The 52693-nt window shown below is 60.2% G+C and carries 52 protein-coding genes; 28 read left to right on the plus strand and 24 right to left on the minus strand.

Going from position 1 to position 52693, the window contains the following annotated elements; translation table 11 throughout:
• Window positions 1-16: 16 nt before the first annotated feature.
• The 3 genes from ABI_RS02150 to ABI_RS02160 all read right to left on the minus strand — a co-directional run bounded on the left by ABI_RS02150 (window position 17) and on the right by ABI_RS02160 (window position 2277).
• A complete protein-coding gene (locus ABI_RS02150; RefSeq protein ID WP_006271173.1) occupies window positions 17-394 on the minus strand; it encodes a GxxExxY protein in 378 nt (125 codons plus the stop codon).
• 13 nt (window positions 395-407) lie between these two features.
• Window positions 408-1571 carry an MltA domain-containing protein gene (locus ABI_RS02155; RefSeq protein WP_157138673.1) on the minus strand — a complete coding sequence of 388 codons (1164 nt, stop codon included), beginning with the start codon at window positions 1569-1571 and terminating at the stop codon, window positions 408-410.
• 67 nt (window positions 1572-1638) lie between these two features.
• Window positions 1639-2277 (minus strand): Tim44/TimA family putative adaptor protein, encoded by a 639-nt coding sequence (locus ABI_RS02160; RefSeq protein ID WP_006271175.1) that lies wholly within the window; start codon window positions 2275-2277, stop codon window positions 1639-1641.
• A gap of 178 nt (window positions 2278-2455) precedes the next feature.
• Between ABI_RS02160 and secB the strand changes: the two genes are divergently transcribed.
• Window positions 2456-2935, plus strand: coding sequence for a protein-export chaperone SecB (secB, locus tag ABI_RS02165; RefSeq protein ID WP_006271176.1), 480 nt, complete (start codon window positions 2456-2458; stop codon window positions 2933-2935).
• Window positions 2936-2968: 33 nt separating this feature from the next.
• Here the strand turns inward: secB and dnaQ are convergent, their stop codons facing one another.
• Genes dnaQ through ABI_RS02190 form a run of 5 tightly spaced genes read right to left on the minus strand, consistent with a single transcriptional unit; the run spans window position 2969 to window position 6604 of the window.
• The gene (gene dnaQ / locus ABI_RS02170) at window positions 2969-3658 is read right to left on the minus strand and encodes a DNA polymerase III subunit epsilon (RefSeq protein ID WP_006271177.1); all 690 of its coding nucleotides are present in this window, start codon (window positions 3656-3658) and stop codon (window positions 2969-2971) included.
• A gap of 31 nt (window positions 3659-3689) precedes the next feature.
• Window positions 3690-4283 (minus strand): dephospho-CoA kinase, encoded by a 594-nt coding sequence (gene coaE / locus ABI_RS02175; protein ID WP_006271178.1) that lies wholly within the window; start codon window positions 4281-4283, stop codon window positions 3690-3692.
• Window positions 4280-5125 (minus strand): shikimate dehydrogenase family protein, encoded by an 846-nt coding sequence (locus ABI_RS02180; RefSeq protein ID WP_040308853.1) that lies wholly within the window; start codon window positions 5123-5125, stop codon window positions 4280-4282. The genes coaE and ABI_RS02180 overlap by 4 nt, the downstream gene beginning before the upstream one ends.
• 5 nt (window positions 5126-5130) lie before the next feature.
• Window positions 5131-5721 carry a Maf family protein gene (locus tag ABI_RS02185; RefSeq protein WP_006271180.1) on the minus strand — a complete coding sequence of 197 codons (591 nt, stop codon included), beginning with the start codon at window positions 5719-5721 and terminating at the stop codon, window positions 5131-5133.
• Window positions 5722-5752: 31 nt separating this feature from the next.
• Window positions 5753-6604, minus strand: coding sequence for a pyruvate, water dikinase regulatory protein (locus tag ABI_RS02190; RefSeq protein ID WP_006271181.1), 852 nt, complete (start codon window positions 6602-6604; stop codon window positions 5753-5755).
• A gap of 527 nt (window positions 6605-7131) precedes the next feature.
• Here ABI_RS02190 and hemE point away from each other — a divergent pair.
• The 10 genes from hemE (at window position 7132) to ABI_RS02240 (ending at window position 17633) form a co-directional block, all read left to right on the plus strand.
• Window positions 7132-8160 (plus strand): uroporphyrinogen decarboxylase, encoded by a 1029-nt coding sequence (hemE, locus tag ABI_RS02195; protein WP_006271182.1) that lies wholly within the window; start codon window positions 7132-7134, stop codon window positions 8158-8160.
• Between the two features lie 89 nt (window positions 8161-8249).
• Window positions 8250-9251, plus strand: coding sequence for a ferrochelatase (hemH, locus tag ABI_RS02200; protein ID WP_006271183.1), 1002 nt, complete (start codon window positions 8250-8252; stop codon window positions 9249-9251).
• Complete coding sequence (locus tag ABI_RS02205) at window positions 9248-9697, plus strand: CopD family protein (protein WP_006271184.1); 450 nt, start codon at window positions 9248-9250, stop codon at window positions 9695-9697. Before hemH ends, ABI_RS02205 begins: the two co-directional genes overlap by 4 nt.
• 322 nt (window positions 9698-10019) lie before the next feature.
• Window positions 10020-11414 carry a transcription termination factor Rho gene (gene rho, locus ABI_RS02210; protein WP_040308507.1) on the plus strand — a complete coding sequence of 465 codons (1395 nt, stop codon included), beginning with the start codon at window positions 10020-10022 and terminating at the stop codon, window positions 11412-11414.
• 310 nt (window positions 11415-11724) lie between these two features.
• A complete protein-coding gene (locus ABI_RS02215) occupies window positions 11725-11985 on the plus strand; it encodes a DUF6489 family protein (RefSeq protein WP_006271186.1) in 261 nt (86 codons plus the stop codon).
• 12 nt (window positions 11986-11997) lie between these two features.
• Complete coding sequence (gene mnmE / locus ABI_RS02220; protein WP_006271187.1) at window positions 11998-13329, plus strand: tRNA uridine-5-carboxymethylaminomethyl(34) synthesis GTPase MnmE; 1332 nt, start codon at window positions 11998-12000, stop codon at window positions 13327-13329.
• A gap of 82 nt (window positions 13330-13411) precedes the next feature.
• Window positions 13412-15280 carry a tRNA uridine-5-carboxymethylaminomethyl(34) synthesis enzyme MnmG gene (gene mnmG / locus ABI_RS02225; RefSeq protein WP_006271188.1) on the plus strand — a complete coding sequence of 623 codons (1869 nt, stop codon included), beginning with the start codon at window positions 13412-13414 and terminating at the stop codon, window positions 15278-15280.
• Window positions 15281-15288: 8 nt separating this feature from the next.
• Window positions 15289-15930 carry a 16S rRNA (guanine(527)-N(7))-methyltransferase RsmG gene (rsmG, locus tag ABI_RS02230; RefSeq protein ID WP_006271189.1) on the plus strand — a complete coding sequence of 214 codons (642 nt, stop codon included), beginning with the start codon at window positions 15289-15291 and terminating at the stop codon, window positions 15928-15930.
• Between the two features lie 7 nt (window positions 15931-15937).
• Window positions 15938-16726 carry a ParA family protein gene (locus ABI_RS02235; protein WP_006271190.1) on the plus strand — a complete coding sequence of 263 codons (789 nt, stop codon included), beginning with the start codon at window positions 15938-15940 and terminating at the stop codon, window positions 16724-16726.
• A 22-nt stretch (window positions 16727-16748) separates the two neighbouring features.
• Window positions 16749-17633 carry a ParB/RepB/Spo0J family partition protein gene (locus ABI_RS02240; RefSeq protein ID WP_006271191.1) on the plus strand — a complete coding sequence of 295 codons (885 nt, stop codon included), beginning with the start codon at window positions 16749-16751 and terminating at the stop codon, window positions 17631-17633.
• Between the two features lie 86 nt (window positions 17634-17719).
• Here ABI_RS02240 and holA read toward each other — a convergent pair whose 3' ends face one another.
• From holA to ABI_RS02260, 4 genes are all read right to left on the minus strand, one after another.
• Entirely contained in the window at window positions 17720-18772 is a 1053-nt protein-coding gene (holA, locus tag ABI_RS02245) for a DNA polymerase III subunit delta (protein WP_006271192.1), read from the minus strand.
• Between the two features lie 42 nt (window positions 18773-18814).
• Window positions 18815-19318, minus strand: a complete 504-nt coding sequence (locus ABI_RS02250; RefSeq protein WP_006271193.1) for an LPS assembly lipoprotein LptE — start codon at window positions 19316-19318, stop codon at window positions 18815-18817.
• A 1-nt stretch (window position 19319) separates the two neighbouring features.
• Complete coding sequence (leuS, locus tag ABI_RS02255; RefSeq protein WP_006271194.1) at window positions 19320-21890, minus strand: leucine--tRNA ligase; 2571 nt, start codon at window positions 21888-21890, stop codon at window positions 19320-19322.
• Between the two features lie 119 nt (window positions 21891-22009).
• The gene (locus ABI_RS02260; RefSeq protein WP_040308508.1) at window positions 22010-22516 is read right to left on the minus strand and encodes a DUF3576 domain-containing protein; all 507 of its coding nucleotides are present in this window, start codon (window positions 22514-22516) and stop codon (window positions 22010-22012) included.
• A 477-nt stretch (window positions 22517-22993) separates the two neighbouring features.
• Between ABI_RS02260 and ABI_RS02265 the strand changes: the two genes are divergently transcribed.
• Complete coding sequence (locus ABI_RS02265; RefSeq protein WP_245531280.1) at window positions 22994-23410, plus strand: NtrZ family periplasmic regulatory protein; 417 nt, start codon at window positions 22994-22996, stop codon at window positions 23408-23410.
• A gap of 1 nt (window position 23411) precedes the next feature.
• On the opposite strand, the gene ABI_RS02270 is transcribed toward ABI_RS02265, so the two are convergent.
• The gene (locus tag ABI_RS02270) at window positions 23412-24059 is read right to left on the minus strand and encodes a thiamine phosphate synthase (protein WP_006271198.1); all 648 of its coding nucleotides are present in this window, start codon (window positions 24057-24059) and stop codon (window positions 23412-23414) included.
• On the opposite strand from ABI_RS02270, the gene ABI_RS02275 reads away from it, so the two are divergent.
• Complete coding sequence (locus ABI_RS02275; protein WP_006271199.1) at window positions 24053-24733, plus strand: YggS family pyridoxal phosphate-dependent enzyme; 681 nt, start codon at window positions 24053-24055, stop codon at window positions 24731-24733. The two genes, ABI_RS02270 and ABI_RS02275, sit on opposite strands and share 7 nt — an antisense overlap.
• A gap of 86 nt (window positions 24734-24819) precedes the next feature.
• Here the strand turns inward: ABI_RS02275 and ABI_RS02280 are convergent, their stop codons facing one another.
• From ABI_RS02280 to ABI_RS02290, 3 genes are all read right to left on the minus strand, one after another.
• Entirely contained in the window at window positions 24820-25212 is a 393-nt protein-coding gene (locus tag ABI_RS02280; protein ID WP_006271200.1) for a DUF1398 family protein, read from the minus strand.
• Between the two features lie 4 nt (window positions 25213-25216).
• The gene (locus tag ABI_RS02285) at window positions 25217-25678 is read right to left on the minus strand and encodes a MarR family winged helix-turn-helix transcriptional regulator (RefSeq protein ID WP_006271201.1); all 462 of its coding nucleotides are present in this window, start codon (window positions 25676-25678) and stop codon (window positions 25217-25219) included.
• Window positions 25679-25744: 66 nt separating this feature from the next.
• Entirely contained in the window at window positions 25745-26269 is a 525-nt protein-coding gene (locus tag ABI_RS02290) for a L,D-transpeptidase family protein (protein WP_040308510.1), read from the minus strand.
• A 47-nt stretch (window positions 26270-26316) separates the two neighbouring features.
• On the opposite strand from ABI_RS02290, the gene ABI_RS02295 reads away from it, so the two are divergent.
• Together ABI_RS02295 and ABI_RS02300 are read left to right on the plus strand one after the other, a co-directional pair.
• Window positions 26317-27003: a response regulator transcription factor gene (locus ABI_RS02295; RefSeq protein WP_006271203.1), complete on the plus strand. Its 687-nt coding sequence runs from the start codon at window positions 26317-26319 to the stop codon at window positions 27001-27003.
• Window positions 27004-27092: 89 nt separating this feature from the next.
• Window positions 27093-27614 carry a lipocalin family protein gene (locus ABI_RS02300; protein WP_157138675.1) on the plus strand — a complete coding sequence of 174 codons (522 nt, stop codon included), beginning with the start codon at window positions 27093-27095 and terminating at the stop codon, window positions 27612-27614.
• Here ABI_RS02300 and xth read toward each other — a convergent pair.
• The 3 genes from xth to ABI_RS02315 form a co-directional block, all read right to left on the minus strand.
• Window positions 27611-28408, minus strand: coding sequence for an exodeoxyribonuclease III (gene xth / locus ABI_RS02305; RefSeq protein WP_006271205.1), 798 nt, complete (start codon window positions 28406-28408; stop codon window positions 27611-27613). The two genes, ABI_RS02300 and xth, sit on opposite strands and share 4 nt — an antisense overlap.
• A 203-nt stretch (window positions 28409-28611) precedes the next feature.
• Window positions 28612-29283 carry a LolA family protein gene (locus ABI_RS02310; RefSeq protein WP_006271206.1) on the minus strand — a complete coding sequence of 224 codons (672 nt, stop codon included), beginning with the start codon at window positions 29281-29283 and terminating at the stop codon, window positions 28612-28614.
• 352 nt (window positions 29284-29635) lie between these two features.
• Complete coding sequence (locus ABI_RS02315) at window positions 29636-30691, minus strand: LacI family DNA-binding transcriptional regulator (protein WP_006271208.1); 1056 nt, start codon at window positions 30689-30691, stop codon at window positions 29636-29638.
• 1137 nt (window positions 30692-31828) lie between these two features.
• On the opposite strand from ABI_RS02315, the gene galA reads away from it, so the two are divergent.
• Both galA and ABI_RS02330 read left to right on the plus strand, forming a co-directional pair.
• The gene (gene galA, locus ABI_RS02325; protein ID WP_006271210.1) at window positions 31829-34720 is read left to right on the plus strand and encodes a beta-galactosidase GalA; all 2892 of its coding nucleotides are present in this window, start codon (window positions 31829-31831) and stop codon (window positions 34718-34720) included.
• Window positions 34721-34748: 28 nt separating this feature from the next.
• Complete coding sequence (locus tag ABI_RS02330) at window positions 34749-35462, plus strand: DUF6445 family protein (protein WP_006271211.1); 714 nt, start codon at window positions 34749-34751, stop codon at window positions 35460-35462.
• Window positions 35463-35693: 231 nt separating this feature from the next.
• Here ABI_RS02330 and ABI_RS02335 read toward each other — a convergent pair whose 3' ends face one another.
• From ABI_RS02335 to ABI_RS02345, 3 genes are all read right to left on the minus strand, one after another.
• Window positions 35694-36248 (minus strand): hypothetical protein, encoded by a 555-nt coding sequence (locus ABI_RS02335; protein ID WP_006271212.1) that lies wholly within the window; start codon window positions 36246-36248, stop codon window positions 35694-35696.
• Between the two features lie 253 nt (window positions 36249-36501).
• Window positions 36502-37299 carry an SDR family NAD(P)-dependent oxidoreductase gene (locus tag ABI_RS02340; RefSeq protein ID WP_006271213.1) on the minus strand — a complete coding sequence of 266 codons (798 nt, stop codon included), beginning with the start codon at window positions 37297-37299 and terminating at the stop codon, window positions 36502-36504.
• A 218-nt stretch (window positions 37300-37517) separates the two neighbouring features.
• Window positions 37518-37973, minus strand: a complete 456-nt coding sequence (locus tag ABI_RS02345) for an Rrf2 family transcriptional regulator (protein ID WP_006271214.1) — start codon at window positions 37971-37973, stop codon at window positions 37518-37520.
• A 240-nt stretch (window positions 37974-38213) separates the two neighbouring features.
• Between ABI_RS02345 and ABI_RS02350 the strand changes: the two genes are divergently transcribed.
• From ABI_RS02350 to ABI_RS02380, 7 genes are all read left to right on the plus strand, one after another.
• Window positions 38214-40262, plus strand: coding sequence for a potassium transporter Kup (locus ABI_RS02350; RefSeq protein ID WP_006271215.1), 2049 nt, complete (start codon window positions 38214-38216; stop codon window positions 40260-40262).
• A gap of 102 nt (window positions 40263-40364) precedes the next feature.
• On the plus strand, window positions 40365-41600 hold the full coding sequence (locus tag ABI_RS02355; RefSeq protein ID WP_006271216.1) for an argininosuccinate synthase: 1236 nt from the start codon (window positions 40365-40367) through the stop codon (window positions 41598-41600).
• Window positions 41601-41853: 253 nt separating this feature from the next.
• Window positions 41854-42777 (plus strand): diacylglycerol/lipid kinase family protein, encoded by a 924-nt coding sequence (locus ABI_RS02360; RefSeq protein ID WP_006271217.1) that lies wholly within the window; start codon window positions 41854-41856, stop codon window positions 42775-42777.
• Window positions 42774-43571 carry a phosphatase PAP2 family protein gene (locus tag ABI_RS02365; protein WP_006271218.1) on the plus strand — a complete coding sequence of 266 codons (798 nt, stop codon included), beginning with the start codon at window positions 42774-42776 and terminating at the stop codon, window positions 43569-43571. Before ABI_RS02360 ends, ABI_RS02365 begins: the two co-directional genes overlap by 4 nt.
• Window positions 43568-44341 carry a metallophosphoesterase family protein gene (locus ABI_RS02370; protein WP_006271219.1) on the plus strand — a complete coding sequence of 258 codons (774 nt, stop codon included), beginning with the start codon at window positions 43568-43570 and terminating at the stop codon, window positions 44339-44341. Before ABI_RS02365 ends, ABI_RS02370 begins: the two co-directional genes overlap by 4 nt.
• Before the next feature lie 512 nt (window positions 44342-44853).
• Window positions 44854-45513 (plus strand): LysE family translocator, encoded by a 660-nt coding sequence (locus ABI_RS02375; RefSeq protein ID WP_006271220.1) that lies wholly within the window; start codon window positions 44854-44856, stop codon window positions 45511-45513.
• 74 nt (window positions 45514-45587) lie between these two features.
• Window positions 45588-46139 carry a CC0125/CC1285 family lipoprotein gene (locus ABI_RS02380; protein ID WP_006271221.1) on the plus strand — a complete coding sequence of 184 codons (552 nt, stop codon included), beginning with the start codon at window positions 45588-45590 and terminating at the stop codon, window positions 46137-46139.
• A gap of 46 nt (window positions 46140-46185) precedes the next feature.
• Here the strand turns inward: ABI_RS02380 and ABI_RS02385 are convergent, their stop codons facing one another.
• Complete coding sequence (locus tag ABI_RS02385; protein ID WP_006271222.1) at window positions 46186-46947, minus strand: DUF6065 family protein; 762 nt, start codon at window positions 46945-46947, stop codon at window positions 46186-46188.
• 35 nt (window positions 46948-46982) lie between these two features.
• Between ABI_RS02385 and ABI_RS02390 the strand changes: the two genes are divergently transcribed.
• From ABI_RS02390 to ABI_RS02400, 3 genes are read left to right on the plus strand one after another with little or no spacing between them, the layout of a single operon-like run.
• A complete protein-coding gene (locus ABI_RS02390; RefSeq protein ID WP_040308858.1) occupies window positions 46983-47495 on the plus strand; it encodes a prolyl-tRNA synthetase associated domain-containing protein in 513 nt (170 codons plus the stop codon).
• A gap of 55 nt (window positions 47496-47550) precedes the next feature.
• The gene (gene trxA / locus ABI_RS02395) at window positions 47551-48423 is read left to right on the plus strand and encodes a thioredoxin (RefSeq protein ID WP_006271224.1); all 873 of its coding nucleotides are present in this window, start codon (window positions 47551-47553) and stop codon (window positions 48421-48423) included.
• A gap of 18 nt (window positions 48424-48441) precedes the next feature.
• A complete protein-coding gene (locus tag ABI_RS02400) occupies window positions 48442-48648 on the plus strand; it encodes a Trm112 family protein (protein ID WP_040308859.1) in 207 nt (68 codons plus the stop codon).
• Between the two features lies 1 nt (window position 48649).
• On the opposite strand, the gene ABI_RS02405 is transcribed toward ABI_RS02400, so the two are convergent.
• Entirely contained in the window at window positions 48650-49906 is a 1257-nt protein-coding gene (locus ABI_RS02405) for a UbiH/UbiF/VisC/COQ6 family ubiquinone biosynthesis hydroxylase (RefSeq protein WP_006271226.1), read from the minus strand.
• 189 nt (window positions 49907-50095) lie between these two features.
• Here ABI_RS02405 and ABI_RS02410 point away from each other — a divergent pair, with 189 nt between their 5' ends.
• Window positions 50096-52636 carry a DNA translocase FtsK gene (locus tag ABI_RS02410; RefSeq protein WP_006271227.1) on the plus strand — a complete coding sequence of 847 codons (2541 nt, stop codon included), beginning with the start codon at window positions 50096-50098 and terminating at the stop codon, window positions 52634-52636.
• Window positions 52637-52693 lie beyond the last annotated feature (57 nt).

Consider the following 52693-nt stretch of genomic DNA (forward strand, 5'->3'; position numbering starts at 1 on the left):
ACCGAAAAACCATGCCTCACATAAGAAGCCGTTCGATCTGAACCTTGGGATAGGTTCCAAAATTTACAAGCAGGCCTAGCGGAAGACCTGACGCTTTAAGATAGTTCCGAACTTGCGCCCTGTGTTGGTCCGCCAAGGCCTCAACAGCTTTCAGTTCAAGAATGATTTGGCCGTAACATAAAAAGTCGGGCGAGTAGGTTCTGGCTATGTTTTTGCCTTTGTAGGCCAGGGTCAAAACCGGCTGGACTGAAAACGGGATTTGCCTAGCTATAAATTCCTGCTCCAGACAATCCTGATACACGGCTTCCAGGAAGCCGCAGCCCATTTCCCTGTAGACTTCGAAGATCGCTCCACGGATAGCAAAGGCTTCGTCTTCGAATAGCAACTTGTTCAACAGTCGCTTCCTATCAGTTGCCCACAAACGGAACAATCCGCCACATTTTCAGCTTGTGCTTGATCCGACCGGCTTCGGTGCCCGCCTTGGCGCCATGGCCGACATAAAGATCAGCCCGGATCTGGCCCTTGATCGCGCCGCCCGTATCCAAAGCCGACACCATCCGCTGATAGACCGGAAACGCGTCGGCCAGAGTCCCCGCATTGGCATCGATCCAGAACAGATCACCCAAGGGATTTAACGTCGGATCGACCGCGATCGCCGAACCCGGCGGCAGCGACAAACCAGAAGCCCCCACTGGCGCGGTCCGGTCCGGCTGGATGACAAAAAACCCGTAGCGCGGATTGATATTCATCACCTCGGTCGCCTCCGGACCGCGATGCTCCGCCAGCCACTTATGGATGTTGTCACCCGAGGTCTGGTTCGGCGCCAGGTAACCGCGCTCCTGCATCACCTTGGCGATACCAACGAAGGGCCGACCATTATCGGCGGCATATGCCGAATAAACCGTCTTGCCGTCGGGCGTGGTCAAAAACGCCGAACCCTGGAGCTGCATGAAGAAATAATCTTCCGGCCGCATATAGTAGCTGGTGGCCACTGGCATCAGCTCGATCTCGGCGCGGGTGTAGTAGGGGACGTACTTATCGCCGACCTTGCGCGCCGCGATCTTCACCGCCGTCGACGGCGGGGTCAGCTGTGAGCCCGGAATAACAACGAGATCGTCGGGTTTGGGCCGCACCGGCTGCGAAAATTCGGTCGTCGGCGCATATTCCGCCTGGTAGTCCGGGACATAATAGCCGGTCAGCAGACCTTCGCCCGGCACCGCCTCGACCTGGAAGCGTGTAATCAGGAAGGCCTTGATATCCGCCGGCGTGTTGAACTCTTCATCCTTCAGGTCGGCACAAACCGCAGCATATTGCCGGCCCGCTTTGTAGATGCAGGTGGCGCGCAAAGCTTCCAGGGCGATGAAGGCGTCGCTGTCCACCCAGCCGGGCAGGGTATCCAGGCGTTTATTGGCCGGCACCGGATTCGCAACAGGTGTTACAGGCGGGGTCACCGGTGGAACGGGTTCGACAACCGGTGGTGTCACGACCGGTGGGGTCGATGGCGTTTGCACACATGCGCTGACCAGCAAGGCTGCGGTCAGGGTGAAGCCGATTGCGATTTTCCTGAACATGCAGCCCTCCGTCATCAAAAACGCGGGCACATTGGGCTGATCGCCCAAAGACGTCAAGATTTCAGGGTCACGCCTTGGCGGCTTCGACCTTGGTCAGGAGCCAAGGGCTGTTGGCAACCTTCATGCCCTTCTGGAAGGTCCAGTATTCCGCTGTGCGCTTATGGCTGCGGTGGACCTTGGGGGCATCCGCCTTGGTCGGCGGCACGGCCGACTCTGCGGGTGCTTCGGTCTTTTCATAGACCAACTCCGACAGGAAGCGGACGCGGATCTGAGCAACCTCATCCTTGAAGTCGATATGGTCGATATCCGCCTTGGGCTGGTCGACAAAGCTCAACGTCTCTTCCGGCGCAGCCCGACCGACCAAGGCCTTGGCGAAGATGCCGTACACCGTATCCGACAGCTTGTCCTTGACCGCATCCAACTCACCCTTGTGGAAGGCGATGACGACCTGTTCGTAGGACTCACGCGCCTTTTCCAGAAAGTTCAGCTCGTTGAAATTGGCATCCCGCGTCTTCAGCATTTCGAGATTAGGCATGCGCGAGGCTTCCGGAAGCTTGTCCGTCTTGGTGCTGAGATCGCCGAAATCGTCACCCTTGACGGTGACGGGCTTGTCTTCGGCGCGGAAGCCCACCTTGCGGCCCAACACGTTGTAGAGCTGAAACAAGATCACCACGGCGACGATGGCGAAAATGATGAGGGCGACCATGTTATCCACGACAGAATCTCTTTTGCAATCGGCTGGGAAGGCGATCAGTCCCCTCTATATAGGATAAGAATGGTGAATGGGAACTGTTCGTTTCGTTGCCTAAGACAATCTTATCTGATAGGGGCGTGTCCACCTCTGCGCCAAAGCCATCCGGCGCAACCTCCGGAGCCTGTAGTTTATGACCGAAACCCCCGTCACCCCCGGTTCGCCGCCGATCCCCAACATGCAGATCATGGCGCAGTTCATCCGCGATTTTTCGTTTGAAAACCCGCGCGCGCCTAACTCCCTGCGCATGGAATCGCGGCCCGAGATCGACCTGGGCGTCGAAATGAGCGCCCGCGGCCGTGACGACGGCCTGTTCGAAGTCGACCTCAAGCTGAACGTCAAGGCGACCACACCCGACGGCCCGATGTTCAATATCGAACTGGTCTATGGTGGTCTGTTCCAACTGAGCAGCATCCCGCCCGAGCTGATGGAACCGACACTGCTGGTCGAATGCCCGCGCTACCTGTTTCCATTCGCCCGCCGCGTCATTGCCGACGTCACGGCCGACGGCGGGTTTGTCCCGCCCTTCTTCCTGGAGCCGATCGATTTCGGCGCCCTCTACGCCCAGCAACGGGCGCAGTTGCAGAATCAGGCCGCGGCCGGCCAGGCCTAAATCTGTAAAGCCCGGTGGCAACACCGGGCTTTTCTATTTCCAGAGAGACTTGTCTTTCAGGTACTTGGCGACAAAGGCCTCATGCGCCGCAACCTCGGCAGCCGTTATCCGCGGGGCGAGGGGACGCGGCCGGGCGCCATAGCTGATCGGATTGGCGACCTGAACCGCTTCGATCCGCGCTGACGCCATTTCCAGATCCAGTCCGCGTTCCTTCCCGCCCAGAAGTTCCAGATAGACGCTGGCCAGCAACCGGGCATCGATCAAGGCGCCGTGCAGGTCGCGCTCAGCCAGGGAAATGTTAAAACGCCGGCACAGGGCGTCCAACGAATTGGCCATGCCGGGAAACTTGTTGCGCGCCAGTTCAAGCGTATCGATCCACTGATCGTCCGGGTGGCAGACGCGGCTGAGACGCTCCATCTCCATATTGATGAAGCCGCGGTCGAAGGCGGCATTGTGGGCGATGATGCGCTTGTCGCCGATAAATTCGCACAGCTCGTCAGCGATCTGACCGAACTTGGGTTTGCCCCGGACCTTTTCATTGCTGATGCCGTGCACCCGAATCGCGTCCGGCTCGATCTCGCGTTCCGGGTCGACAAAGTGGTGAAAGGTCCGACCGGTGGGCAGCAGGTCTTCGATCTCAATGCAGCCGATTTCGATCAGGCGATGACCCTTGCGATGGTCAATGCCGGTGGTTTCGGTGTCGAGAACGATTTCTAAGGCCATGGCCTCTTATGCTGGTGTTTGGGGATCGTTTTCAAGAGTCGCGGGTCAGGTCGGCGATGATTTTTCGCACCTCTTCGCGGCACAGATCCAGGGTTTGCGATGTGTCGATAACGAAATCCGCGCGGCGGCGTTTTTCAGCATCGGGCATCTGGCGGGCCAGGATGGCAGCGAACTTTTCGGCGGTCATACCCGGTCGCTTCAGTACGCGGTCGGCTTGAATTTCGGCCGGGGCACTGACGACGAGAACCTTGTCCAGGGTCGCCTCGGCGCCGGTTTCATAAAGCAGGGGTATGTCGGCCACGACCAGGGGGGCGGCGGCATGGCGTTGGAGAAAGTCTTTGCGGTCGGCGACGGTAGCGGGATGAACCAGGGCGTTGAGCTGATCGAACCGGCCATGCAGGGCTGCCGACAGCTTGACGCGATCGACGACATTGTCACTGAGAACATCGCCAAAAGCCTGGGTGAGCGCGACTTTGAGCGGCTCCGACTGGGCATAAAGGCGATGGACGGCTTCGTCGGCATCCCAGACCGGTACGCTCTCAGCCTCGAACATGTCGGCGATGGTCGACTTGCCCATGCCGATCGAGCCGGTCAGACCCAGTCTTACGAGACCTGGCCGTATCATGCTTCACCGAGATAGGTCAGGGCCAGGGCCCGGATGTCGAAGGCCGGGTTGGGCGCGGCGCCATAAAAAGCTTCGAACGACGGCCGCGCCTGTTCGATCAGCATGTTGAGCCCGTCGACCGTGGCCAGGCCGCGCTCGGCCGCCGCGGTCAGCCAGTTGGTGCGCAAAGGCCGGTAAGTCATGTCCATGATGGTCGCGGCTGTATCCAAGGCATCGAACAGGGGGAGGGGACCGCCCGAGGCGGCATTGATCACGGCAACGGCGCCCCGGAAGGCGCGATCGACCTGGGTCAGTTCGAAGGCGGTGACCTTGTCGCCCGGAAAGGCGAAGACCAGGTCTTCGGCGCGGGCCAGGGTGCGATTGACGATGCGAACCTCCGGCGCGCCGGCGTCCAGCATGGCGGCAACAGCCGCGCGCGATGCCCCGCCGGCGCCCATGATCACGACAGGTCCGGCCCTAAGGTCGCAACCGGGCGCCTGCAGTTCGAAAGAGCGGACCAGGCCGTGACCGTCGGTGCTTTGGGCGTGAATCTGGCCGTCGTCATCAAAGGTCAGCAGATTGGCGGAACCACAGACCCGGGCGGATGCCGCAACGGTATCGGCCAAGGAAAGGGCCTGTTCCTTGAAGGGCGCCGTGATGTTCAAGCCCTTGATGCCATTGCTGCGGCACGACAGGATCAGCCGGTCGAAGCCACGTTCGTCCTTTGGTCCGAAGGCGGCATAGACCCCGTTCAGCTTCAGGTCGCGCAGCCAGGCATTATGCAGGAAGGGACTGAGCGAATGGTGGATCGGCTGCCCTACGACAGCAGCGATGCGGGCGGCACCGGTCGGCAGGGATTGAATATCGATCATGCCGGCACGATCCTCATATGGCGCAACTGGGCCAGCAGCGGGAACAGCGAAAGCCCCAGGACGGTAAAATAGTCGCCGCGGATGGCTTCGAACAGGTGCACGCCTTCGCCTTCGAGCTGATAGCAGCCGACACTGCTCAGGATCTTGTCACCTGCGCGGTCCAGGTAGCCGTCGATATAATCATCGGAAAGCCGGCGGACGTGCATTTCAGCTGATTCCACCGTCGACCAGACAACGTGGCCACCTTCCGCCAGCGCCAGGCCGCCGTGCAGGTAGTGCGTTTTACCGCTCATCCGTTTCAGCAGGTCGCGGGCGTCGTCCAGGGTGTGCGACTTGCTGATAAGGTCCTTTTCGAGCTGCAGGACCTGGTCGCCGCCCAGCACCAGACCGGGATTGCGGGCCGAAACATGCAGTGCCTTGGCCTCAGCTAGTTTCAGCGCGATCGCCTTGGGGCTCATGCCGCGTGCCAGGCCGTCATCCTTGATGGCGTCCTCATCGAGATCAGCGGGAATCTTGGTAAAAGAAATGCCAGCGCCGGTCAGTAGCGCGGCGCGAGAAGCGGAGCCAGAAGCGAGGATTAAGGTCATGCGAGACCCCTGCACAGGAGATTTTGTTTTGTCAAATCCCGCCCAGCCGGCCCGTGCGCTTTTCGTTCAGCAGGCTTATGATGGTGGCCGAGGTTTCCTCGATCGACCGCCGGGTGACGTCGATCACCGGCCAGCCCTTGCGTTCGAACAGCCGGCGGGCGCGAATGATTTCTTCACGGACGGCGTCGGTGTCGGTGTAGGTCGACGGCCGGTCATCGTTCAAGGTCAGAAGCCGGTTCTTGCGGATCGATACCAGACGTTCCGGCGAAGCAATCAGGCCAACGATCAGCGGGATATCCAGTTCGTCCAGTTCGTTTGGCGGATCGCGGCCCGGTACCAGCGGAATATTGGCTGCCTTGATGCCACGATGGGCCAGGTAAATACAGGTCGGGGTCTTCGACGTCCGCGACACCCCGACCAGAACCACATCAGCTTGCCTCAACTTGTCCGCCATGGCGCCGTCGTCATGCGCGATGGCATAGTTCAGCGCTTCGATGCGCTCGAAATACTCATTGTCGAGATTGTGCTGGGCGCCGACACGCTTGGACACAGCCGCCCCCAGATGGCGCGAGAAGGCCACCACCAGAGGATCCAAGACGCCAATCGACGGAATATCCAACTCCCGGCAGCGCATTTCCAGCATATTGCGCAGTTCCGGATCGATGATGGTGTGCAGGACGATGCCCGGAGAGCTCTCGATCTCGGTCAGTGACCGCGCCATCTGCTTTTCCGACCGGATCAGCACATACAGGTGCTCAATCGGCAGAATGCCTTCGAACCGCGCCGCGGCGGCCTTAGCCAGGGCGTTCAGCGTCTCACCCGTCGAGTCCGAAATCAGGTGGACGTGGAAATAGGTGCCGATTTTTTGCGGTGTCAGGGACATGACGATTCCTTAAGCGCATTCGCGCCGGCCTGTCTTCGGAAAACTTCGTTCTTCCGTTTCACATAGCTGTCACAGTGATGCGATAAATATAACTGTGCAAGGAATCCGTGGACAGTTGTGTGCGGATTGTTGGCGATTCCTGTTATCCAGGTTTTCTCGCAGGTGCGTTGGGGATGAGGGTGCACAACCGCCCATTTTGTCCCGATTCCGTCCAATTGGTTAACAATGTATGAATGGAAATCCGCAGGGTGTGGATGCCTTAACCTTTCATTAACCATTCAGGCTCAATTCGACCACATGGTTAAGGAATTCTTAATCAGTATAAAGATTTGGTAAATTATCCGCCTTTCCCACAGGCTGTGGGAATCGAGTCATCCCAAGGTGAGTGGACTGTGAAAAACTCGTGAATCACGCGAAATCTGCGACACTTTTTCGCCCTGTCCACGGCACAATAAACCTCTTCAATCTCTTTTCTTTTTATAAGGTTTAAGTCATGAGGACGCGTGACACGTCCGAGGATTGACTCCATGCAGGCAGGTAAGGCATCCCTAATCAGGGTTCTGGGCGGCGAGACGGTAACACCGCCGCCGGTATGGTTCATGCGTCAGGCTGGGCGCTACCTGCCGGAATATCGAGCACTGCGTGCGACGACCTCCGGGTTTGTCGATTTCTGTCTCAACCCGGAAAAGGCAGCGGAGGCGACGCTTCAGCCCATCCGGCGGTTCGGGTTCGATGCGGCGATCCTGTTCTCGGACATTTTGATGATCCCTCTGGCACTGGGTCAGGACCTGACCTTTGCCGCCGGCGAAGGCCCTGTGCTGGGCGAATTGCCATCGTTGGAAGCAATGCGGGACAAGGCGCCGTTTGCGGGTGAGGCTTTGAAGAATGTGGGTGAGACCGTCGCCCGCGTTAAAGCCGGACTGACCGAGGCGACGACCCTGATCGGTTTCTGCGGCGGGCCGTGGACGGTCATGACCTATATGCTGAACGGCCGAAAGGCGAACGATCGTAGCCTCATTCGGGCGTTCGTCTATGACGATCCTACCACGGTGCTTAGCCTTATCGACATCGTCATTGAGGCATCGGCGCAGTATCTGAAGGTCCAGGCCGATCAGGGCGCTCAGGTGTTGAAGATTTTCGAAAGCTGGGCGGAAGGGTTTCCCGATCCGTATTTCGATCTCCTGGTAACGCAACCACATATCCGCCTGATCCATCGCGTGCGGGAACTGGGTGTGACCCTGCCGATCATCGGGTTTCCGCGCGGCGCCGAGGCCCGCTGTCTGGATTATGCGCAGGCCGTGACGATTGAAGCCATGGCCTTAGGAACGGCGACACCGCTTGCGCTGGGTATCGAATTGCAGAAGATTCGGCCGATCCAGGGGGCTTTGGACCCGGTGGTCTTGCGATCGGGTGGTGCAGCCTTGGATGCGGCGATAGACCGGATTCTCGAAGCCTGGGGGCAGGGGCCCTTGATCTTCAACCTGGGCCACGGCATCTTCCCTGACACGCCGATCGCCCATGTTGAGCAGGCATTGAAAAGAATCCGCAGTTCATGACGCAGACCCCGACCGCGCGAAGCGCTCCAGGCTCCAAACCCCGCTCAAGCAGTGAAGCGGTAGCGCCCAAAAAAAGAGTTGCAGTCTTAGTGTTCAACCTTGGAGGTCCTGAAAAACAGGCCGACGTCCAGGGCTTCCTGTACAACCTGTTCGCTGATCGCCGCATCATCGATCTGCCGTGGGGGATACGTCAGGGGCTGGCTTCGCTGATTTCCAGCCGGCGGGCCCCGATAGCCAAGAAGAATTATGCCTTGATGGGGGGTGGGTCGCCCATCCTGTCCGAAACGCGCGATCAGGCTCAGGCGTTGGAGACGCACCTGAACAGGGGCGCCGGCATCGACGCCAAGGTGTTCATCGGCATGCGCTACTGGCATCCGTTCATCGAGGATTGCGTCAAGCAGATCGAGGCGTGGAAGCCGGACGAGGTGGTGGTCCTGCCGCTGTATCCGCAGTTTTCCTCGACGACGACCCTTTCAGGGTTTGAGGCGTTCAAGAAGGCATGGCGCGGCAAGGCGCCGGTGAAATATGTCTGTTGTTATTCGGATAATGACCACTTCATTGACGCTCATGTCCAGCTTATCCGGGAATGGCTGAAGAGCAAGGTCGGGGATACGTCAAATGTCCGGCTGTTGTTTTCGGCACATGGCCTGCCGGAAAAGATCATCAAGAACGGGGATCCTTACCAGGAGCAGGTCGAGTCATCGGTGGCCAGGATCATGGCGCACCTGGGCGATATCGACCACGTCATCTGTTATCAGAGCCGGGTCGGACCGTTGAAGTGGATCGGGCCGTCGACGGATGAGACCATTCAGGCGGCCGGCCGGGATGGCAAGGCGGTGATGCTGATCCCGATTGCCTTCGTGTCCGAGCATATCGAGACGCTGGTGGAGCTGGACATCGAATATGCCGAGCTGGCGGAAAAGGCGGGGGTGCACGTCTACCGCCGGGTGCCGGCGCTGCGGACGAATAAGGGTTTGATCCAGGCCCTGGGTGCTGAGGTCATGAAGGCTCTGGGGGCGGTCGGTCCAGTGATCGGCGATCATGACTGTGCCAAGTGTCACAAGTTCTGCCCGAAGAAGAGGGCGGCATGAGATGGTTTGACTTGGCCCGCGGGCTGCACATCGTTGCCGTGATCGCCTGGATGGCCGGGCTGTTGTACCTACCACGGCTGTTTATCTATCACATCAAGCATAGTGACCAGCCAGCAGTAACCAGCGTCTTCTCGGTCATGGAGCGCAACCTGCTGCGGATCATCATGAATCCGGCGATGATCTTGGCGTGGATTTTCGGCTGCTGGATGCTGTATTTCCATTATACATGGCATGAATGGGGCCTGTTTGCCCAGCCTTGGTTGGATGTAAAGTTGATTGGGGTTGTGATTTTGACCGGGTATCACCACTTCCTGGCGGTGCGGTTCAAGAAGCTTCAGGCCGGTCAGGACATTGGGACGGAAAAGTTCTGGCGGATGATCAACGAACTGCCGATCCTGCTGGCGCTGGTGATGGTGGTTTCGGTCACGCTGGAGTGGACCTGGTAAAGATATGTAATGGGGTCTGGGCCCGCGGCCCCATAACTTTTTCTTCTTTCTTTCCTGACCTTGCCCGAGGGCAAGGTCAGGAAAGAAAAGAGGGAAGACTTGGGGCCTCAGGCCCCAAACCCCGTAACATTCTCCTTGACGAGCGTCGCTCCAACGCGCACAAAACGCTCCATCAGGCCCCACGTTCTGTGGACTCGCCTTCTCACTTTAAAATTTATCAGCCTTTTCCGATCGTTACCGAAAAAAAGGTTAGGGGACTCGTCAAACGCCAACGGCATAACCGCCGCGGGCCGTTCTACGCGTCCATCGCAAGAGAGACCTCATGTCACAAGACAACGAAAATGAAATACCCGAACTGGACCTCAACCCAGATACCTTAGGCGAGGACCAGGAGACCGAAAACGACAACGACTCCGACGATCAGGACGAAGACGGCCCCGGTCCGTTGAGCGGACAGAAAATGTCGCTCCAGACCCTCAAGGATAAGTCGCCTACCGACCTCGTCACCTTCGCCGAAGGCCTCGGCATCGAGAACGCCTCGAACCTGCGTAAGCAGGACCTGATGTTCGCCGTCCTCAAGGCCCTGGCCGAAGACGGCGTCGAAATCACCGGCTCCGGCGTCATCGAAGTCCTCCAGGACGGTTTCGGATTCCTCCGCTCGCCCGAAGCCAACTACCTGCCAGGCCCCGACGACATCTACGTCTCGCCGCTGCAAATCCGCCGTCACGGCCTGCGCACCGGCGACACCGTCGAAGGCCCGATCCGCAGCCCGCGCGAAGGCGAACGCTACTTCGCCCTCCTCAAAATCCAGACCATCAATTTCGAAGACCCGGAAAACATCCGCCACAAGGTCCACTTCGATAACCTGACCCCGCTTTACCCGGAAAAGCGGCTGTGGATGGAAATCGAAGACCCGACCCTGAAGGACCGCTCCGGCCGCATCATCGACATCGTTGCCCCGCTCGGCAAGGGCCAGCGCTGCCTCATCGTCGCGCCGCCCCGCGTCGGCAAGACCATGATGCTGCAAAACATCGCCAAGTCCGTCGCCGCCAACCACCCCGACTGCTACCTGATCGTTCTCCTCATCGACGAACGTCCGGAAGAAGTTACCGACATGCAGCGCACCGTCCGCGGCGAAGTCATCTCCTCGACCTTCGACGAACCAGCCACCCGCCACGTTCAGGTCGCTGAAATGGTCATCGAAAAGGCCAAGCGCCTGGTCGAACACAAACGCGATGTCGTCATTCTGCTCGACTCCATCACCCGTCTGGGCCGCGCCTATAACACCGTGGTGCCGTCATCGGGTAAGGTCCTGACCGGTGGTGTCGACGCCAACGCGCTGCAACGCCCCAAGCGCTTCTTCGGCGCCGCGCGTAACATCGAAGAAGGCGGTTCGCTGACCATCATCGCCACGGCCCTGATCGATACCGGCTCGCGTATGGACGAAGTCATCTTCGAAGAGTTCAAGGGCACCGGCAACTCGGAAATCGTGCTGGACCGCAAGGTCGCCGACAAGCGCGTCTTCCCCGCGATGGACGTTCTCAAGTCCGGCACCCGCAAGGAAGACCTGCTCACCGACAAGTCGAACTTGCAAAAGACCTATGTCCTGCGCCGTATCCTGAACCCGATGGGCGCCCAGGACGCGATCGAATTCCTGATCGACAAGCTGCGCCAGACCAAGAGCAACGCGGAATTCTTCCAATCGATGAACACCTAGTCGGAGTAGGGACCCCTCCGTCGGCTTCGCCGACACCTCCCCATAAAATGGAGAGGAGAGGCTCGGGCGGCCCGTCGGCCTTGCCTCAGGCTTCGCCTTCGGAGTGGTGTGGTCACTCACGACCCACGGAGGAGGGTTCGCAAACTTCTCCTCCCCAGGTATTGCGGAGAGGGACCCCGAAGGGGTGGAGGGGTATTCTTACGGCGGGTTCCCTCTGCACAAGCAGCTCTTCGTTTCAAATCCCTTGCCAACCCGGTATGACAGGCTCATATCGGGTTGACGTTTTATGAACTCTGCTTCGGAGCCCCGCATGAAGGTCACGGTCAATGTCGAATGCTCACCCCAGGAAGCCCGCGCCTTTCTTGGCCTGCCCGACGTCGAGCCGCTGAACGACTACATGATCTCGGCGATGAAACAGCGTATGGAACAGAACATCCACTCCATGAAGCCCGAAGAGATGATGAAGAACTGGTCGAGCCTGGGGGTCACCGCCCAGGACCAGTTCTTCAAACTGATGCAGTCGGCAGCTCAGGCGTCTATGGGTAGCTTCGGCGGCAAGGACGCCAAGTAGGCTGTGTTTCACGTGAATCAAACCATCTTCGCCCTGGCCAGCGCCCAGGGTCGCGCCGGTGTGTCGATCCTTCGCCTCTCGGGACCAGATGCATTTTCCGCCCTACAGCGCCTCACCGACAAACCCGTGCCCGCCCGGCGCGCTGTGTTTACCGCACTGGTTCACGACGGCGAACTGATCGATGAAGCGGTGGTCCTCTTCTTTCAGGGTCCGAACAGCTTCACCGGCGAGGACTGCGTCGAACTCCACGTCCACGGATCACGCGCCATCCTGGACCGGCTCTATGTCATTCTGGCCGAGATGGGCTTGCGTCTGGCTCAACCCGGAGAGTTCTCCCGCCGCGCGCTGGAGAACGGCAAGCTGGATCTGACCCAGGCAGAGGCCATCGCCGACCTGGTCGATGCCGAGTCCGAAGCGCAACGCCGTCAGGCCCTGACCCAAATGGGTGGCGGCTTGAAGACCCAGTACGAAGCCTGGCATGCGGCCCTGGTCGACATCCTGGCGCGGATCGAAGTCTATATCGACTTCCCCGACGAAGACCTGCCGACCGAACTGGTTGACTCTATCCTCGATCGGATGGCCGCGGTTCAGGCGTCTTTGGAAGCCGCCATCGCAGATGCCAAACGCGGCCGGCAAATCCGTGAGGGCTTTCGGATTGTCATTCTCGGCGAGCCAAATGCCGGCAAGTCGAGTCTGTTCAATGCGCTGCTGAAGGCTGAAACCGCCATTGTCACTCCGATTGCCGGCACGACCCGTGATGTCATCGAGGCGGAACTGCGGATCGGGCCCTATTCTGTCCTTCTCTACGACACGGCCGGACTGCGCGAAACCGCTGAAGTGGTCGAACGTGAGGGGATACGTCGAGCACGGGCGAAGGGGGACGAGGCTGACCTAAGACTTTGGGTAATCGATTCGTCCGCGTCCGGACTCGACGGGGTTGAATCGAGGGCAGGGGACTTGGTCGCCTTTAACAAGATTGATCAGGGTTCTGACAATCTATACGAGTCTTTCAAAGACGCAGATGTTTCACGTGGAACATCGGCATTCAAAGTCAGCGTGGCCACGGGTCAGGGAATCGACGAACTGGTCCGCGCGTTGGAATCGGTCGTAACGAAACGTCTCTCGGTTCAAACCTTCCCGGCAGCCACGCGCGCCCGCCATTTCGAACGGCTACAAGACGCGGTGGATCATTTGGATCACGCGCGCCTGACCCGAATGCGCGTGCCGGAGCTGACAGCCGAACATGTCCGTGGGAGCATCAACAGTTTTGAAGCTCTGTTTGGTCGCTATGATGTTGAAGGCATACTGGACGTTGTGTTCTCGACCTTCTGCATCGGCAAATGATTCACGTGAAACATCGCAAATAGCGATTCGACCCTGGGCGCCGTATCTGCTATAGGGCCCATCTGAATTTCCGGATATCGATATGACTGAACAAACCCTGTGGGACGTGATCGTCGTGGGCGGCGGACATGCCGGCTGTGAAGCCGCAACCGCCTCCGCGCGCATGGGCGCCAAGACACTTCTGCTGACCCACCGCTTCGACACTCTCGGCGAAATGTCGTGTAACCCGGCGATCGGTGGTCTAGGCAAGGGCCATCTGGTGCGTGAAATCGATGCCCTGGATGGCATCATGGGCCGGATGGCGGATGTGGCGGGCATGCAGTTCAAGGTGCTGAACCGCTCCAAGGGCCCCGCCGTGCGCGGTCCTCGCGCCCAGATCGATCGCAAGCTTTACCGTCAGGCTGTTCAGGCGGAACTGTCTCAGACAGAAAACCTGACGATTATCGAAGGCGCCGTCGAAGATCTAATCCTGGACAATGGCATCGTGTGCGGTGCGATTGACGCCGCCGGGCAAAACTATCGGGCCAAGGCTGTTGTTCTCACGACGGGGACCTTCCTGCGTGGCATGATCCATATCGGTGACAAGCGGACCCCCGCCGGACGATGGGGTGACCAGCCGGCGAATGGCCTGGGTCAGCGCCTGTATGATTTGAAGCTGGATATGGGTCGGTTGAAGACCGGAACGCCGGCGCGTTTGGAAGGCAAGACCATTCACTGGGACCGGCTGGAACAACAACTCGGTGACAATCCGATCACCCCTTTTTCCTATCTGACCCCGTCGATCGAACGCGACCAGATCGCCTGTGGCATCACCTACACCAACGCCGAAACCCATCGCATCATCGCTGAGCGGCTGCAGGAATCGGCGGTCTATGGTGGACATATCGCCGGCCGTGGCCCGCGTTATTGTCCGTCGATCGAAGACAAGGTGGTCAAGTTCGCCGACAAGACCTCGCATCAGATCTTTCTCGAGCCGGAAGGCTATGACGACGATACCGTCTATCCCAACGGTATTTCGACCAGCGTCTCCGAAACGACGCAGGACGCCTTCCTGCGCACGATTGTTGGCTTGGAAGACGTGGTTGTCAAACGCTACGCCTATGCCATTGAATATGACTATGTCGATCCACGTGAACTGAACCCGAGCCTCGAGCTGAAGCGCCTGCCGGGTCTGTTTCTGGCGGGTCAGATCAACGGGACCACGGGGTACGAGGAGGCCGGCGCCCAGGGCCTGATGGCCGGGCTGAATGCGGCGGTGCGGGCGGGTGGTCAGGCGCCGGTCGTTCTGGGTCGCGACGAAGCCTATATCGGGGTGATGATCGATGACCTGATCACCCGTGGCGTCACCGAGCCCTATCGCATGTTTACCAGCCGCGCGGAATTTCGGTTGAGCCTGCGCGCGGACAATGCTGATCAACGCCTGACCGACAAGGGTGTCGCCATTGGTGTTGTAGGGGCACGTCGTCAGACGGCGTGGACTGAAAAGCGCGATGCCTTGGCCGGCATTCGGCAGCGCGCCGCCGAGCTGAACGTCGGACCAAAAGAGGCGTTGAATCAAGCCATCCATGTCAACGGCGATGGTCAGCGGCGTAATGTCATGCAGCTGATGGCCTATGACAGCTGCTCACGTGAAAAGCTGGAAGCCCTGTGGCCTGAGATCTCCGCCTGGCCCGACGCGCTGTATGAACAGGTCGAGATCGACGCACTCTATGCCGGTTATATGGGGCGTCAGAAGGCTGAGATAGAAACCTTCCGCAAGGACGAGAACTTGGCCTTGCCGGCGGACCTCGATTACATGGCCATTGTCGGCCTGTCGCATGAGGCACGTGAAAAATTGAACCGCATTCGTCCGCAGACCCTGGGCCAGGCGGGGCGCATCGAGGGCATTACCCAAGGGGCTCTGACGACCCTTTTGTTCTATGTGCGCAATCACAACAAGCGGTCGGCATGACTGAGCCGATGACCCCCGCCGAGATGGCGGCCAAGCTCGTGTTTCACGTGAAACAGGAGGCCGTTGACGATCTGACGGCCTTTGGCGCAATGGTGGCCGACAAGAATGAAGTGATGAACCTGGTCGGGCCCTTGACCCTACCGCACTATTGGTCGCGCCATGTCCTGGACAGCGCCCAATTGCTGAATCTTCGGCCGAACGCCCAAACCTGGGCCGATCTGGGGGCAGGGGCTGGATTTCCCGGGGTGGTGCTGGCGATCCTGCTGAAACACACGGCTGACGCGCCAAACGTCTATCTGATCGATTCCCTGGCCAAGCGCTGCCGGTTTCTGGAGGCGGTTGTCGCCGAACTGGCCTTGCCGGCGGTGGTTATCAATGACCGCGCCGAAAATTTGAACCTCCGGGTGGATGTGGTGACGGCCCGGGCCTGTGCTCCCATGACCCGCCTTCTGGGCTTTGCCGAGCGCTTTATCCACAACGGTGCCGATGCCTGGTTTTTAAAGGGGGAAAACGTTGGCGAAGAACTCAGTGAAGCTGGCAAGGCCTGGCGTTTTCAGGTAGAACAGAGTGAGTCACTGTCCGATCCCCGCGGACGAGTCGTCCATATACAAGGGTTACAACGTGCCAAATCTTCAACAAGGACAAGATGAGAAGACCATGCGCGTCCTCGCCATCGCCAATCAGAAGGGTGGTGTCGGCAAGACGACGACGGCGATCAATCTCGGCACTGCCCTGGCAGCGATTGGGATGCGGGTTTTGCTGGTCGACCTAGATCCGCAGGGTAACGCCTCGACCGGTTTGGGCGTGCCCAAGGTCGACCGCAACAGCTCGCTGTATGACGTCATCGTCGATCAGTGCCCGATCGGCGACGCCGCGGTAAAAACGTCCGTACCCGGACTCTCTCTGTTGCCGTCCGACCCTGACCTGTCGGGTGTCGAGATCGAGCTTGGCCATGCCGAGCGCCGCTCCTACCGTCTGCGCGATGCGCTGCTGGGACTTGGCGAAACCCCGGTCTATGACTATGTCCTGATTGACTGCCCGCCGTCGCTGAACCTGCTTACGGTCAATGCGATGAGTGCTGCTGACGCGGTATTGGTCCCGTTGCAGTGCGAATTCTTCGCCCTCGAAGGTCTAAGCCAGCTGATGCGGACCATCGATTTGGTGCGCGGTTCGTTGAATCCGCGCCTGAGCCTTCAGGGTATCGTCCTGACCATGTTCGATAAGCGTAACGCGTTGAGCGGGCATGTCGAAAAGGACGTACGGCAACACTTCGGTCACCTCGTGTATGACACGGTCATACCGCGCAATGTCCGCGTTTCGGAGGCGCCGTCCTTCGGCAAGCCCGCCCTGATTTACGATGTCCGTTGCTCCGGCAGCCAGGCCTATATCAAGCTGGCCAAGGAATTGGTGGCGCGCGAGAAAACGCGTAAGCCCCAGGCCGCTTAAAGACGGCCTTAAAGGAAGCTAAATGTCTGAAAAAAATAGAGGTTTGGGTCGCGGATTGTCGGCCTTGCTGGGTGATCCGGTGGTTGTCGCCACGGCGGAAAAGCCGGTTGAAAAGTCCGCCGAGGCTGGGCGCAACAGTCTGGAACAGCCGATAGAACTCCTGGTTCGCAACCCGGATCAGCCGCGGAAGGTCTTCAACGACACCGAGGTTGAGGAGCTGTCGAACTCGATCCGCGAGAAGGGCGTTCTGCAGCCTATCCTGGTTCGGTCTGCCCCCGGTCAGCCCGGGAAGTACCAGATCATCGCCGGTGAGCGTCGTTGGCGGGCTGCCCAGAAGGCCGGGCTGCATACCGTGCCGGTCATCGTCCGTGAACTGAATGACCTGGAAGTGCTTGAAGTCGGGATCATCGAGAACGTGCAGCGCGCGGATTTGAATCCGATCGAAGAATCAAGAGCCTACAAGATTCTGATGGAGCGTTTCGGTCGTACCCAGGATGCGCTGGCTCAGGTGGTCGGTAAATCGCGGTCACACATCGCCAATACGCTGCGTCTTTCGACCCTGCCGGAGGCAGTTCAGGATCACGTACTTCAGGGTCGGATCAGTGCCGGTCATGCCCGGACTCTGGTGACGGCGGAAAATCCGGAGGCCCTGGCGGCGACGATCATCGACAAGGGTCTGTCGGTGCGTCAGGCCGAAGCCCTGGTTCGCGACGAGGGCAAGGATGTTGTGCCGGTCGTCAAGACCAAGCCGGCCGTCAATGCTGACGTCCAGTCTCTTGAGCAGGATCTTCAGGAGGCTCTGGGGCTTCAGGTCAAGCTGAGTGACGCCGGCGGCAAGGGTGAGCTGAGGCTGACCTACAAAACCCTCGAACAGCTCGACGAGCTTTGCCGTAAGTTAATGAAATAAAAGGAAATTTTTGAAGAACGGCGTTTGTCGCGAATTTGGCGGCGGAAGCCGTATCAATGCCGGTCAGATTCGTCAGAAATGGGCGGCTATAATCCGGCCCGGTTGGCTTTTCCGGCAATCTGCAGGTACAGGCGTTCGGCGATCAACAGGTCCGGCATGCCGGTGGACTTGCACTGCTTGTCGGCTTCGATCAGGTCGCTCGCCAGAGGGTCAAGCAGATCGAAACTCCAGGTCTGAGCCTGGCGTAACATGTCGGCCTCGTCCTTCCAGAAGACCCCGGAGACCTTGGCAGCCTCCTTGCCGCCCATGCCCTTGCTCATATTGGTTTTCAGCAGCTTGACCTTGTTGTAGTGCCCGGACAGGGCGCGCATGGCGTCGGGACCGGTTTCGCCCTCGGCGAAGGCGCGTCGGAGCCCGGCCTGGGCGGATTTCATCCGACCGCCGAACGCGTCCTGGGCGGCCTTGAACAACGAGGCTTCGGGCTCGACGCCAAGGAAATCCTGCAGTTCGCGCTCTTCCAGGGTTTTGTGCGAATGGGGACCGATGAACAAAATCAGGCGTTCGATTTCCTGATGGGCGATGCCGCGTTCCTTAGGCAGGCGTTGGGCAAAGATGTCCATGGCCCCGGTCGTCAGTGAGACGCCGTTGGCGGCGAAGGCTTCGCGCGCCATGCGGATGATGTCGCCGGTTTCGTCTTCGTAGCAGGCGATGCTGACCAGGGCCTTGTCGGCGTCGGCCAGTCGGCGCAGAGCCGATTCGCCGCCGAGGCTGCCGGCTTCGATGATCAGGAAGGCTTCGCGATTGTAGTCGCCGGCCGCGTGTTGCTTGACGACGGCGGCGACGGCCTTGTCGAGCGCGGCCTTCTCGGTGAAAAACTTGAGGCGAACGAGCCTGCGTCCGCCCATCATGGATAGGGATTGAAGTTCACCTTCCAGCCGCGCCGGATCGTTCTCGATGTCGGTGTCGGTTATGAGCGAGACGTTGAACGGGTCGGTGATGTCCGGGACGATGCGCTTGGCCAGGACGGTCGCGCGTTCGATGACCTGGCTGCGGTCCTTGCCATAGATGAGCACGCCCAGCACATGGCTTGGCGGGTTCTTGAACAGGGCATCGATCTCGGGCTTCTTGACGAGTTTCATGTGTTTTGGGTGCCGGGTCTCGACCCTGCCCGTCGGAGGCCCTTACTTGGCCTTTTGATGGAAATACAGGGCGAGATCCGCCTGAATCCGGTCGGAAATGGTGGCGGCAATCCGCTCCTGAGCGTCTTGCTGCGAAACCACACCCGTGAAGGGCGACTGGCTGGTGTTGAAGGTCACGGTTTCGCTGAAGTTGCCACGGGTCAGACGCTTGTTGGTGCGCGTGTCGGTGAGTACGTAGCTGACGCGGCTGGTGATTTCCGACCGGGTCGAGGTCTCATCGACGCGATAACCGATCGAATAGTGACGCTCCGTCATGGTGACGGTCAGCTTGTAGAGCTTGGGCGACACGTCGTCAGCGCCGAAGCCATTCCTCAGGTCCTGCTCCAGGTAGTAGCCGGTGCGGGTCTGGGGGACCTCCAGGCCGATCTGCGCCATGTTGACCGTGACCCGCTCGGCGTAGAGGGCAGTGTAGCCGGCGCAGCCGGACAGGGTCACAGGCGAGATAGCCAGGACGCCGAGGCACAGCAGTTTCAGGGCAGTTCGCATCTTATCCCACCACGAAGTTGAGGATCCGGTTCGGCACGATGATGATCTTGCGAATGGTCGCGCCGTCAAGATGCCGTTTAACATCGGCATCCGCAAGCGCTGTCTCGCGGATTTCGTCTTCGCTGGCGCCGTTCTGGATCAGGATTTCACCGCGGCGCTTGCCGTTGACCTGGACGGGCATGATATAGGCGTCGTCCTGGGCCAGGGCCGGGTCGAAATGTGGCCAGGCGGCTTCGGCGATCAGGCCGTCGCGGCCCAAGCGGGTCCAGCATTCCTCGGCCAGGTGTGGCGTGACAGGCGCGATCAGCCCGGCCAGCAAGGTCAGGGCCTCAATGCGGGCCTCGGAACCAGTCTTGGCGATGTCGGCGGTGCGGATGGTGGTGACCAGTTCGTACAGCTTGGCGATGGCGGCGTTGAAGCGGAAGCCTTCGAAACCTTCGGTGACCAGCTTGACCGCCTTATGGGCAGCCTTGCGCAGGGCGATTGCGGCCGCTTCGTCCGTACACGGAATCGCAACGTCCGGCAGGCCGTCGAACAGATCCCAGATACGGTGGGTGAGGCGCCAGGAGCCCTCGACGCCCGAAGTTGACCATTGCACATCGCGCTCAGGCGGTGAGTCCGACAGGACGAAAAGTCGTGCCGAATCAACACCATAGGTGTCGAAGATGTCGCCGGGGGCTACTGTGTTCTTTTTCGATTTCGACATCTTCTCGATGTCGCCGATGGTCAGGGCAGCACCGGTCGAGACGCGTGTGGCGACCCGCTTGCCATCGATCGTTTCGACCTGAACGTCGGCCGGTTCGACCCAGTTGGGCTTTCCGATATCATCGACCCCGTCAGCATAGGTCTCATGGGTCAGCATGCCTTGGGTGAACAGGCCAGCAAAGGGCTCCTTGACGTCGAGATAGCCGCAGTGGTTCAGCGCCCGGGTGATGAAGCGGGCATACAGCAGGTGCAGGACAGCGTGCTCGATGCCGCCGATATATTGGTCGACCGGCAGCCAGTGATCGGCGGCCGCCTTGTTGATGGGCTGGGGGTGCTTCGGGTCGGTGAAGCGGGCGAAGTACCACGATGAATCGACGAAGGTATCCAGCGTGTCGGTTTCGCGCCGCGCCTTGGCGCCGCAGGACGGACAGTTGACATGCTTCCAGGTCGGGTGGCGCTCCAGCGGATTGCCGGGGATGTCGAAGGTGACATCCTCTGGCAGGACAACGGGCAATTGATCGTCCGGCACCGGCACGACGCCGCAGGCTTCGCAGTGGATGACGGGAATGGGGCAGCCCCAATAGCGCTGACGCGACACGCCCCAGTCGCGCAGGCGGAAGACCGTGGCGCCGGTGCCCAAGCCCAGGGCCTCGATGCGTTCGATGGCGGCGTCCTTGGCGGCTTCGATTTCCAGACCGTCCAGGAAGTCGGAGTGGAAGATGGTGCCCGGGCCGGTATAGGCTTCGTTGCCGACATACCACGTCGTGGGGTCTGCGCCGTTGGGCAGGACGACCTCGGTGACCGGCAGATTGTACTTGCGGGCGAAGTCGAGGTCGCGCTGGTCGTGGGCCGGGCAGCCGAAGATGGCGCCGGTGCCGTAGTCCATCAGCACGAAGTTGGCGACCCAGACGGGCAGGGTGGTGCCCGGCTTGAACGGATGGTCGACCTTGATGCCGGTGTCGAAGCCCAGCTTCTCGGCGGTGTCGATGTCGGCCTGAGAAACGCCGCCCTTTTGAATCGACTTGATAAAGTCCGCCAGTTTCGGGTTCTGCGATGCCAGGCCCTGGGCCAGCGGATGGTCGGCGGCAATGGCGATAAAGGCCGCGCCGAACAAGGTGTCCGGGCGGGTGGTGTAGATCTCAACGCTTTCATCACTTTTATGGATCGGGAAGCGCATCTGCAGGCCGCGCGACTTGCCGATCCAGTTGGCCTGCATGGTGCGGACCTTATCCGGCCAGCGGTCCAGGGTCGACAGGCCTTCCAGCAGGTCGTCTGCAAAGCGCGTGATGCGCATGAACCATTGGGTCAGTTTTTTCTTTTCGACCAGAGCGCCGGAACGCCAGCCACGGCCTTCGATGACCTGTTCGTTGGCCAGGACGGTCATGTCCACCGGATCCCAGTTGACCTGGCTTTCGCGGCGATAGACGAGGTCGTTCTTCAGCAGGTCGATGAACCAGCGCTGTTGCTGACCGTAATATTCCGGGGCGCAGGTGGCGAATTCGCGCGTCCAGTCGATCGACAGGCCCAGGCGCTTCAGCTCGCTGCGCATATTGGCAATGTTGTCGTAGGTCCAGCCCTTGGGGTGGACATTGCGCTCCATGGCGGCGTTTTCGGCCGGCATGCCGAAGGCGTCCCAGCCCATGGGATGCAGGACGTCGAAACCGCGCGCACGTTTGAACCGCGCCACCAGGTCGCCCATGGCATAGTTGCGGACGTGGCCCATATGGATGCGCCCGGACGGGTAGGGGAACATCTCCAGCACATAGTATTTCGGCTTGGACGGGTCGTCGCGCGTCAGAAAGGTCTGCGCGTCGTCCCAGCGCTGGCGCTGTTTGGGTTCGGTCTCTTTGGGATTGTAACGGGCCATGATGCGGTATGGTAAAAAACAGGGAAGTGCCGCGCTTATAAGGTGACGCGGCGGTATTTGGAAACAAAAAAGCCGCCGGGTTTCCCGCGGCGGCTCTTTCGGAGTCCGAGGACTGAAGCTTAGTTCTTGACGTCGGAGAGACGAAGCTCACGCGCGCGGGTCAGGATGGCGTTTTCAATGTCGAGCTGGGTCTGTTGCGAGACGTCGGCGTCGATCCACTGACCGCCCTGCTGAACCTGCTTGTAGACCGACACGTTCAGAGCGTCGGCGCGCAGACGCGAGTCGAGGATGTAGATGGTGGTCTTGAAGCGCTCATCCGGCTTTTGCGGATTGGCGTACCAATCCGAAATGATGACGCCGCCCCAGGGGTCGGCCGAGTTTAACGGCATGAACGAGATGGTGTCCAGCGAGGCGCGCCACAGATAGGCGTTCACGCCGATGCCGGCCTGTTCGTTGTAGGCCGCCGCTTTTGCATCCTTGTCGCTGCCGCCGAAGATGCCAAGAATCTTGCCGTCGCTTTGCTGGCTGGAATAGCTCGCGTCCTTCTTGCCCATACCGGCGCAGGCGCTCAGGGAAAGGGCCAGGCCCAGGGCTGCGAAAGCCGCCACGTACCGCTTAGTCGTCATTGAGTTGTTCACTCCGCAAATGGTCGAACCCGCGGTCGGCTTGAAAAACACCCCCAAGGCCGGGATTCCTAAGTTTGTTCTTTACCACCGTATGGTCTCGCGCTTCTATAGCACGCCGCCCGTAGGGTATGACAAGAGGTCGCTCTCTAAGTTTATCAACAGAACGGCAAATTCAAGGCCTGTCTCGGTGTCGTACCTGAAATATAAGGGGGCAATAGGGCCTTGGTGCGATTTAAGCAGGTAACTGTGTTATATCGGGACAGGAAGCGTTGCCGATTCAACACATCAATTACGCGAATGTAATGTGAAGCGGTTTTGCCGACGATTCAAAATTGACCCCGGCGACAATTCGCCTTAATCCCAAATTGACATATCTATGCCAAATTGGATGTGTAGAACGCAATTTGCGTCCGGGGCTGGACGGAAAAGATTCACTTTTCCGCTGGATTTGGACCAGGGGCTTAAAGAGCTGAGTTGATGAAACCCGTTGTAACCATGGCTGTGTCCGTGATCGTGCTGGCAATCGCTGGTGCCTCGCCGTTCGCCCATGCCGCGGGCCAATCCAAGGCCAATACGACGTTTCCGGCCTTGGCTCAGACCAAAGGCAACCTGATCGATCGGCCCGGCAACACGTTTCCGCAGACTCAGTCGAAGATTTATCAGTTCGACCTGAAGGGCAAGTGGGGCGTCAAGTTCGATATCAATCAGCCAGAAACCGCACCGTCGGGCCTTAATGACGTCGATGCTGGCGCCTTCTACAAGCTGAGCCCGTCGCTGCGCGTCGGTGGCACCGTCGGTTTCGGTGAAAAGTCCGATCCGTTGAAGCCTGAACCCAAGACGGTCAAGGACAAGCAACAGCCGCGCGTCCGACTCGAGACAACTTTTAAGTTTTAAGCTAATCCGCGATATGAAATGCGTCGACAGCGCCGATACCGGCCAGTCCGCAGTCGCGCAACTCCCCGATCGTATCACACGTGATCCCACCCAGTCCGTAGACCGGCAATCCGGTCGCGGCAGTATAGTCGTGCACGCCCTTGGCGCCCAAAGCCGCGACGTTTTGCGCCGAGGTGCTGCGGCTGGCGAAGACGGGTGAGACAAATACGGCCTGAAGCGGTGCATCGTCCGCCAGATGCATCAGGGTGTCGAGATCGTGACAGGCGATGCTGAGTTTCAGCTCCGGGTGGTCACGGTGCAGGTGTGCGACGCGCGGCAGGCTCTTCTGGGCCAGGTGAACGCCGTCGGCGCCGACCTCGATCGCGAGGGCGTCATCTTCACCAATCAGGAGGACGAGGCCGTGATCGTCGGCGATTCTTCTCAGCAAACGGGCGCGTTGCAGGGCATGGGAGTCACCGAAATGACGGTAGATAATGCCCGTGCCGGCGGGCATCAGGGCGGCGATATCTTCCGGATGCGGGGTGCGCGCCGGATCGGTAACAAAAAAAAGCGGTGGCAGGCGGCGATCGGAGGGTAGGAAAGCCCGGGCCTCCTGAGTTATGTCAGTGGCCTTGTCGAATAGATATTGAAAGCGAGTCCGGTATGTCATCGATGGAAACCCTGAACGACTCGTCTGCCGCTTATCTTAAGCTCATGGACCAGATGCACAAGGCCCTGGCTGTGGCCGGCCGGCCGGCCGGATCGGCCTTTTTGACGGCGGTCTCCAAGACCCAGCCCTGGGAGGTCATCGCGCCGGTGCTGAAGGCCGGGCATCGCCGTTTCGGTGAGAACCGCGTCCAGGAAGCCCGGGACCGGTGGTCGCCCGTCCGGGGTGACTGGCCGGGTTTGGAACTGCGGCTTATCGGACCGTTGCAGAGCAACAAGGCCGCTGAGGCGGTGGCGTTTTTCGATGTGATTGAGACAGTCGACCGCAGCAAGATCGCCCGGGCTTTGGCCGATGAGATCCAGAAGCAGGGCCGCCGGCCGGTCACCTATGTCCAGGTCAATATCGGCGAAGAAGACCAGAAGGCGGGAGTCCTTCCCGCCGAGGCTGACGCGTTTATCCGCGCTTGTCGCGACGACTGCGGCCTGGAGGTGGGGGGATTGATGTGCATTCCGCCGGTCGAAGGTCCGCGCGGGCCGTATTTTGGGCTATTGCGCAAGATTGCCGAGCGCAATGGCGTGGCGCATCTCAGTATGGGGATGAGCGACGATTTCGAAACGGCTCTGGCGTTTGGGGCGAATGAAATCCGGGTTGGTTCGGCCATTTTTGGTGCGCGTTGAGATAAAGGAAGTGGGTCCACAGATTACACAGAGACTTAATCGGGGAAAACCGTAGAGCCACTAGATGGATCCCGCTTCGCGCGGGGTCAGTTCGGAAACAGCTCGATATGGGTTTCGCCCGTGCGGCCGTAATAGACAGCGCGGCGGCCAGCCAAAGAGACGAGATAGGCGACGCAGCCGGCCTTAAGGATGCGAAGGCAAAATTCCTTGTATTTGATGGCGCCGGACTGGCTGGCACGAACCGCGGCTTCGATGCTGGCAGCGTCAAACGCGGCCGCGGCCTGTTCGGCCATTGCCAGAGTTGGGATCACCTCCGATTGCCCGTTGGCGAGATAGTAGGTCTTTTCCGCCCGCTGGAGGTCGGCGTGATAACGTTCGACTCCCACCGCTGCCAGCCTTGCCAGCACTGCCGGAAAACTCAGGCGCTCTTCATCGGAGCCAAGGGTGCAGCGTTCAGCGGCTTCGCGGAAAGGTGTCATGGAGTCACTCCGTCGGGATGGTCTTGAGGTGATGATGGCGCACCAGGTCGCGCATGAGTCGGCCCAGGATGTCGCGGTCTTCCGCGCGCATATGACCGAAGAACTCGATCTCGTTCAGGTCAGCCAGGGCCGCCAGACCGGGGACCAGATCGCGGCCCTTTTGATGAATCTCGAGGGTTTGGCGGCGCCGGTCGTCGATACGGAAGGCGCGGCCAATCATGCCCTTGGCGATCAGCCGATCCGCCAGTTTCGTGACCGCGCCCCGCGTCAATCCCAGGTGATCTGCCAGAGCGGATGGCGACATCGGTCCGTTTTCCAGCAGTTCGCGCAACACCACCCATTCAGCGACCGTGACGTCCATAGCCTCAACCTTCTGGGCAAACCCTTGCGAGACATGGTTGGAGACAAAGCGCAGCCAGTAACCGAGATGGGCCGTCAGAGGACTGATTTGAGAAGGATCGGACATAGTTTACCTATTTATTGACTAGGAAACTAAATCGAGATAATATCCTAGTCAACTACTTGTCACGAGCTAGCGAATCTCGACCTCATCCCCGGGCTGGGCCTCACGCAGGAACTCCAGCATGTCGCTGATCGCCACGGCCACACAGCCTTCGGTACCGGAATAGTCCGGACGCGCCAGGTGGAAAAAGATTGCCGAACCCATCCCGGGAACCGGCGGGTCATCATTATGACCCAAAACCACGATCACATCGTAGACATGATCGTCCCGCCACAGCTTTTCGTGGCTGGGGACGTACGGGAGTTTGACATGGGTGTTATAGTCGGGCGCCGCCGGATCATCGCTCCAGCCGTCATCGGGCGACAGCGGCACCAGCTTGAGCGCCGTCTGCGGCGGCGCGACCCGGTCGGGCCTGTAAAAGACGTAGCGGATGGGCCAGCGACCTGCCGGCGACCTGCCGTCGCCCTCTCTTTTGTCCGTGGCGGCGATCACGCCCCCTTTCCCCAGCGCACAAGGCACACTATGTACATCAAGGGAAAGTGAAGGGATTCCACCCTCCGTGTCAGCCGCAACAGCGGTAAAAACCTTGACCATAGGGTGAACTTCCCCTCAACTGAAAAGAAAACACAAGATACAGGATCATGGTGCAACAAAAAACCCTCCTAATAGTCGATGACGACGACGAGCTGCGCGAAGCCCTGGCCGAGCAGCTGGAACTCCATGAAGAATTCAAGGTCACCCAAGCTGCCAATGGCGCCGAAGGCGTCCGTCTGGCCAAAACCATCAATGCCGATCTGATCCTGCTCGATGTCGATCTGCCCGATATGGACGGACGCGAAGCTTGTCGCATCCTGCGCAAGGGTGGACTGACCACACCGGTGATCATGCTGACCGGTCAAACCTCGGATTCCGATACCATCCTCGGTCTCGACGCCGGCGCTAATGACTACGTCACCAAGCCGTTCCGCTTTGCCGTCCTGCTGGCGCGGATTCGCGCCCAGGTGCGCAGCCACGAAACCTCGGAAGACGCCACCTTCCGCATCGGGCCGTATGAGTTCAAGCCGGCACTGAAGGTCCTCGTCGACCAGACGCAGAAAAAGACGCGCCTGACCGAGAAGGAAACCAACATCCTGAAGTATCTCTATCGCGCCGGTGGCAAGCCGATCTCACGCGAAGAGCTGCTGACAGAGGTTTGGGGCTACAATGCCGGGGTGACGACGCACACGCTCGAAACCCACGTCTATCGCCTGCGTCAGAAGATCGAGCCCGATCCTGCCAATGCGCGGCTGCTGATGACCGATGCCGGCGGGTATCGCCTCCAGTTTTAATCAAACCGGAGCCGCGAGGCTCCGGTTTTGTTTTGGGTGATCTGGTTGTGCTTCCCAACGTATGCATACGGGGGCGTGAAGGAGAGACCATGTTCATTCGAACTGCCTTACTTGCCACCAGTGTACTGATATTGTCCGCCTGTACGACCGTACCCGAAGGCGGCGGCCCCGCCACGGCGCAGGTGCCTATGAGCCACTATTCCGGCACGTGGCTGGAAATCGCTCGTCGACCGATGTGGCTGACCGACGGCTGTGTCGCTGGCTACAGCACCTATACGGCGGGCGCCGGGGGTGCTGTGGCGGTGGAGGACGGCTGCCGCAAGGACACACCGGACGGCAAGCTGAAGACCATTCGCGGCAAGGGGACGATTGAAGATTTTGGCAGCGCCAATGCCAAGATGAAGGTTGAATATCCGCTCTTTATCACATGGCACTACTGGGTTCTGTACGAAGCACCCGATAATAGCTGGTTCATCAGCGCCGATCCGAAGATGAAAAACCTGTGGATCTATGCCCGTAAGGTGCCTTCCGAGGCCGAGCGCGCCGTCATGGTGTCCAAGGCGCAAGAGCTTGGTTACGACACTACCCAACTCGAATTCCCAGCGTTTTAAATCTCGAACGTCACTTGGGCCGGCACGTGGTCGCTGGGCTGGGTCCAGCCGCGGACATCGTCATGGATTTTCGCTGTCAGGTTTGCTACCCGCGCCATCAGGGCGGGGTTGAGCAGGACGTGGTCCAGGCGTAGGCCGCGGTTGCTGGCACGGTAGTCGCTGGCGCGGTAGCTCCACCAGGTGAAGATCTTCTGCGGTTCGGGATAGGCCACGCGGAACGGATCATGAAAGTCGCCGCAAGCCATGAAGTTGCCGAAAGCCTCGATCTCCAGCGGGGTGTGGCTGACCACGCGCAGCATCTGGCGGTGGCTCCATACGTCGAACTCGCCGGGAGCAATGTTGAGATCGCCGCAGATCAGCAGCGGGTGGTCGCGATTGCGTTGCGCCAGATGGGTGCACAGGCGTTCGTAGAATTCGAGCTTGTGGTCGAACTTGTCGTTGGTCGTACGGTCGGGCACGTCCCCGCCGGCCGGAATGTAGAAGTTCCAGATATCGACATTGTCTACCCGGATGGCCTGGGCGCGGGCCTCGCCGCGACGGCAGAAGGGCAGGAGATCGCCGGATTCGAACGGTACCTTCGAGACGATTGCCACACCATGCCAACCCTTCTGGCCGGCGACGTGGATGTGCTCGAACCCGAGGGCGCGGAAGGCGTCGTAGGGAAATTCGTGTTCCTGGCACTTGATCTCCTGCAGGCAGAGGATGTCTATCTCCGTCTGGGCGAGAAAGGCCTGGATTTGCGGCATGCGCAGGCGAACGGAATTGACATTCCAGGTGGCAAAGGAAAGGCGCATATTGTCCGGAGGATGGGCAGCCTAAGCCGCTGTAAAATTACAAAAAACCCGATCCGTTGTAACGGACCGGGCAAGATTTTGGCACATAACACGAAGAGAAAACAGGGAAAAACGCACGCTCGGAAATCGACCGCCGTCCAATCTCCATGTGTGAAAAATAACACGCCTGCGAAAATTCGCAAGAAAAAAAGTTTAGAACAAGATTATTTTTTCATCTGCGACTTACTGAGCACGAACAGGTCGCTTTTAAAACCGCCGCCGCGGTTAAAGCTGGTCAGGTGAACCCGGGTCGCCTTACCCTGTGCATCGGTCACGGTCCATTCCCGTAAGGTCAGGTTGCCATTGCCGGCCTGGTCGAAAACCAGTGCAATATGGCCTTCGACCTGCTTGCGGCGATCGCGGGCGCTCAGCGTGAAACCTAAGGCGCTGGATTTCACCTGAGTCACGACGACATTCTGGTCGAGGCGGATCTGACGCGACAGGAACAAGGACAACGGGGTCTCGCCCAAAGGATATTCGTCGAACGACTTCAGGCGGGGATCCCACATTTTTACCTTCTGGCCGTCAGCGACGATCAGCAGCGAGTAGGGGGCATCATACTCGAACCGAATCTTGCCCGGACGCGAGAGATACCAATTGCCCAGGGTCTTGCGGCCGCGGAAATCGGTTTGCTCGAAACGACCCTGAGCCGTGGTCAGCGCCTGCAGATACTGGGTCGCCTTGTCGATGCGACCTTTGTCGGCGGCATTAAAGGTCGGCGGCGTGATCAGTCCGCCGAAGCTGTTCTTTCCGCCCTGGGCCAGGGCCGGCACAGCGGCGGTCAGGGCCGCTGCGGTCAGGCCTGTCAACAGGAAGCGGCGATGGAGGTCGGTCATGGGTTTACCCTTTTTGATCGTGTTGTGTGTTTAGACCGTAAAGGGGAGGAACGGCAATTCAAGGGCACGAAAAAGACGTTTGGCCGCCGCTTTGTGGCCACCAGGTGAAGGCGGGATGAACCGAATGTTCACGCCGTCGCACAGCGGGATATTTCTCGTCAGACCTGGGGCGAAAGGAAGCGTTTGGCGCGAAGAACGCCCAAGCCGTGCTAGAAAATGGCTAACAAAAACCGTTGACCATTGTTCCACGCACAACGAGTGATTTTTTGGCATAACTTCTAACAAAGAGGCCGATTCCGACTTCGCGTCAAGATGCCGGCCAACCGGGCGACGCGACGGGCATAGGTGGTGTCTACACCCCGCGTGTCGTGCCGCGCACAACCAGTTCAGCGTTGATCTGCACGGACGGCGCCACGATGCCGTTGAGCCGCCGGAAAAGAATGTCCACCATATGCCGGGCACCTGTGGCCCGATCTTGGCGCACGGTCGTCAGTCCCGGCGACAGGCTGCGCGCCAGGCCTATATCATCGAAGCCACACACCGCGACATCACCCGGTACACTCAGCCCCGCTTCGGCGAGCGCTGTCAGAGCGGCCTGGGCAATAATATCCGAGGCACAGAAGAGACCGTCGAAGGTCTGTTTGCGGGCAATGACCTCACGCACCGCTGTCAGGGCGGACTCGAAATTGAACCGGCTTTCGATGCGCTGGGGCGCGCCGGACTGGGCCAGAGTACTGGCCAAAGTACTGGCCAGCCCCTGACAATAGCCAGTGTAGCGGGCATCAGCCTCCGGCACGCCGGACGGTCCGACGAAGAGGATGTCCCGGCAACCGCCGGCGACCATATGGCGGGCCGCTAGCCGGCCGCCCAGAACGTTGTCGACGCCCACCGAAGCGTAGGACTGGCGTGGCATCTTCTCGCCCCATACCACCATGGCGGGGTATTCGGCGCCGACGGCTTGGAGGGCGACATGCTGATCGCTCTGCCCCAGGACCAGCAGGCCGTCGAAACGGTGCGAATGGGTCAGGTCGAAAAGCCAGCCATCGGAAGTCGCGTTCACCTTGGACAACAACAGGTCATAGCCGCGTCGCACCACTTCGTCAGCCAAAGCGCCGATCATCTCCAGAAGGAAGGAATCGGTTAGCTGATCGTCGGATTGCGGCCCCATGGGCAGGATCAGCCCGATGGTCTGGGTAGTCTGAAGCCGCAGGTTTCGGGCCGCCTGGTTGACGACATAGCCGTTCTCACGCGCGATCGCCTGGATGCGTTCGCGAAGTTCCTTCGGGATGAGGGGGCTGTCAGCCAGGGCGCGCGACACAGAGGAGACGGACACGCCGGCAAGGCGCGCCACGTCCGCCATCTTGAGGCGAACCTTGGGTTTGACGACCGGAAGCGGCTCGTCGATCATTACGCAAGTACCCTATACTACAATGCCGCCCGTCTGATCTGCGAGCGTTTCGCAACAAGTTCACACCTTTTCGGCGAGCAAGTCTACGCCTTTTCAGTATTTTTCATTGCCTATCAATGTGTCGGAAAATCTCCAACAAAGGGTTACTGTATACTTTTATGAATGATTTAAACGGGTTCCACAGCCGGACAGACAGATTTCACGACATCGTCATGACCCGGACGTGTCTTCACAAATTGTTCCAATGGCGGATTGCCGACATCCAGAAGCCGAACCACAGCATCCACTTTTCGTTTGTCAGACAGCAGGTTCCCGCGCGGCGGCATCACGCCCATGCCATCGGTCCATCATTTGCAAAGGAAAGGGTCTCCCTCAAAAACTGTAAGCCAGTTTTTGAGGGAGACAAGATGTTGCTTCGGTTAATCCGAAACAGCCAGTTGGGGAAGAAGGGCGCGGGCCTGTGCGAAACTACAGGTCCCGCCCGTTCAGACATGGTCGCGAAACCATGTTGGAGGCGCGAGGCTCAGTTACCTAAACCGCGCAAAGTCTAAAATCTCAAATACTGCACGGCTTGCCGTGCAAAAGAGGAGGCAGTCGAGGGATGCGTCCTGTCGGCGTTGCCAAGACCCGCTTCGGCACAGGCATGTGGCGGTGCAGACGCCGGTTGCCTCATTGTCGTCGAACACTCATGACCTGTACAGGTCGGACAAAACGTATAAGATATTGATTTTACTACAACAAAGAGAGCCGTCGTAAGTCTTTCATCAGCCAGAATGACAACCTTGTCATCTTCTGACAGCGCTATCATTGCCAAGGCGGCCATAGGTTGTCAAGAAAATTGTCATGCGTGTCAGAATTCTTGGAGGAAATCGCGAACGAACGGTGCTTTTGGGTAACAGAGCGATCATTTTTGCGAGAAAGGGCAAAAAATCTACCGCACCGCGGCATGTGGTGGTGCTTTACAGTACGCGTTGTTGTCGGCCGAATCTGTCTCGAGTGTCGCAAACAGGACAGGCAGGACAGGGTTTGCATGTACATCCTGGTCCCTCTCAAACCCTGACGCCATTGACTATCTACGCCCCCCTTGTCCCCCGCCTTGTATTATCATACAAATCGGAAAAAATGAGGAGATACGGCGTGAAACCTTTTCTGACGGCTGCCACGGCGGCCCTTATCCTGGCTGCCGGACTGGCGAGACCGCACGCCGTCGCCGCCGAGACGGTTCAGGCCGCCGCCACGGCTGCGCGCGAACGCATCAATATCGACAAGGACTGGCGCTTTGCCTACGGCCATGCCGACGACGCCGAAAAAGACTTCCGCCACGGCCTGAGGCCTTTCTTCTTCGCCAAGGCTGGTTATGGCGACGGGCCTGCCAATGCCGACTTCAGCGACATGGCCTGGCGCAAGGTCGATCTGCCGCACGACTGGGCCGTCGAACTGCCGTTCGATGCCCGCGGCAACACCAATCACGGTTCGAAAGCCATTGGCCACCCTTTCCCGGAGAACAGCGTCGGCTGGTACCGTAAGGTCATCGACATCCCTGCCTCCGACAAGGGCAGGCGCATCGCCCTGGAGTTCGACGGCGTCTATCGCGACAGCGTGGTCTGGGTGAACGGCCACTATATCGGCACCGAACCCAGCGGCTATTCCGGCTTCCGTTACGACATCACCGACTACCTGAACTATGGCGGCCACAATGTGATCGCCGTCCGCGCCGATGCGACCACCGAGGAAGGCTGGTTCTATGAAGGCGCCGGCATCTACCGCCATGTCTGGCTGACCAAGACCGACGCCTTGCACGTCGCCCAATGGGGCACCTTTGTCCGCACCACGGTCGACGGCGCCAAGGCCCGCCTCGACATCGATGTCACGGTCGACAATGACGGCAAAGCGCCCGAGACCTTCGCCATTCGTCAGGAGGTGTTTGCCCCCGATGGCCGCAAGGTCGCCGAAGGTGAAACCACCCAACTAACGGTGAAGGCGGTCGCGTCCGGCGACTTTACGTCGACCGTGACCGTCGATCAGGCCCAGCTATGGTCGCTGGAAACCCCGCACCTCTATCGCCTGCGGACGACCATTCTGACGAACGGCGTGGTCAGCGACAGCTATGATACGACGTTCGGTATCCGGACCGTGGTCTTCGATCCGGACAAGGGCTTCTTTCTCAATGGCAAAAACCTGAAGCTGCAAGGCACCAACAACCACCAGGACCACGCCGGGGTCGGTGTCGCCTTGCCCGATGGCCTGCAAACCTGGCGATTGAAGCAGCTCAAATCCTACGGCGTCAACACCTACCGCGCCTCGCACCATCCGCCGACGCCGGAACTGCTGGATGAAGCCGACCGTCTGGGCATGCTGGTCATCGACGAGCACCGCATGATGGGTACCACGCCGGAAATCCGCGGCCAGATGGAACGGATGATCCGCCGCGACCGCAACCACCCCAGCGTCATCATCTGGTCGCTCGGCAATGAGGAATGGGCACTGGAATGGAACGAACTGGGCACCCGCCTGGCCGTCGAAATGCAGGCCGACGCGAAACGGCTGGATCCGACGCGGCGCACCACGGTGGCGACCAGCGGTTCCGGCCAGGGCGTGTCGTTGGGCGCCGATGTGATCGGTTTCAATTACGGCGCCCAGCATGACGTCGACGCCTTCCACCGCGCCCATCCGGACAAGCCCGCCATGATGTCGGAGGAAGGTTCGACCCTGACCACGCGCGGCATCTACTTCGACGACCGGGCGGCATCCCATCTCAACGCTTATGACCGCCAGGGTCGGCCAGGCAACAGCCTCAGCATTGAAGAAGGCTGGCGCCGGGTCCAGGAACGGCCGTGGATGTCGGGCATGGTCATCTGGACCGGCTTCGACTATCGCGGCGAAACCACGCCCTTCGGGTGGCCGGCGATCTCGTCGCAGTTCGGCATGACAGACACAACCGGCGCCCTCAAAGACACGGCCTGGTACCTAAAATCCGTTTGGACCCAGAAGCCGATGGTCCATATCCTGCCGCACTGGAACTGGGCTGGGCGCGAAGGTCAGGCCATCGATGTCCGTGTCTACAGCAACGGCGACACGGTCGAGCTGTTCCAGGACGGTAAGTCGTTGGGCCGTCAAACCCTGGTCAAGGATTCGCACCTCAAATGGAGCGTGCCGTACACGCCCGGCAAGCTGACCGCCAAGTCCTATATCGATGGCAAGCTGGTCGCTTCCAACGAGGTCGTCACCACCACCGACCCGGCGACCGTCACTCTGACGCCCGACACCACAAACCTTAAGGCCGACGGCGCGGATATTTCGGTCGTCTGGGTCAATGTCACGGACAAGGCCGGCCGGATTGTCCCCGTCGCCGGCAACCGTGTGAACTTCGAAACAAGCGGGCCGATCCGCGTCATCGGCGTCGGCAATGGCGACCCCGGTTCGCATGAGGCCGACCGGCCCGCCGAACGCCACGCCTATCACGCCCTGTCCGGTTGGCGCTCCCTGGCCATCAACAGCCTTGACGGTGGACCAGCGGTGGCCGACACCGCCGATACCGCGACATGGCGCGACCCGACCCAGTGGCTGCCGCCCGAAGCCCAGCCGCCGGCCACCAAAGGCCTGGTGCTGCGCGGCCAGTTTGCCCGACCGGTCCTGACGCCGGGCGGCGTCATCACGCTGTATATCGATCGGCTGGGCGAAGGTCAGACCGTCTATATCAACGGCGTCACGGTCGAGCCGAAGACGGTCGACGGCGCGCTGGTGGTCGACGTCGATCCGGCGTCGCTGAAGGACAACAACAATCTGGCCTACGTTTTCGCGACACCTGAAGGCGGCGTGCAGGGCCTGTACGACCGGTCGGTCGGTGCCACCAAGTGGGGGACCTTACGCGTTACCACACCGGCGGCGCCGTGGCAGCGCAGTGTCTTTAATGGCTGGGCTCAGGTGATCGTCCAGTCGACCGGCCAGCCCGGCAAGGCGACCTTGAAGGCCGTATCGGACGGACTGAAGCCGGCGGTCGTCGCGTTCACGGCGCGGTCGCCTTCCTAAGCGGCGAGCCTTGGTTTAATGAGGGGTCATGACCGACATGACCCTTCATCTGAACCCCGCCGCGCACCTGGAGATCCGACGTGTCGGCCGTGAGCAACAGCCCCTTGTCATCGTCGACAACGTTTTCACCAATCCGGACATCCTGGTCGCGGCCGCCCGGACGGCCAAGTTCGAAATGGCGCGCCACACCCGATATCCGGGTTTGAATGCGCCGTTGCCGGCCGGATTTATGCAGAGCCTGATGCCGGCACTGCAGCAGATGATGACGAAGGTTTTCGGAATTCCCCCGACGTTGCGGATGACCCATTTCGGATTCCTGGGCTTGCCGACCCTGCCACCGGAGGCGTTGGAGCCGATCCAGAAGATTCCGCATCAGGACACGCCGGAACATAACCGTCTGGCCAGCGTGTATTACATGTCCGTACCGACCGGTGGTACGGGCTTCTTTCGTCATCGTGCCACGGGCTATGAGGTCGTGACCCCGGACCGGCGGGCGCACTATGTCGCCACCGTATCGGCAGAGCTGGAGGCCGGGGGCGCGGCGCTGACGCGACACGTTTCGGCGGAGACCCCCTATTTCGAACTGATCGACTGGGTGCCGGCAGCTTTCAACCGGTTGATACTTTACCGCAGCAACGCCCTGCATTCAGCCCTGATCGACGGGGTGCCCCTGAGCGACGATCCGGCAACCGGACGGCTGACGGCCAATCTCTTTCTGCTGCCGGTTCAGAAGTTGTACTGACCCGCCTGCATTCGACGGAAATCTCCGCAAAGTGTTGTCCACAGATAATCCAGATAAGTCAGATGGTCGGCGCTGATCTTGCTTTTAAAATTCAGTTTTTTCGACGAGCGTTGCTCGTTAGTAAACCGTGCAGAACATACGCAAACGATTGCCAGATACGCTGGCCATCTGACTTATCTGGCTTATCTGCGGACAACACTTTTACGATACTCACCGCATACACTACAGAATTCACACCTGGCTCGGCACACCTTTCTTCTGGCGCGACGCCTGGGCGAACAAGCCTGCCGAAACCAGCCACAACACTATCCAGAACCCAAGCAGCAGCACGTCCTGGTAGCCTTGGGTGAGGGCGAATATGGCAACCACGGTTTGCGCGAAGGCGGTCGTGACCATGGTTATCACCATGCCGAGCGGCCGGAACCAGGCGATCACGGAACCCATCATCGCTACCGGAAGGACGCCGCCGAACAGCAGATTCGCCGGATTGTTTTCAGACCCCAGGATGCCGACCGCGAGATTGACCCAGATCAGCAGGAAGGCGCCAACCACGGCGAGGGCCACACCGGCCTTGTAGGCACCGTTGCCCTGTAATCTTGCCGCCAGTTCGTAGATGCCGCATGCCGTGGCCAGCAAGGCGCCCATCAAGGCAAAATCTGACACGGTCCACTGTACGTCATGGCTAAACTGCATGGCAATAAGGGGCACCAGAAGAAGGGCGGCCGCACCGCCCCACAAGGCGATACTCCAGCGGTTTGCGTTGCCTGAGCTTTTGGTCGGGGGCATAAGGTGTCTCCGTGAGAATGAGACTGTCACACTGACATGCCCGCCGGTGAGCGGCATGAGGACGGCATGAGGATTTGCTGAAAACGCCGTGACGCTTTTGAAATGGGTCAGGTTGAGCCGAAAAAGGCCGCTTTCGAGAACCGGTGCGGAGCGTACAGTGCTCAAAGAGAGAAGCGTTAGCACAACTAAAGCTTAGTACGTGAGCCCCGGAAGCGCAGAAAACAGCGCTTTGCAGGCCAGCATCACCCATTTCTCAGCGGTGAATCTTGCTGAGCTGACCCGAGACAAGTTCCATCACCCAGTCATCCGGCAATACTTTCAGCAGCGCCGACACTGTCTTGTTTGGCGCGCCCGGGACGCAGGCGGCGCGGTTGGCTTCGCAGGCCTGATAGCCTTCGCGGGCGACCTCATCGGCGCCCATCCACCACCATTGCGGAATGGATTTCGACAGTTTCGAGCGCGTCCCGATCACGTCGTGAAATTCGGAGTAAGTCCAGCCCGGGCACAGCGCCGAGACATGCACCCCGTGATCGCGCACCTCCAGGTGAAGGCTTTGCGAAAACCGCGTCAGGAAGGTCTTGACCGGACCGTAGACCGTATCGCCCGGTGACGCCGGCAAGAAGCCTGCCAAAGACGACACATTCACCACGCGGCCGAACTTCTGCTCGATCATGCCTGGCAGGAAACGATGGGTCAATTCCATGGGCGCCAGCATCATCACCTGCATAAAGGCGCGGTGCGATTCCCAGGGATTGCCGACAAAGCCGCCCGGCTGGCCGTAGCCGGCATTGTTGACCAGGCCATCAACTGTACGGCCCAGCGCCAGGATGCCTTCCTGTAACGCGCCGGGGGCGGAGGCGTCCGACAGGTCAGCTGGCAAGCCGTAGGCCTCAACGCCGAAGCGCAGGCGGATCTCTTCGACCAGCTTTTCCAGTCGTTCCGCCCGGCGCGCCGTGACGGCGACGTCCCAGCCATTGGCGGCATAGGTCCGCGCAAAGGCCAGGCCTATGCCCGAAGACGCTCCCGTGATCAGAACCAGACGGCGTGCCAAAAGAAACCTCGCGACGTTTTCCAAGCCGCGATGACACTACGCATCGCGCTTGGCAAGGGCGGCAAAGAACGCTTCTTGGCCGCCCGAGCTTCTGCGAGGAGCCATGGGGGGCGCCCAGTCCGGCGCTTGAGCTGAAAAAAGCTAATATCGATCGTCATTCTTCATGACGACGATATTAGCCGGAGGGAAACACGATAATTGCCAACAAATCAAGCAGATCAGGCCGGTATCTTTTCGCCTTGCGGCGTTACACTGCCGACGTGACGTAACAGGTCGGCCACCGTGACCGTCGCCAGGGCTTCCGACGCGGCCTGGTTGGCCAGTTGCATGGCGCTGTTGACCGCCTTAGGGATGGCCTGACTGACCGGGCAGCCCTCGGCGCCGATGGGCGCACTGCCCAGGTGGGCACAGCCATTGACCGCGCGCAGCACCTCGTCGAGACGGATGTCTTCCGGCCGCTTCAGCAGCCAGGCGCCGCCCGCCACGCCGGAACAGGTGGCGACCAGTCCGGCCTTGGCGAGTTGGGTCGTCATGCGGCGAATCACCACCGGATTGGTCGGAATCGAGGCAGCCAGAACCGACGACGACACCGCTGCCTCACGCGAATAGGCGTTGCGATGGGCCAGATAGGCCAGGGTATGGGCGGCGACGGGGAATCTTTGGCTGTCGGACATGTCGGCACACTATGACGCGAATTTCGATCCGCTTCCAGACCCCAAGCTCCCTCTTCGCTTTTGGGCCGATGAAAATAAAAATACCATGTTGTCATGCACTTTGCAGCAAACTTACGGTGCAGTGCAAGATAAGGGCATGAAAGCCCATTGAATGTGGTTTTAAATAGGCGTAATAGCGCGACGTTCAAGCGAGGGCCGCCGCAGGTGATGTGTGTGTTTTATGCCCTCAGGAGAGTATGAATGACTGGGGACACCCCTGCTGAACCTTCGGCCTCCTCGCCGACTTCAGCCCAACCCGCCAGCACGGCGGACACCAACGGCGCGGCCTCCGCGACCCTTCACACCACAACCAGCGAAACCGAAGCGGTCACCAGCCATGGCCACGGCAAGGAAGGGTTTCTTGCCCTGGCCGTGGGCTCGATTGGCGTTGTGTTTGGCGATATCGGCACGTCGCCGCTCTACGCCATGCGCGAAGCCCTTCACCACGCCCGTGGGGACGTAAATCCGGAGCACGCGGTGCTCGGTGTGGTGTCACTGGTCCTGTGGACCATGACGCTGTTCGTGACGATCAAGTACGTCACCTTCTTCATGCGCGCCGACAACAAGGGCGAAGGCGGCACTCTTGCCCTTATGGCGCTGGCCCAGAAGGCGCTGGGGCGTTATTCGCCGCTGGTCTACTTTCTGGGTATCTGCGGCGCCGCTCTGTTCTATGGTGACGGTATCATCACCCCGGCCATCTCGGTTCTGTCGGCTGTCGAAGGCCTGAAGGACGCGCCCGGTCTGGCCGGACGACTCGATCCCTACCTGTTACCGATCGCCGCCGGCATCCTGATCGCCCTGTTCATGGTCCAGGCCAAGGGCACGGGCAAGGTCGCCAAATTCTTCGGACCCATCACCGTTGTGTGGTTCCTGGTCCTGGGCGGTTTGGGCGCCATCCACCTGGCCGATGATCTGCGTATCTTTTACGCCATCAATCCGTGGTACGGTTTCCGCTTCCTGATGGAAGAACAGCTGGCCGGCTTCATCATTCTGGGCAGCGTCTTCCTGTGCGTCACCGGCGCCGAGGCGCTCTACGCCGATATGGGCCACTTCGGCAAAAAGCCGATCCAGATGTCCTGGATTATTCTGGTCTTTCCGTGCCTGGCGCTGAATTATCTCGGCCAGGGCGCGATGATCCTGGACGACAATACGACCGGCGAGAATCCGTTCTGGAACATGGTGCCGGAGATGGCCTACTGGCCGATCCTGATTCTGGCGACCATCGCGACCGTCATCGCCTCCCAGGCTGTGATCACCGGCGCCTTCTCTCTGACGCAGCAGGCCGTGCAACTGGGACTTTTACCGCGTATCGAGATCCGCCGGACCTCGGAAACCCAGGCCGGCCAGATCTACGTCCCTTCGGTCAATACCTTCCTGCTGATCGGCGTTCTCATCCTGCTTATGGGCGCCAGCCTGATCGCTCAGGCGCGGCTCGCTGAAGACTCTGCCGCGCTGGGGTCCTCGGTCCTGGCCTCGGCCTACGGCATCGCGGTGACCGGCGCCATGTTCGTTGACACCCTGCTGGCCTGGTTTGTCTGCCGCTATATCTGGAAATGGAACCTGGGCCAGACCTGTCTGCTGCTGGTGCCGCTGGCTCTGGTCGACATGGTCTTCATCACGTCGAATTTGCTCAAGGTGCCGGACGGTGCCTGGCTGCCGCTGGTCTTCGGCGCCATCCTTGTGCTGATCATGCTGACCTGGGCCGCCGGTACGCGCACCCTGACTGAAAAGGCGCGCCGCGACAGCGTGGCGCTGATGGACCTCGTCGAGATGCTGAAAAAGCGGCCGCCCCACCGGGTTGCCGGTACTGCTATCTTCCTGACGTCCGACGCCGATATCGCGCCGGTCGCTCTGATGCACAATCTCAAGCACAACAAGGTGCTGCACGAGAAGAACATCATCCTGACCGTCAGGACCACCCAGTCGCCGCGCGTCGCCGAAGGTGACCGCATCACAATTGAGGTCATCAACGAGGACTTCAAAAAGGTGACGCTCAGCTACGGCTTTATGGAAAGCCCGAACCTGCCGAAGGCCCTGGGTCTGTGCCGCAAGCTGGGGCTGAAGTTCGACATCATGGCGACCAGCTTCTTCCTGGGGAAACGCAACGTCGTGCCGTCGGCCAATTCCGGTATGCCGCTGTGGCAGGACAAGCTGTTCATCTTCCTGATGAAAAACGCCGCCAACCCGACCGAGTTCTTCCATATTCCGCCCGGCCGCGTGGTCGAGCTTGGGACACAGGTTACGGTATAGGGTCGTGGCCGGAATATTGCCGTTTGCGATATTCCGGCTTGCATCCCCTCACCTCAGACCTTAAAGCGCGCGTGCCCGTTTTAACCTAAGGTCACGCCGCCCATGTCCGCTCCCGTTGAAAAGCCCGTCAAGAAAGTCGTCCTCGCCTATTCCGGCGGTCTCGACACCTCGATCATCCTGAAGTGGCTGCAGACGGAGTACCAGGCCGAAGTCGTGACCTTCACCGCCGATCTGGGCCAGGGCGAAGAGCTGGAACCTGCCCGCAGGAAGGCCGAACTGCTGGGCATCAAGCCGGAAAACATCTTCATCGAGGACCTGCGCGAGGAGTTCGTCCGCGACTACGTCTTCCCGATGTTCCGCGCTAACACGGTCTACGAAGGCCAGTACCTGCTGGGCACCTCCATCGCTCGTCCACTGATTGCCAAGGCCCAAATCGACATCGCCCGCAAGGTCGGCGCCGATGCCGTCTGTCATGGCGCCACCGGCAAGGGCAACGACCAGGTCCGTTTCGAGCTCGGCTATTACGGCCTGGAGCCCGACATCCGCGTTATCGCCCCGTGGCGTGAATGGGATTTTGCCTCGCGCGAAGCCCTGCTCGCCTTTGCCGAACAGCACCAGATTCCGATCGCCAAGGATAAGCGTGGCGATGCCCCGTTCAGCGTCGACGCCAACTTGCTGCACTCGTCGTCAGAGGGCAAGGTCCTGGAAGACCCAGCCGTCGAAGCGCCGGAGTTCGTCTATCAGCGCACCATTGCACCGGAAGCCGCACCGGACACACCGACCGTCTTCACCATGGATTTCGAACGTGGTGATCCGGTGGCGATCGATGGGGTTGGCTTGTCGCCGGCGGCCTTGCTGACCAAGCTGAACCAGTTGGGTCATGACAATGGCGTCGGCCGGCTGGACCTGGTTGAAAACCGCTTTGTCGGCATGAAATCGCGCGGTGTCTACGAGACGCCGGGCGGCACCATCCTTCTGGCGGCCCACCGCGGGATCGAGTCGATCACCCTGGACCGCGGCGCCATGCACCTGAAGGACGAGCTGATGCCGAAATATGCCTCGCTCATCTATAACGGTTTCTGGTTCTCGCCGGAGCGCAACATGCTGCAGGCGGCGATCGACTGGTCGCAGGAAAAGGTCACCGGCCGCGTGACGGTGAAGCTGTACAAGGGCAATGTGACGATTACCGGCCGAGAAAGCCCCTATTCTCTGTATGATCAGGACCTGGTGACCTTCGAAGAAGGCAAGGTGGCCTATGACCATCGCGATGCCGCCGGCTTCATCAAGCTGAATGCGCTGCGCCTGCGCGTGGCGGCGAAGCGCGACCAGCGCGGATAAACACTTGGGGTTTGGGGCCAAAGAACGTTTCTTGGTTTTAATATCATTCTGCTGTTCGGCCCCTATGGGGCAGTCAGCAGGAAGATATTTAGAAGATTTGTGGGGTCGCGGCCGGCCCTCCGCAGGCTCCGGGCGTTCGTCGCGGAAATCGACCCACCGGGTCGATTTCATCCGGTTTCCCTAAGGCAAACCGGCGCTCCTCACCCCCAAACCCCATTGTTTTTTTGCACTGCCCCCGGCACATCATCACCGCATGCCGGCGGAAACTCCCTTCAATATCCTCATCAATGCCAAATCGGGCACGGTCCTCAATATGGGCCAGGCCGCGATTGAGAGCGCCATCGAAACCAGCAGCCTCCCGGTCGCCGAACTGTGCTTCAGCGAACCCGAGGACATGCAGACCCATCTCGAACGGCTGAGCAAAGCCGAAGCGCCTCTGCTCATCGGCGGCGGCGACGGCACCATTCGCGAAACCGCTAAATACCTGTCGACCCACAACAAAAAGCCGTTCGGCGTCCTGCCGTTTGGCACCATGAACCTGCTGGCCCAGGATCTCGACATCACAACGCTTCAGGCCGCGCTGTCGGCCTATGCCGCCGGCGTCCGCGAAGAGGATGTCGACGCCGGCTATGTCAATGGCGAGCTGTTCCTGTGCTGTGCGTCCGTCGGCACCATGCCCGAGGCCTCCGTCTTTCGTGAACAGAACCGCGAGCAGGGCAGCCTGCTGCTGATGCCGCGGATGTTCTGGTTCGTCTTCGAAAGCCTCGATCGCCACAAGCAGGAGCGGGTCGTCCTTCAGATTGATGGCAAGATGCGTAAATTCCGCACGCCGGCCGTCGTCATCTCCAACAACCGCTTCAAGACGACCACCAAGCTTACCGAAAGTAATTTCAAGCGCGCCACCCTGACCGGAGGGCGCCTGGCCGCCTATATCCAGACCACCAAAACCCGGCTGGCCCATCTGCGTTTTCTCACACGATTGCTGATCGGTAACTGGAAAGAGGATCCCGACCTTGAGGAACTGACCGGACGCCACATCACGCTTTGGAGTAAGCATCGCAAGGACCTGGTCTCGATCGATGGCGAGGTTGAAGAAATGCTCACGCCGCTCGAGTTCACCCTCAAGCCGAAATCCATCAAGCTGCTGGTGCCGGCCCTACCTTCGGTACCTGCATGAAGGCCTACCTCCTGAAACGCCTGCCGGAACCCCTGAAACAGGAGTGGCGGGCCCTTGCCTTCTTCGGCCTCATCCTGATCGTCATGGCCGGCCTGTTCTTCGAGGTCATGGAAGAAGTCTTCTGGGAAGGCGACCCCTTCCTGGCCATCGATACCGCCACCTTCCGCGGCCTGCAAAGCCTGCGCACACCGGCTCTGGACGCAGTGATGGTCGCGATCACGGAGTTAGGCGATACCTGGGTCGTCGTCGCCGTCGCTGCGGCCGTCGCCGTCTGGCTGATCCACCAAAGACTGTGGCGCGTCCTGACCTTTTGGCTGATCGCCATCGGCGGGGGCTCTTTGATCAATTCCGCCATCAAGCTGGCCATGCAGCGCGCGCGACCCGGCGACCTCAATTATGACGGCGTCAGCGTCTTTTCCTTCCCCAGCGGCCACAGCACGACCAATGCCGTCCTCTACGGTTTTCTCCTGATCATTCTGGCGCGCGAAGTTCCGTTCAAATGGCGGATTCCCATCGTCGTGGTTTGCGTCGGTCTGGTTGGCGCCGTTGCCATCTCCCGGCTCTATCTCGGTGCCCACTGGTTTTCGGATGTCGCCGGCGGACTGGCTTTCGGCTCAGCCTGGCTGGCCCTGCTGGCGCTGTTCTATATGTGGCGGCCAGCAGGAAAGCTCGATCCCGTCAGGCTGCTGCTCGTGGCTGGCGGGGCGCTGATCATCGCGGGTGGCTTGAACATTGCCTTCAATCACGCCACTGACATGGCCCGCTATGCCGCCGTCCCGGAGCCGACCTCGTGAAGATCGCCCATATTTCCGACCTGCACTTTGGTTCGCTGTCGCGGCCTGTGTCCGAAGTCCTTATCCGCCATTTCCAGGCGGACAAGCCCGACCTCGTGGTGGTCAGCGGCGATATCACCCAAGACGCCACCTGTTCCGAGTTCGAAGAGGCGAGAGCCTTTTTCGATCTCCTGCCTATGCCGGTCTTTTGCATTCCCGGCAATCACGACCTGCCCGGCATGGACATGGAGCGGTTCTACGATCCGTGGGGTCGCTATAAACGGTTCATCGCCGAAGACTTGGAACCGGAATTGAAGACCGATCTGGTTCACCTCAAAGGCATCAATACCGCGCGCCGGGTTCTGGCGCACTGGAACTGGGCCAATGGTTCTGTCAGCCAACGGCAATGCCGCGACATTCAACGCTCCTACGCCGATGCAACCGCGCCGTGGCGGGTGTTTGTGATGCACCATCCGGTGATGAATGCGCGCGAAATGCCGCTTCAGGTGTCTCTGTTCAACCGCAACCGCCTGCTCAAATGCCTGGATGACGTACGGGTTGACATCGTGCTGGCCGGCCACCAGCACCATGCCTATGTCGAAAACCGGCTGACCGGTGGGCACACCACCATCTTCGTCAATGCCTCGACGACCACCAGCCTGCGCATTCGACGTCAGCCCAACGGCTTCAACATGCTGAACTTTACCGACAAGGCTGTGCGGATCGACCGCATGGAGCTGAAGGATGAAGCCTTTCATATTTACGAAGCCGTCACGCATACCAAGGTTTGATCCGTTTAAGGTGCAGGCTCGGAAAGGCCGGTAGAATCAAACGACGGAACACACGGAAAGAGGCGGAAAGAAGCGGAATTCCGGTTGCCGTACGCTCCCGCGCGAAGCGCCTTCATTCCCATTGCCTACGAAGTTTTGCACGTACGGTTCCATACCCTGAATTCCGTGTTTTCAGTGTCGCCGCTTAGCGGCCTCCGTGTGGTCCGTGTTGCCCTTCTTCGATTCAGCAAACTTTTGGCCAGCCGGACTGCCGCCAGCAATTAAGAGGATCACGGAAAACACCGAAGCGCCGCCTTCGGCGCCGTGTACTGAAGACACGAAATTCCTGACTTCTTCTCACCGACGCAATACCTCCAAACGCCATCAAAAGAAGGCGCTTCGCGCAGGAGGTGCCGCAACCGGAATTCCACGTCTTTCCGTGTGTTCCACCGTTTGATTCTACGGACCTCACTCGTCCTGATCCATCCCAGGTGATCTGGCCAAACTCTGGATAGGCGTGATATGGGGCGGGCATGTCTCCGGTCGATCCCGCCAAATATACCGCCTTCCTGGCCGCCATGGCGCTGATGGCCATTTCACCAGGTCCGGCCAACCTGTTCTTCATTCGCACCGGCTTGTCGGGCAAGAAACGCAATGTCTTCGCCGGTGTGCTGGGTGTGAATTCCGCCACTCTGGTGTGGTTTGTCGCAGCGGCCCTGGGCTTGCAGGCCCTGATGATCGCACTGCCTGTCGCATTCACGGTCATGACCCTGGTCGGAGGTCTGTATCTGGTATGGCTGGGCGGCTCGACCATCCGGCACGCCCTGAAGCTCGAAAACGAGCGCATCGACCCGCAGTTCATGGCGCCGGCCGCGCCCGGCACGCTCACCCGGACCCTGCGCGAAGGCTTTATGGTCCAGATGCTGAACCCCAAGGTGCTCCTGTTCTTTTCTGTCGTCTTGCCACCCTTTCTCGACATCGCCCGCCCGATGCCGGCCCAGATGTCGGTCTTCGCCGCCACGGCCATTGGCATGGATGTGATTTCGATGACGAGCTACGGACTGCTGGCGGTTACCCTGTCGCATCTGCTGCAACAACCCCGCCATCGCCGCACGTTCGACATTGCCGCAGGCTCTGTTCTGGTTCTCATTGCCGTGATGATCCTGTGGCACGGTCTGCAAGACCTAATTTGACCACATTGACGTTTAACTATTTTCCTCCGAGAGTATTAACCTCTGCATATCCGTACAGGTGGGAAGCACATATCATGAACAAGAATCACCTTCTGACCGCCGCTGCCCTGGCTGGCCTGACCCTGTTGTCGGCCTGCGCCACGGCAACGCCCTATGCGCCGGCCGATTTGACGTCATCGCGCAGCTATCGCCCGGGTTTCACCGAATCCAAGCTGGAGGAAGGCCGTTTCCGCCTGACCTTCGCCGGCAACGACCTGACGCCGCGCGATACGGTCGAGACCTATCTGCTGTACCGCGCCGCCGAACTAACCCTTCAGGAAGGCTATGACTGGTTCGAAGTCGTCAACCGCGACACCGACAGCCGCAGCCGCACGGTCTATACCGACCCCTTCCCGGGTGCTTACAGCGGCCTGTCCTGGCGCTATTACGGCCGCAGCCGCTGGACCGGCTGGGGCATGGGCTACAATTCCTGGGACGCTCAGGAATATACCCGCTACGAGGCACGCGCCGAGATTGTTTTGCACAAGGGTCCCAAGCCTGACGGCGACCCCAACGCTTATGACGCCCGGTCGATCCAGAGCAACCTGGAATCGCGTATCGTCCGGCCGGTCGACGGCCAGCGGTAAGTTCGAGGGATTAAAAATTCATGGCGGGCGCCTGGATGGGCGCCCGCTATTTTTTGCGCGCCATCCGCGGTGTCTTCAGCCGGCGCCGGTTCATGTGATCGCCGTCATGCGGAACGATGTCACCCTTGGGTGTCGGCTTCTCGCCCTTGAAGTAGTACTTCTGCCAGCCCTGCTTGATGGCTTCCGGATCGCGCGCCGTCAGCGACGCGTTGAACTCGTCGCGCGTTCGTGCCCAGGTCTCGAACTGTTTCTTGAGGTCGGGGTCGCTTTCCAGAGGCTTGATGACCGGCTGGATGTCGTCCATCTTCTTGTGCTCAATCACCTGGATGAAGCAGAAGGGTTCGCCCTTTCGGAAGGTCACCATACCCGGCCGGGTCATGCGCCAGTTCATAGTGAACGGGAAGGGCAGCCAGTCGGTTTCGACCAGACCGGTCAGGGGTTGGACGCCGTCCTTGATGAAGTTGGGCGCGCCACCGGCCCAAATCGCATAGCCGGGAGGCGTGCGGAACATGTAGCCGGTATGGAAGGTCAGCACGCCATGGGTAAAGTGCGACGTGCAGACATGCTCCATGTTGTAGCCAGGATTCTCGTCGCAGGTAATGACCAGGTCATTCTTGCCCGGACCACCGTTCCACACGACGGTAAAGTCGACGGGGCACAGGATTTCCCAGCCGGTGGTGTTGGCCATCACCAGAGGCAGGCAACGGTAGGGAAAGCGCCCCATAAAGTCATCCATCCACTCGCGCTCGGGCCGTCCCGGCACGATTTCGGGTGGATAGGTGGTCATGATAAAGCACTCTAATTCCATTGCATCTGTCCTGGTCTTTGCGTTATGGCGGCTGCATGACCGAACCGCTGTACACGCCGGAAAAACTGCTCAAAGCCTTAGACGATTTGGGCCTGAAAACAAGCACCCTGTGGCACGAAGCGGTGTTCCGCGTTGGTGAAGGTGACGAGATCAAGGCGGCCCTGCCCGGCGCCCATACCAAGAACCTGTTCCTGAAGGACGACAAGGGCCAGCTCTGGCTGATCTCAGCGGAACAAACGACCCAGATTCAGCTCAAGACCTTGCCGAAGACGATCGGGTCGGGCCGGCTGAGCTTCGGTTCGGAGGAGCGTCTTTACAATGCTCTGGGCGTCCGGCCGGGATCGGTGACGGCGCTTGGCCTGGTCAATGATCCGGACCTCAGAGTGCGGTTCATCCTGGACAAGACACTGTTTGATGCCGACATCGTCAACTTCCATCCGCTGACCAACACGGCGACCACCGCCCTGAGCCAAGCCGATTTCCGCCGGTTTGTCGAATGGTTGGGCCGGGAGCTGGTGGTGGTGGACTTCGCGCAACTGTCCGCTTGACTCCTTACACGGTCGGGGCCATCTCAGGTCCCACGAGAACCCAAGCGAGGGACCCATGGCCAGCAACGACCCCAACATCATCGACGGCACCGAACAGAACTTCATGAAGGACGTCATCGAGACATCGATGCAGACTCCGGTGATCGTCGACTTCTGGGCGGAATGGTGCGGTCCGTGCAAACAACTGGGCCCGGCGCTCGAAAAGGTGGTTGCCGAAGCCAAGGGCAAGGTCAAGCTTGTCAAGATCGACGTCGACAAGAACCAGGGCATTGCCGGCCAACTGCGCATCCAGTCGATTCCGACGGTTTACGCCTTTGTGAATGGCCGGCCGGTCGATGGCTTTATGGGCGCCAAATCCGAAACCGAAGTTCGCACCTTCGTCGAAAAGCTGGGTATCAATGAATCGGGCCCGACGATCGAGGAAACCCTGGCCCTGGCCCAGCAGTCGGCCGATGACGGCGACGTCACCAGCGCCCTGGAAGCCTACAGCTTCATCCTGGAGCAGGAGCCTGAAAACACCAAGGCCATTGCCGGCGTCGCCCGTCTGTACCTGAAGGTGCAGCAGCCCGACCGCGCCAAGCAATTCCTCGACATGGCACCGGCCGATACCAAGGACGCCGATATTCTGGGTCTGCGCGCCGCGCTGGATTTGGCGGAAGATGCGCCCAGCAATATGGGTGAACTGCGCGCCCGCCTGGCCACCGACCCGCGTGATTTCGATGCCATGTATGACCTGGGCCGCGCCCTGGCCGCCCAAGGTGAGATGGTCGATGCCGTCAATCAGCTTCTTGAAATCGTCAAGTATGATCCGGAGTGGAACAATCAGGCGGCGCGGCAGTATCTGTTCAAAATCTTCTCCGCTGTTGGCAATGGTTCGGACCTGGCCAAGGCCGGTCGCCGCCGCCTGGCCTCAATGTTGTTCTCTTAAGATCCGACCATGAACGATATCAGCGCCGCCCCCAAACCGATCCTGGAAATCGATCCGCGCCTGCTGGAGGCCCTGGTGTGCCCGGTCACCCGCCGGCCCCTGACCTATGACAAGGCGGCTCAGGAACTGGTGTCGCCGACCGCTGGCCTGGCATTTCCGGTGCGCTCGGGCGTGCCCATCATGCTGGTCGACCAGGCCCGCAAGTTCGAACCGCAAAAGAACTGATCTAAACGAGCTCCCCGCGGAGGAGCTTGGGAAGGTCCCCCGTCGCGGCACCCGCGTCTTCCATGACGAATTTTCGTAAGGCCGGGACGCGGTTGAACAGACCCATGCCGACATCGCGTACGGCGCGCAGCAGCGGATTGCCGTTGGAAAACAGGTGGACAAAACCGTCCATCACCACCGACGTCGATACATTGTCGAAGCGGCGCCATTTGGCATAGCGCTCGAGGACGATCTCGGTACCGATGTCTTCACCCTGGCGGACCGCTTCGATCAGCACCTCGGCCAGGGCGGCAACGTCCTTCAGACCCAGGTTCAGACCCTGGCCGGCAATGGGGTGAATCCCATGGGCGGCGTCGCCCAAAAGCGCCAGCCGGCCCTTGTGCATGTCTTCGGCCAGACCCAGGCTCAGCGGATAGATGAACCGCGGTCCGATGAGTTCGATGTCGCCAAGGAATTCCCCGAAGCGGGCCAGCAGGTGGTCATAAAAAAAGCCATCCGTGACCTGCATCAGCGCCTTGGCCTTGGCGTGGGTTTCCGACCACACGATGCAGGCGCGGTTTTCGGTCAGGGGCAGGATGGCGAATGGTCCTGACGGCAGGAAATGTTCGTAGGCGATATGGTTGTGCGGCCGTTCCATCCTGACCGTACAGACCACGGCGCTTTGCGGGTAGTCCCAGCTGACATGGCCGATTCCGGCTTTTTCGCGCAGGGAGGACTTACGTCCCTCCGCCGACACGACCAAAGGCGCACGCAAGGTTTCACCGGTATCGAGCGCAATCTCGGCAAACGAACCGGTTTCGCGGTGTTCGACCACGGCGGCAGGGACCTTCAGAGTGATGCCGCGCTCGGTGACGGCGCGGTGCAGGACCTGACGGGTGATGCGGTTTTCGACCATGTAACCCAGGGGCTCGTCGCCCGTGCGGTCGGAAATTTCGGCGGCGGCGAAATGCAGGAAAAAGGGCAGGGGTTTTGGGCTGGCCGCGCCAGGGAGGTGGCCGTCGGTCACGAAAATTTCATCCATGCGGCACGCATGGGCTTCGAGTTCATCGCCAACGCCCAAAGCTTTCCACTGGCGAAAACAGGCATAGGCTATGGCGGAGGCCCGGCCGTCAAAACCGGCGTCCAGTATCTGGTCAAACGGTTGCTTTTCGATCAGGGCGACGTCAAGTCCACCCTTTTCCAGAGCCAGAGCCAGGGTCAAACCGGCCATGCCGGCGCCGACGATGATGACGTCATAGGTTTCCATGGCTGCCATCATAAGCTTGGCCGGTCAAAGCGCAATGCGGCTCGCTGACGCGGCTGCAGCGAAGCCCACAATTCAGCGCTGTCGCGATTCCGGGTCCAGGGTGCTTCGCACCCTGGTAAACAGGGTCTTAACCATTTTCGTGGCATCTGAGGGGGAGAACCTCCCCGCCCGCCGTGCAGAACCGCCCCGAGACGTCTACCTATGTCCAGCCTTACCCTAACCGTATGGAACGCCTTTGAATCGCATATGACCGCTGTATGGCGCTCAGCGATCATGGCGCGCCTGCGTGGTGCCTTCGTTGCCCTGACCGGTCTGGCCGGCTTTGTCGCCCTGGCCACCTATAGCGCTGCCGATCCCAGCCTGAACTCCGTCAGCCATGAGTCCGTGCGCAATGCTCTGGGTGGTTTCGGCGCTGTCCTAGCCGACTTGGGGGTACAATCGATCGGGCTGGCCGCCTGGCCGGCGTCGGCTCTGATGGTGTGGTTCGGTTTGCAACGCACCTTCCATCATGATCCCGACCAGACGCGCATGAAGCTGCGCCTGCATGCCCTGTGGGCCACTGTGTTCGTGCTGGGTTTCAGCGCGGCGATCGGTCCGATCATGAACTCGGCGGATCCGGTGCTGCAACAAAGCCTCGGTGGCTTCTGGGGCGCCGGGATAAGCGACCTGCTGCAGGCGCTATTCGATTTCATGCGCATCCCGCAAGCCGTGGGCGTGGTGATGGCCAGCCTCATCTTCGCCGGCATTGCCTTCTACGCCTTCAACCAGACCCTGGCGCTGAAGCTGAACCACTATGCTGGGATCGGCAAGACTCTGGGCGGTTTGACCGGGCGCGGCCTGGACGCCATGGGCGTCAACCGCGCCGCGCTTAATGTCGCCGCGAAGGCCGTCCGGCCCGCCAAGGTCAAGACGCCCAAGGCTAAACAGGTCGAGACCTTCGTCGACGACGAAGATTTCGAGACGGTCGACTCGTTGGAACCTGCTCCGGTGCGTGTCAAAGCGTCTGAACGCCGGGCGCCCGAGCCGGTTATCCGGCCAAAGATCGAGCGGGAAGATAGCTACGATGACATGGACGTCGATCGGGACGTCGATCGGGAGGCCGATCTCGGCGTCGACATGGGTGAAGACGACGACCTTCCTCTGGCGCCGGGCATACGCTTTGAGGCCCCCAAGGCGGTGAAGCCGTCGCCCCGCGTCGAGGCCGAGAAACAACCGGCGTTCGATTTCCTGCGCCCTGGCAATTTCCGCCTGCCCGAGCTGTCCATCCTGTCCAAGCCCAAGCCCCGCAGCAATGCCTTCGATGAAGACAGCCTGCGCCAGAACGCTCGCATGCTGGAAAGCGTCCTGTCCGAGTTCGGCGTTCGCGGCGTGATCGACCAGATCCGGCCCGGCCCCGTCGTCACCCTCTACGAACTGGCCCCCGCGGCCGGCGTGAAAGGCGCGCGCGTCGTCGCCCTGGCCGACGACATCGCCCGTAACATGTCCGCCCGTTCCTGCCGCGTCTCGGTGGTCCAGGGCCGCAACGCCATCGGTATCGAACTGCCCAATCAGGTGCGTGAGACTGTGTACCTGCGTGACCTGCTGGCTTCGGCCGAGTTCGAGCGCGCCACGCATATCCTGCCCATGGCCCTGGGTGAATCGATCGGCGGCGAGCCCTACATTACCGACCTGTCCAAGATGCCTCACCTGTTGATCGCCGGTACCACCGGTTCGGGTAAGTCGGTCGGGGTCAACGCCATGATCCTGTCCATCCTCTACCGGCTGGATCCGGAACAGTGCAAGTTCATCATGATCGACCCCAAGATGCTGGAGCTGTCGGTCTATGATGGCATTCCGCACCTGCTAACCCCGGTGGTGACTGATCCGAAAAAGGCCGTCGTCGCGCTGAAATGGACCGTCAAGGAGATGGAGGACCGCTACCGCCGCATGTCGAAGATCGGCGTGCGCAACATCGCTTCCTTTAACGAACGCGCCCGCGCCACCGCCGCCGAAGGCAAGAACTTCGTCCGCAAGGTCCAGACCGGCTTCGACGAAACGGGTCAGCCCGTCTACGAGTTCGACGAGATGGTGCCCGAGCCCATGCCTTACCTGGTCGTGGTGGTCGACGAGGTCGCCGATCTGATGATGGTCGCCGGCAAGGACATCGAAGGCGCCGTGCAACGCCTGGCCCAGATGGCCCGCGCCGCCGGCATCCACCTGATCATGGCCACCCAGCGCCCGTCGGTCGACGTCATCACCGGCACCATCAAGGCCAACTTCCCGACCCGGATCTCTTTCCAGGTAACCTCGAAAATCGACAGCCGCACCATTCTGGGCGAGCAGGGCGCGGAGCAGCTCCTGGGCCAGGGCGACATGCTCTACATGGCTGGCGGCGGCCGTATCACCCGCCTGCACGGCCCCTTCGTCTCCGACCAGGAGGTTGAAGCCGTGGCGCAATATTTGCGCGAACAGGGGCAGCCCAACTATCTCGACGACGTCACCTATGGTGGCGAAGACGACAGCGGCTCCGATGGCGGCTCCGATGGCGAGGGCGGCGGTTCGGGCGACGACCTGTACGACAAGGCGGTTTATTTCGTGACCTTCGACCGCAAGGCCTCGACCTCCTACATTCAGCGCAAGCTGCAGATCGGCTATAACCGTGCTGCCTCGCTCATGGAAAAGATGGAACGCGAAGGCGTGGTCAGCCCCGCCAATCATGTCGGCAAACGCGATATCCTGGTCGGTCCACCTCCGGGACACTAAAGCGCATCCCAAAAAGTGTGACGCACTTTTTGGATTAAGATGCGCGTCAAAACAAAA

Source organism: Asticcacaulis biprosthecium C19 (assembly GCF_000204015.1).
Lineage (GTDB): Bacteria > Pseudomonadota > Alphaproteobacteria > Caulobacterales > Caulobacteraceae > Asticcacaulis > Asticcacaulis biprosthecius.

Bases quoted from the DNA above. Each gene is read 5' to 3' on its own strand.
- ABI_RS02155 (WP_157138673.1), bottom strand. From the start codon at position 1,571: ATGTTCAGGAAAATCGCAATCGGCTTCACCCTGACCGCAGCCTTGCTG.
- ABI_RS02160 (WP_006271175.1), bottom strand. From the start codon at position 2,277: ATGGTCGCCCTCATCATTTTCGCCATCGTCGCCGTGGTGATCTTGTTT.
- secB (WP_006271176.1), top strand. From the start codon at position 2,456: ATGACCGAAACCCCCGTCACCCCCGGTTCGCCGCCGATCCCCAACATG.
- dnaQ (WP_006271177.1), bottom strand. From the start codon at position 3,658: ATGGCCTTAGAAATCGTTCTCGACACCGAAACCACCGGCATTGACCAT.
- coaE (WP_006271178.1), bottom strand. From the start codon at position 4,283: ATGATACGGCCAGGTCTCGTAAGACTGGGTCTGACCGGCTCGATCGGC.
- ABI_RS02185 (WP_006271180.1), bottom strand. From the start codon at position 5,721: ATGACCTTAATCCTCGCTTCTGGCTCCGCTTCTCGCGCCGCGCTACTG.
- ABI_RS02190 (WP_006271181.1), bottom strand. From the start codon at position 6,604: ATGTCCCTGACACCGCAAAAAATCGGCACCTATTTCCACGTCCACCTG.
- hemE (WP_006271182.1), top strand. From the start codon at position 7,132: ATGCAGGCAGGTAAGGCATCCCTAATCAGGGTTCTGGGCGGCGAGACG.
- ABI_RS02205 (WP_006271184.1), top strand. From the start codon at position 9,248: ATGAGATGGTTTGACTTGGCCCGCGGGCTGCACATCGTTGCCGTGATC.
- rho (WP_040308507.1), top strand. From the start codon at position 10,020: ATGTCACAAGACAACGAAAATGAAATACCCGAACTGGACCTCAACCCA.
- ABI_RS02215 (WP_006271186.1), top strand. From the start codon at position 11,725: ATGAAGGTCACGGTCAATGTCGAATGCTCACCCCAGGAAGCCCGCGCC.
- mnmG (WP_006271188.1), top strand. From the start codon at position 13,412: ATGACTGAACAAACCCTGTGGGACGTGATCGTCGTGGGCGGCGGACAT.
- rsmG (WP_006271189.1), top strand. From the start codon at position 15,289: ATGACCCCCGCCGAGATGGCGGCCAAGCTCGTGTTTCACGTGAAACAG.
- ABI_RS02235 (WP_006271190.1), top strand. From the start codon at position 15,938: ATGCGCGTCCTCGCCATCGCCAATCAGAAGGGTGGTGTCGGCAAGACG.
- ABI_RS02240 (WP_006271191.1), top strand. From the start codon at position 16,749: ATGTCTGAAAAAAATAGAGGTTTGGGTCGCGGATTGTCGGCCTTGCTG.
- holA (WP_006271192.1), bottom strand. From the start codon at position 18,772: ATGAAACTCGTCAAGAAGCCCGAGATCGATGCCCTGTTCAAGAACCCG.
- ABI_RS02250 (WP_006271193.1), bottom strand. From the start codon at position 19,318: ATGCGAACTGCCCTGAAACTGCTGTGCCTCGGCGTCCTGGCTATCTCG.
- leuS (WP_006271194.1), bottom strand. From the start codon at position 21,890: ATGGCCCGTTACAATCCCAAAGAGACCGAACCCAAACAGCGCCAGCGC.
- ABI_RS02260 (WP_040308508.1), bottom strand. From the start codon at position 22,516: ATGACGACTAAGCGGTACGTGGCGGCTTTCGCAGCCCTGGGCCTGGCC.
- ABI_RS02265 (WP_245531280.1), top strand. From the start codon at position 22,994: ATGAAACCCGTTGTAACCATGGCTGTGTCCGTGATCGTGCTGGCAATC.
- ABI_RS02275 (WP_006271199.1), top strand. From the start codon at position 24,053: ATGTCATCGATGGAAACCCTGAACGACTCGTCTGCCGCTTATCTTAAG.
- ABI_RS02270 (WP_006271198.1), bottom strand. From the start codon at position 24,059: ATGACATACCGGACTCGCTTTCAATATCTATTCGACAAGGCCACTGAC.
- ABI_RS02280 (WP_006271200.1), bottom strand. From the start codon at position 25,212: ATGACACCTTTCCGCGAAGCCGCTGAACGCTGCACCCTTGGCTCCGAT.
- ABI_RS02285 (WP_006271201.1), bottom strand. From the start codon at position 25,678: ATGTCCGATCCTTCTCAAATCAGTCCTCTGACGGCCCATCTCGGTTAC.
- ABI_RS02290 (WP_040308510.1), bottom strand. From the start codon at position 26,269: ATGGTCAAGGTTTTTACCGCTGTTGCGGCTGACACGGAGGGTGGAATC.
- ABI_RS02295 (WP_006271203.1), top strand. From the start codon at position 26,317: ATGGTGCAACAAAAAACCCTCCTAATAGTCGATGACGACGACGAGCTG.
- ABI_RS02300 (WP_157138675.1), top strand. From the start codon at position 27,093: ATGTTCATTCGAACTGCCTTACTTGCCACCAGTGTACTGATATTGTCC.
- xth (WP_006271205.1), bottom strand. From the start codon at position 28,408: ATGCGCCTTTCCTTTGCCACCTGGAATGTCAATTCCGTTCGCCTGCGC.
- ABI_RS02310 (WP_006271206.1), bottom strand. From the start codon at position 29,283: ATGACCGACCTCCATCGCCGCTTCCTGTTGACAGGCCTGACCGCAGCG.
- ABI_RS02315 (WP_006271208.1), bottom strand. From the start codon at position 30,691: ATGATCGACGAGCCGCTTCCGGTCGTCAAACCCAAGGTTCGCCTCAAG.
- ABI_RS02330 (WP_006271211.1), top strand. From the start codon at position 34,749: ATGACCGACATGACCCTTCATCTGAACCCCGCCGCGCACCTGGAGATC.
- ABI_RS02335 (WP_006271212.1), bottom strand. From the start codon at position 36,248: ATGCCCCCGACCAAAAGCTCAGGCAACGCAAACCGCTGGAGTATCGCC.
- ABI_RS02345 (WP_006271214.1), bottom strand. From the start codon at position 37,973: ATGTCCGACAGCCAAAGATTCCCCGTCGCCGCCCATACCCTGGCCTAT.
- ABI_RS02350 (WP_006271215.1), top strand. From the start codon at position 38,214: ATGACTGGGGACACCCCTGCTGAACCTTCGGCCTCCTCGCCGACTTCA.
- ABI_RS02355 (WP_006271216.1), top strand. From the start codon at position 40,365: ATGTCCGCTCCCGTTGAAAAGCCCGTCAAGAAAGTCGTCCTCGCCTAT.
- ABI_RS02360 (WP_006271217.1), top strand. From the start codon at position 41,854: ATGCCGGCGGAAACTCCCTTCAATATCCTCATCAATGCCAAATCGGGC.
- ABI_RS02365 (WP_006271218.1), top strand. From the start codon at position 42,774: ATGAAGGCCTACCTCCTGAAACGCCTGCCGGAACCCCTGAAACAGGAG.
- ABI_RS02375 (WP_006271220.1), top strand. From the start codon at position 44,854: ATGTCTCCGGTCGATCCCGCCAAATATACCGCCTTCCTGGCCGCCATG.
- ABI_RS02380 (WP_006271221.1), top strand. From the start codon at position 45,588: ATGAACAAGAATCACCTTCTGACCGCCGCTGCCCTGGCTGGCCTGACC.
- ABI_RS02385 (WP_006271222.1), bottom strand. From the start codon at position 46,947: ATGGAATTAGAGTGCTTTATCATGACCACCTATCCACCCGAAATCGTG.
- ABI_RS02390 (WP_040308858.1), top strand. From the start codon at position 46,983: ATGACCGAACCGCTGTACACGCCGGAAAAACTGCTCAAAGCCTTAGAC.
- trxA (WP_006271224.1), top strand. From the start codon at position 47,551: ATGGCCAGCAACGACCCCAACATCATCGACGGCACCGAACAGAACTTC.
- ABI_RS02405 (WP_006271226.1), bottom strand. From the start codon at position 49,906: ATGATGGCAGCCATGGAAACCTATGACGTCATCATCGTCGGCGCCGGC.
- ABI_RS02410 (WP_006271227.1), top strand. From the start codon at position 50,096: ATGTCCAGCCTTACCCTAACCGTATGGAACGCCTTTGAATCGCATATG.